Source organism: Salegentibacter sp. (assembly GCF_041642575.1).
GTDB lineage: Bacteria > Bacteroidota > Bacteroidia > Flavobacteriales > Flavobacteriaceae > Salegentibacter.
Map to the genome: position 1 here is coordinate 1 of NZ_JBEPWD010000011.1, position 47,694 is coordinate 47,694.

Below are 47,694 nucleotides of genomic sequence, written 5' to 3' on the forward strand. Positions count from 1 at the left end.
TTTTATTAGCCGAATGGGAAGGGCCCTATGCAGGGGTTCCCGCTTTTGACAAAATGGAAGTTGATCTCGTTAAACCCGCTTTGGAAAAAGCCATGGAAATGCACCTGGCCGAAATTGATGAAATAGCAAGTAATCCAGAGGCCGCCACTTTTGAGAACACCATTGTCCCAATGGAAAAAGCTGGAAAAGAATTAAATAGGGCTTTTACATATTATGGCATTTTTAGCAGTAATATGTCCAGCCCTGAATTCAGGGAGGTGCAGAAGGAACTCTCTCCTATAATCTCAGAATACAGCTCAAAGATCTCCCAGAACGAGGAGCTATTCAAAAGAATTGAAAAAGTCTATAAGGACTCCAAGGAAAACCCTTTGGAAGCACAGGAACAAAGAGTGATCGATTTGATTTATGAGGAATTCGCCATGGAAGGTGCTGCCCTTAATGAAGAAGACAAAAAACGTTATGCCGAGATCAATAAAGAACTTTCTCAGCTGTATACCCAGTTTTCAAACAATGTACTTTCCGAAGAAGAGAATTACGTGGTATACCTGGAGGAAGATCAGTTAGGTGGCCTTCCCGAATCTTACATAAAATCTTCTGCCAGCGCTGCTGAAGAACGCGGAAAACCAGGCAAATATGCGGTAACCAACACCCGCTCTTCTATGGATCCCTTTCTTACGTATTCCGATGAAAGGGAATTAAGAGAGGAAGTTTGGAATAATTATTATTCCCGCGGTGATAACGATGATGAGTTTGACAATAATGAAGTGATCAAGAAGATACTGAAGCTTCGTGATGAACGGGTTGAGCTTTTGGGCTACGATAATTTTGCCGAGTGGAGATTACAAAACCGTATGGCCAAAAATCCTGAAAACGCGATGGAGCTTATGGAAGCCGTATGGCCGGCAGCTCTGGCCCGTGTAGAACAGGAGGTTGAAGATATGCAAGCCATAGCCGATAAGGAAGGCGCCAATATTAAAATCGAACCCTGGGACTATCGTTATTATGCCGAAAAAGTTAGAAAAGACAAATATGATCTTGACAGCGAAGAAGTAAAACAATACCTGGAATTGGGTAATTTAACCGAGGCGCTTTTCTTTACTGCTGAAAAGATCTTCAATTTCGAATTTACTCCCGTTGAAGAAGGATCGGTTCCTGTGTTTCACAAAGATGTAGAAGTTTGGGAAGTAACCGATAAATCTACCGGAGACCTGATAGGGCTTTGGTATCTGGACCCATTCGCAAGACAGGGAAAACGTTCCGGTGCCTGGGCAACCACTTACCGCAGTTATTCTGAGCTAGAGGGGGGAGAACCTGTTTTAGCCTCAAATAACTCTAACTTCATAAAAGCTGCTGAAGGTGAGCCTGTACTCATTTCCTGGGATGATGCCACGACTTTCTTTCACGAATTCGGGCACGCGTTGCACTTTCTAGCCGCCGATGTAAAGTATCCTACTTTGAACGGAGGAGTAAGAGATTACACCGAATTCCAATCGCAGTTACTGGAGCGATGGTTATCTACCGATGAAGTGATAAACCGCTTCCTGCGTCATCATGAAACCAACGAGGTTATTCCTGAGGAACTGGTAACAAAGATCAAGAATGCTTCAACCTTTAATCAGGGGTTTGCAACTACCGAGTTCCTTGCTTCTGCTTTAATGGATATGAAGTATCACACTACCGATCCAGATGAGATCGAACCAAGAGAATTTGAAAAAGAAACCCTGGAAGAATTGGGTATGCCTGAGGAGATCGTGATGCGTCACCGCTCCCCACATTTTGGTCACGTATTTTCAGGAGAGGGTTACGCTACAGGGTATTATGGTTACCTATGGGCAGATGTATTAACCTCTGATGCTGCTGAAGCCTTTAACGAGGCGCCAGGTGGATTCTATGATAAGAATGTTGCTCAGAAACTGGTGAAATATCTTTTCGCCCCAAGAAACGCGATGGATCCTGCTGAAGCCTACAGAAGTTTTAGAGGAAGAGATGCCAAGATTGATGCTCTAATGCGCGACCGTGGTTTTCCGGTTCCTGAAGAAGGAATTCAAAAATAAATTTTTTTCATTCTGATCTAAATCCCGGCTTATCACCGGGATTTTTTGTTTCAGGTAATAATATTTTCAGGATTAAAAAAAAACTTAAATCAGCTCTGTAATTTTATTTTTGAAAAAGTAATAAGTAACTTTAAAAGAAGCTAAAAAACAGAAGCTATGTATGCGACGAAAGAACAAATGATCGAAGAACAGCTAAAGCGAAGAGGAATAAAAGATGAAAAAGTTTTGAAGGCGATGGAAGAAGTAGACCGCAAACTTTTTGTTCCCGAAGAATTTCAGGATAAGGCATACGAGGATGGGCCCTTACCAATAGGAAGAGGACAAACTATAAGTCAGCCGTACATCGTGGCTTATATGGCGCAGGAACTAAAATTAAATCCCAATGATAAAGTGCTGGAAATAGGTACCGGTTGCGGTTATAATGCCGCTGTTTTATCAAAACTTGCCGCCCAGGTTTACAGTATAGAAATTGTAGACTGGCTGGGAGAATTAGCCAAAGAAAACCTTGATAAAACCAATATTAAAAATATTACCACTAAAACCGGGGATGGCTATAAAGGCTGGCCGGAAGAAGCTCCTTTTGACGCAATAATATTAACAGCGGCACCCGCTTCCATTCCTGAACCTCTAAAAGAGCAATTAAAAGAAGGAGGACGTTTGCTAACACCTGTAGGCACTACCATACAACGGTTAATTCTCCTGGAGAAAACAGGTGAGAATACCTTTAAAAAAGAAAGTCTTTTACCGGTAAGTTTTGTGCCCATGACAGGAAAAGCACAATCAGAATAAATGGAAAAGAAAGGAGAAAATTTTCGTGAGGTTACTTTCGCCAAAGACTATTTAGATGCTTTTGCTGAAAGAACCGGAATAGTTGAAGGAAAAGGAGATGCGGCAAATCGCTATCTCTGGACAGATGCTTTTGCGGTGCATTGCATTTTTGCACTTTTTAAATTAACAAAAGATCAAAAATATCATCAAATAGCTTTGCGCCTAATTGATTTGGTGCATTTTCACCTGGGAAGATTTCATCCTGAAGATTCAAGAATCGGCTGGATTAGCGGCTTATCTGAAGAAGAAGGAAAAAATCACCCTACCGCGGGAGGTTTACGCATTGGAAAAAAGCATTTGGAGCGAAATCCTAACGAAGCTTTTCAGGAGCAGTTTGAATGGGAAAGGGACGGCCAATATTTTCATTACATTTCCAGGTGGATTGTAGTTTTACTTCAGGCCCAAAAAGAAACAGGGGATGAAAAATATTTAAATTGGGCGGCTGAATTGTTACTTGCTTCTGAAAAATTTATTTCAGAAGAAAATGGGGAACTAAGAATGTATTGGAAAATGAGCACCGATTTAAGCCGACCGCTTATAAATAGCATGGGCTCCCACGACCCCCTGGAAGGCTTAATTTGCGCAGCCACCATAAAAGAAAATTTACCCAAAAGAAATGACGAATTAAACGCTGTTCTTCAAAATTTTAAAAAACTTTGCACCGGAAAAGATTGGATAACTACCGATCCTCTGGGTATTGGCGGGTTATTGATAACTTCTGTAAGAGCTTCTGCTTTAAAAAACGATGAAGATTTACCATCATCTTCAAAACCACAAAAATTGTTAGAAAACAGCCTTTACAGCCTAAAAAATTTCAGGAGATTTAATTCATTAAATGGTCCAGCAAATCAACGCCTGGCATTCAGAGAGTGCGGATTATCTTTGGGACTTCGGGTTTTGGATGGAGCAAAAGAAAACTCGAAAAACGATATAGCTGCTGAATTTGATGCTTACATTCCCTTAGCAGACAAAGTAGAAAGTTTTTGGGAAAGTCCGGAAAATCAAAAATCTGCTACATGGACTGAGCATTTAAATATTAATTCAATAAGCCTTGCCTCAAGCCTTTTCGCCAAATTTTCTCCTGAATCTTTTGGATAATTTATAAAAAAAACCACCTGATAAAAGGTGGTTTTTACAATATCATAATTTCAGAAAATGCTTAGAACATCTCTCTACCGGAAAAATGGAAAGCACCTTCAATAGCAGCGTTCTCATCGCTATCACTTCCGTGTACAGCATTCTCGCCTACAGAAGTTGCATATTTCTTTCTTATAGTTCCTTCAGCAGCGTCTTCAGGATTGGTAGCACCAATTAAAGTTCTGAAGTCTTCTACGGCATTGTCTTTTTCAAGAATAGCGGCTACAATAGGACCACGTGTCATGAACTCCACCAATTCCCCAAAAAACGGACGCTCCTTATGGATCGCGTAAAATTCTTCCGCATCGGTTTTGGTCATTTGGGTCATTTTCATCGCTACAATTCTAAAACCTGAAGCGGTAATTTGTTCTAATATTCCACCAATATTCCCTTTTTCTACTGCATCGGGTTTGATCATGGTGAATGTTCTGTTTCCTGCCATTTTATGCTTTTTAAATTTTGGGCAAAAATAAGTAATTCTCCTCCAAAAGCAAGCTGATTAATGCTTTATGTGTGGGTACTCCACTTCATACTGCTGAAGCAAGCTATTCCCTTCTCCCCGCATCTCCATTAAAACCCTGTTATTCTTAAAATCGAATTTAAGAAGCCCAAAACTTAGGTCGCTTACTACCTCTCCTACTCTGTACCGATTAGGCTCCCCGCTAAAGCTGGTATAACTATGTGTTAGTCCGCTCGAGGTGAAGTCAACTAAAGGGTAATCAATAGCATCTGTATTCATTTCTGAAAATTCTGAAATATGGCGGTCCCCACTAAGAATTATCACATTGTTTGCTTCAGAACCTTCGATTAATTTGATGAGTTTATTTCTTTCAGCAGGGAAATTCCCCCAGGTTTCAAAACCGTGCTCTTCAGAGATCACCTGGATGCTGCTTAGGATTAAATTGAAAGCAGCCGTGCTGGTTTCCAATTCCTCTTCCAGCCATTCCCACTGCTGTTTTCCAAGGATAGTACCTTCCCTGTTCTCTTCATATCTTTTTCCCGCAGCATCACTCGGGTGCAATTCGTCCCTGAAATACCTGGTATCCAGAATTATTAATTTGATGTTTCCCTGTGGGGTTTCCAGCATTTCGCTGTGATAAACCCCTTCCCTTTCCCGACGGGGATCATCTTGTGCGACACCCATAAAATCGAGGAAAAGCTGCTGACTTTCTTCTTTAAACTCCCATTCTTTTCCGCCGTCGTTTATTCCATAGTCATGATCATCCCAGGTGCCATAAACCGGGATGGAATCGGCTAGTTTTTTATATTCAGGGATATTCTGTTGTATCCTGTAATATTCCTGCATCAGTTGCATATCGGGAGTATCGGCATAGATATTATCGCCGCCCCACACAAAAACATCTGGTTGGTTTTTCAGAATAGGTTCCCATAAGGGTTGCGGGGCTTCCTGCCGGTTACAACTACCAAAGGCCAGCACATAATCATATTCTTCTTCCGGACTAAGATTAGCGGTTTCCGAAGAACTTCCGCAGGAAAAGAGAATAAAAAAAGGTAAAATTCTAAATATTAATTTCATTTTTTGTTGATTTGCTTATATACCAAATTTAGAAAATCAATTATTAGTAAAAGTTAATAAATTGTATCTTTAGCCCTTAGACTATGATAGAACAAAGCATTTTAGAGATTACCGCCGAGCTGGCCAGGGCCAGAGACATAGTTATTGTTCCGCATAGAGGTCCCGATGGTGATGCAATGGGAGCTTCCCTCGCAATGTGGCATTTTTTAAAGGATAAAGGCCACAACCCCAGGGTAATCGCACCTAATAATTATCCCGATTTTCTAAAATGGCTTCCGGGAACAGAGGAAGTGATAATCTATGAAAATGAACAGGAACGCTCTAACCAGCTAATAGCCGATGCCGACCTGGTTTTTACCCTCGATTTTAACGAACTTAACCGCGCCGGAATTATGGTGCAACCGTTAATAGATTCGCAAGCGGTTTTTGTGATGATAGACCATCACCAGGAACCCAGCGATTATGCAAACCATACTTACAGTGACGCCGCTATGAGCTCTACCTGTGAGATGGTATATCATTTTTTAAAGAAATTAAGAGCGGGGAATCATATAAGTGCAGAGATCGCAACCTGTCTCTATGCCGGGATAATGACCGATACAGGTTCTTTTAGATATAGTTCCACCAGCAGCCTTACTCACCGGGTGGTTGCCGATCTTATAGATAAAGGCGCTGAAAACTGGAAAATACACAATAAGGTTTTCGATACAAATTCAGAAAAAAGAATGCAGCTTTTGGGAACCGCTCTGAGTAACCTGAAAGTGATGCCCGAATATAAGACAGCCTATATTAGCCTTTCTCAGGAAGAACTGGATCGCCACGATTTCAGAAAAGGTGACACCGAAGGTTTTGTAAACTACGGGCTGGCCCTGGAAGGTATAATATTCGCTGCTATTTTTATTGAAAACAAACAGGAGGACATTATAAAGATCTCCTTCCGCTCTAAAGGCGAATTCTCTGTAAATGCTTTTGCAAGGCAGAATTTTGAAGGAGGCGGACATATAAATGCGGCTGGAGGAAAAAGCAAGCTCAGCTTGAAAGAAACGCTCGAACGTTTTGAATCCCTGCTTCCGCAGTATAAAGATGAATTAACAAAATGAGAATCGGTTTAATCCTTTTAACACTACTTATGCTGGGCGCCTGTAAATCGCCCGAGGCACGATATCCTGTAAGTCAGAATTCAGGTTCTTACATACGGGAATCGGTAGAAAGAAACCGGGAACTTGTAGCCGCCGAAGAGGAATATATCAAAGATTTGATGGCAGAGGACTCTACAACAGAATACCTTTCCTCCAGTGACGGATTTTGGTATTATTACAATAAAAGATCTACTGATTCTTCCAATACCGAAACCCCTGAGTTCGGGGATCTCGTAAAATTCGATCATAGCATCTCCACCATTGATGGCGAGCCTATCTATGCTGAGGGCGAAAAACCCACCCGGGAATATGCTGTAGATCAGGAGGAACTTTTCAGCGGACTCCGCCAGGGTTTAAAACTCATGAAAGAAGGGGAAACCGTTACTTTCCTGTTTCCATCACACAAGGCTTATGGGTATTATGGAGACAAAAATAAAATCGGGACCAATGTTCCTGTGAAAGCAAAAGTGACTTTACACGATATCAATAAAAATGAATCTAAAAACGACGATTAAATAATGAAAACTACTAACATCTTTATTCTTTTGGCAATGGCTCTAACGCTAGTTGCCTGTAATGACAAATATCCCGATCTGGAAGACGGTCTTTATGCCGAATTTGAAACTAATAAAGGCAGCTTTGTAGCTGAACTTTTTTATGATCAAACACCAATTACCGTAGCGAGCTTTGTTTCCCTTGCTGAAGGAGAAAACACTATGGTAGACAGCACCTATAAAAACAAGAATTTTTATGATGGGATAAGGTTTCACCGAATCATTGACGGTTTTGTGATCCAGGGTGGAGATCCTACCGGCACAGGTTCCGGCGGCCCTGGATACCGTTTCCCGGATGAGGTGAATAGCGAGCTAAGCCACGATTCTAAAGGAATATTATCTATGGCAAATGCAGGACCGGGCACTAATGGAAGCCAGTTCTTTATCACCCTGGGTCCTACACCCAATCTTGACGGAAGACATACAATTTTCGGGAAAATTGTTGACGGCCAGGACGTGGTAGATTCAATCGGAAAAGTAGAAACCGATCCCAGCGACCGGCCTTTAGAAGAAGTGATCATAGAAAAAGTGGAAATCATCAGAAAGGGAAATGATGCCAAAAATTTTGATGCGCCTAAAGTTTTTGAAGAGGAATTAGGCGAACTTAAAGCCGAAGAAGAAGCCGCTGACAAACGTATGGAAGACGCCATGGCAGAGAATTCTGAGAAATTCAGCGCTTTAAAAGAAGAAGCTGAAGAACTTGAAAGTGGGCTCCAGATCTATTTCGAAGAAGAAGGAGACGGTGAAAAGCCGGCTGACGGTCAGATGGTAGAATTAAACTATGAAGGCTATTTCGAGGATGGAAGAATCTTCGACACTAACAACGAAGAACTGTCTCGCGAATTAGGCATTTTCAGTCAACAGCGAAAAGATCAGGGTGGTTATGAACCTATGAGCATCCCTTATGGTCCTGAAGCCCCAATGATCCCAGGCTTTAAAGAAGGTGTTCAGCAAATGAGAGTTGGAGACAAGGCCATTCTTTACATTCCTTCTCATCTTGCATATGGTGAGAACGGTGCTGGAGGCGTAATTCCACCAAATACCGATCTAATTTTCAGAGTGGAATTAGTAGGAATGCAGGAATAAAAATTCAGAAGTATAAAAATTAAAAAGGCTGCCTGATCGGGCAGCCTTTTTTGTTTGGGAAAATTCCTTTATTATTTCTTCGGAATATTCTTTAAAACTTCAATCAAAAACTTCCAGTATTTTTTAGCTGAAGAAATGCTGGCTCGCTCATCGGGAGAGTGAGCTCCACGGATGGTAGGACCGAATGAGATCATATCCATTTCGGGATAATGATTTCCTATGATTCCGCATTCGAGTCCGGCGTGGCAGGCTGCGACATCGGCTTTCTCATTGTTTTGCTTTTGATAGAGCTCATCAAGAACTTTCAGGATAGCAGAATCGGGATTAGGTGCCCATCCAGGATATTCCCCTGAAAGTTTCACTTTAAACCCGGCAAGCTCAAAGGCAGATTGCAGACTATGGGCCAGATCGTTTTTAGAAGATTCTACCGAAGATCTTGTTAGACAATTGATATTTGCTTTCCCATCAGCGATCTTCACACTGGCAATATTATTAGAAGCTTCCACCAGGCCTTCAATATCAGGACTCATTCTGTATACCCCATTATGCGCAGCAGAAAGTGCTCTTATCACATCAAGCTGGTCTTCCACCTTCATCACTTTTGCAGGAACATCTGTTTCAGTGATCTCGATATCAAGGTTGGGTTCCAGGGAAGAAAATTCAGCTTTAATCTCCCTGGCCTTTACTAAAGTTTCATTCAGAAAGGTTTCGGTATTAGACCGGTCAATAGCTACCGTGGCTTTGCTTTCCCGTGGAATAGCATTACGTAATCCGCCTCCGTCAAATTCAGCTAAACGCAATCCAAAATCCTTATTGGAATCGTAAAGCACGCGGGTGAGCAACTTATTGGCGTTGGCAAGGCCTTTTATAATATCCATTCCTGAATGTCCACCCTGCAATCCTTTTACAGTAATTTTGTAGCCCACGGAATTATCCGGAGTGTCTTCCTGTTCATAATCACGAAGAGCAGTAATATCTACACCTCCTGCACAGCCAATCCCGATTTCATCATCTTCCTCGGTATCAAGATTAAGAAGGATATCGCCTTTCAGCATTGATGGATCAAGGTTTTTCGCGCCGGTCATTCCGGTTTCCTCATCTATAGTAAAAAGCGCTTCAAGCTCAGGATGTGCAATGTCTTTACTTTCCAGGATAGCCATCATACTGGCAACTCCCAGGCCGTTGTCGGCGCCAAGGGTTGTTCCTCTGGCCCTCACCCAGTCGCCATCTACATACATTTCGATTCCTGAGGTATCAAAATCGAAATCGGTATCATTATTTTTCTGGTGAACCATATCCAGGTGCGACTGAAGAACGATTGCTTTGCGGTCTTCCATCCCGGCAGTAGCAGGTTTACGGATTAAAACATTTCCGGCTTCATCAACCTGGGTTTCCAGCTGAAGTTTATTTCCGAAGTTCTTAATGAATTCTATAACCCGCTCCTCCTTTTTTGAAGGTCTTGGCACCTCATTAAGGTCGGCGAAATTATTCCATAATTCTTTAGGTTCCAGGTTTCTTATTTCTTCATTCATTGGTTTAATATTTGGTATATTCACAAAGGTATTGGTAATTAGGCAGGAAGGAAAATGAAAAACTTATTTTGACGGAAATTAACCAAAAAGCAAGCCTTCCGGGGATAAATGCTATTTTTGAGAAATAAAGAACCTCAGACAATCAGAAGAAATTAATTTATAATTTATAGACATTCTGATATTATCAATACCGAAAAACTAAATCTCGATTATCGAGTGAAAAGAAAAAGTCTATATATACTTGCCGGACTCCTCCCCGTGCAGATCATAGTTATCGGTCTGTTGGCTGAATACCCATTATTTATAGAGAACTATTATAGTCTTGGAGTCTACCCATGGATCTCCCGATTTATGCGATTTCCTTTGGGCTTTCTCCCTTTCAGCCTCGGCGACTTTTTATATGCAGTTTTGGTTTTAATGCTGCTGAGATGGATCATCCGAAGATTCAGAACCAGATTTCGAAGTCCCCGAAAATGGATCATAGACGGGCTTGCAGCCCTTTCGGTGATCTATGCCTGTTTTCATATTATCTGGGGGTTTAATTATTACCGGCTGCCGCTACACCAGGCCCTGGAATTAGATCCTGATTACACCACCGAAGAACTTATAATTCTTTCAGAAAACCTTATTTCCAGGTCTAATGAACTGCACGAAGAACTCTCTGCAGATGACTCTCTGGCTATAGAAATCCCATATTCCAAAAAGGAATTGTTTGAACAAACTATTGTTGGATATGATCACCTTAGCCGGGAATACCCCGAACTCACCTATAAAAATCCGAATTTAAAACGATCGCTTTACAGTATTCCGCTCACTTATATGGGATTTAATGGTTACTTGAATCCGCTTACCGGGGAAGCCCAGGTCAATACCCAGATCGTGAAATTCAAGCTCCCAACAACTGCCAGCCACGAAGTTGGTCATCAGCTGGGTTTTGCCAAGGAAAACGAGGCGAATTTCATAGCCTGTCTGGCCACCATGAACCATCCAGATATTTATTTCAGATATTCCGGATATACTTTTGCCCTGCGTTATAGTTTAAATGAATTGTACCGTAGGGACAAGGAGAAATTTGAAGAGCTCAAGGAAAAGATCCGACCCGGGATCCTGGCGAATTACCGTGAAGTAGACGATTTCTGGATAAGGCATCAGAATCCTTTTGAGCCTTTATTCCTAGCTACTTATAACCGATACCTGATGGCCAATAACCAGGCTGAAGGAATGAAGAGCTACAGCTATGTGGTTGCCCTTCTGGTGAATTATTTTTCAGAAGAGAAAAATACCGGCCCAACAGGAACGGGCTTTTATTAAAATTTTCTTATTTTACCGCCTTTTTCTAACAAAATTTTTACATTCTTATTAAACCCTTACATTTTATGAGATTAAAATTTCTACTATTTGTATTCCTTGCGGGCGCCCAGCTTCAGGCCCAGGAGTACTTTCCCAAAAATGATGGCGTAAAGACCACAAAAACGGGTACTACCGTCTTTAAAAACGCCAGAATTCATGTTAATCCTACTACCATTATTGAAAATGGGATGTTTGCCATTAAAGATGGCAAGATCAGCGCGGTGGGAAAAAATATTTCAGTGCCGGCTAACAGCCAGACCATTGACCTGGAAGGCAAAGAAGTCTATCCTTCTTTTATTGATCTTTACAGCGAGTTTGGTGTTGAGAAACCAAAAGCGGCGGGCAATGGCAACGGCCAGCCACAATATGACGCGAGCAGGGAAGGCTATTACTGGAACGATCATATTCGTCCCGATAATAACCCGCTTTCTGCTTTTAGTTTTGATAAGGATAAAGCAGGAAAACTACATAAAGCCGGATTTGGAGTTGTTAATACTCACCTTGCCGATGGAATTATCCGTGGAAACGGAATGCTGATCGCATTAAATACCGACGGAAGTGACGGCGATAGGATTCTAAAACAACGCTCGGCGCAATATTTGTCTTTCGATAAAAGCGCAACTTCCCGGCAGTCCTACCCTACTTCCAAGATGGGTGCGATGGCGCTTATACGCCAGGCCTATTATGATGCCGAATGGTATGCAAAAGGAAAAGCAGACAACAAAGATCTTGCTTTAGAAGCTTTAAACCGCAATAAAGATCTCCTGCAGATCTTCGCAACCGATAATCTTCTGGATGAACTCAGAGCCGATAAAATTGGCGATGAATTTGGAATTCAGTACACCATCCTGGGAAGCGGATTTGAATATGAAAGTCTTGATGAAATTAAGGAAAGCGGAGCCACTTATATTGTGCCCCTGGAATTCCCCGATGCTTACGATGTGGAAGATCCATTTATGGCTTCAAAGGTAAGCTTGCACGATATGAAGCGCTGGAACCAAGCGCCGGCAAACCTAAAAATACTGGCAGAAAACAATGTTCCTTTTACTTTAACCACCGAGGGAATAGATGCTGAAAAAGATTTCAGAAATAATTTATTAAAAGCTGTGGAATACGGACTAAGCAAGGAAGATGCTCTTGCTGCATTAACCACCGTTCCTGCCGGACTTTTGGGCGAGGAAAACAGTCTTGGAACAATTAAAGAAGGTGCCTGGGCGAATTTTATCATAACTTCGGGTGACTTTTTTGACAAGGAAACCAGCATTTACGAAAACTGGGTTCAGGGAAAAAGAGCTGTTCTTGAAAATATGAACGTCACCAATATTAAGGGTGATTATGAGCTGGCTGTTGACGGAAATTCTTATGATGTAAAGATCTCCGGAGAACCTGCTAAGCCTAATGCCGAAGTTAAAATGGGCGACACCAAAATAGGTTCGAAGCTAAGTTTTGTTGACAACTGGATGAACCTGTTGCTCTCTTCTCCAGATACCACTAAAACCGAATATATCAGACTGGTGGCGAATGTACCTTCAGAAACCGATAGAATTTCAGGAAAGGCGATTCTGGCTAACGGGAATGAAACCTCATTCACAGCGACCAAAAAAGACGCTGAAGTCACTTCCGAAGAAAAGAAGGAAGAAGCTAAAGAAACCCCTGAAGTAAAATCGGTAAGCTTTCCGAATAATGCCTACGGTTTTACTGAGAAACCAAAACAGGAAGATATCCTTTTCACCAATGCTACGGTTTGGACCAATGAAGAAGAGGGAATCCTGGAAAACACCGATGTTCTTGTGAGGAACGGAAAGATCTCCAGAATTGGCCAGGATCTTAATGCTCGCGGTGCGAAGGTGGTTGACGCTACAGGAAAACACCTTACCTCGGGAATTATTGATGAACATACGCATATTGCCGCCTCTGCGATCAATGAGGCCGGGCATAATTCTTCTGCGGAAGTTTCTATGGAAGACGTGGTTGACCCCACCGACATCAATATATACCGAAACCTGGCGGGAGGTGTGACCTCGGTCCAGCTCTTACATGGTTCAGCCAATCCTATTGGCGGACGTTCAGCGATACTGAGGCTTAAATGGGGAGAATCTGCTGAAGATTTGATCTTTGAGGATTCGCCTAAGTTCATCAAGTTCGCACTGGGTGAAAACGTAAAACAATCTAACTGGGGCAGCCGTTCCAGGTTCCCGCAATCACGTATGGGAGTGGAGCAGGTTTTTACCGATTACTTTACCCGCGCCCGTGAGTACGAGCAGAACAAGAAAAACGATAAGGATTACAGAAAAGATCTTGAGATGGAAACCATCGTAGAGATCCTGAATATGGACCGTTATGTTTCAGCGCACTCGTACGTACAAAGCGAGATAAATATGCTGATGAAAGTTGCTGAAAACTTCGATTTCAACATCAATACTTTCACTCACATCCTGGAAGGTTACAAATTAGCCGACAAGATGGAAGAACACGGGGCCGGCGGCTCTACTTTCTCTGACTGGTGGGCCTATAAGTATGAGGTTAACGACGCGATTCCGTTTAATGCGCCAATCATGCACAGCCAGGGCGTAACCGTGGCCATTAACAGTGACGATGCTGAAATGAGCCGAAGATTGAACCAGGAAGCAGCAAAAAGCGTGAAATACGGAGGAGTTTCCGAAGAAGATGCATGGAAGTTTGTCACTCTTAATCCGGCGAAATTGCTTCATATCGATGACAAGGTTGGTAGTGTAAAAACCGGTAAGGATGCCGACCTGGTTTTATGGAGCGACCATCCGCTATCGGTTTATGCTAAGCCTGAAAAAACACTCATCCAGGGAACAGTTTATTTTGATATTGAAAGAGACCAGGAAATACGGGAAAGAATTTCCGAAGAAAGAAATGAACTCATCACCCAGATGCTGAAAGCCAAGAATAACGGCGTAAAAACCCAGCCGGTAGCCAAAAAGGAAGAACAACACATTCACTGTGACTTCCTTGAAGAAATCCACTAAAATTAAAAAGACAATGAGAATAACATATATATTCATATTCGTATTTATCTGTTCTTTGGGAACAGGGCTGGCGCAACAAACCCCTGCCCCAAAACAAAGCAAGACCATTAGCATTGTGGGCGCAACCGCCCATATCGGGAATGGACAGGTAATAGAAAACAGTGTTCTTACTTTTGAAGAAGGAAAGATCACAGCTATTGGCACTTCGGGAGATGTTGATCCCTCTGGAGAAATAATCAATGCTGAAGGAAAACACCTATACCCCGGATTTATCGCTGCCAACGCCACTTTAGGTCTGGTAGAGGTTGATGCCGTTCGCGCTACCGATGATGAGGACGAAATTGGAACAATGCTACCTCACATTAGAAGTTTAATCGCCTATAATGCTGAAAGTAAGCTAATAGAATCCATGCGCCCTAACGGAGTACTGATGGGCCAGATCGTGCCGCGTGGTGGAAGGATCTCAGGTTCTTCTTCCATTATGCAATTTGATGCCTGGAACTGGGAAGATGCGGTAGTTAAAGAAGATGACGGACTTCATATCAACTGGCCTGGAAGTTTTTCCCGTGGCCGCTGGTGGGCAGGGGAAGATCCCCGTGCAAAGCCCAATGAAGAATATCAGGACCATCTTAGAGAATTGACAGAATTCTTTAAATCTTCCCGCGCTTATTTAAGCGGAAACAGAGAAATAAAAAACCTGCCTTACCTCGCTATGGAAAGTGTTTTTGACGGAGATAAAAAGGTCTTCGTTCACGTAGATGGAGAAAGAGAGATTCAGGATGTGATCCAGTTTAAAGAAGATCAAAACCTGGATGAGCTTGTTATTGTAGGTGGTTATGAAGCCCATAAGCTTAGCGATCAATTAAAGGAAAATAATATTCCTGTTTTGGTAACCCGTGCACACAGCACCCCGGAAAATGAAGACGATGACTACGATCTTCCTTATAAGTTAGCCAACCTTCTTCATAAAGAAGGTGTTCTGGTTGGATTACAAAGCACCGGAAGCATGGAAAGAATGAATACCAGAAACCTACCGTTTTACGCAGGAACGGCTGTTGCTTATGGAATGGGCAAAGAAGACGCCCTTTCCCTTATCACTTCCAATGTTGCAAAGATCCTGGGGATAGATGATTTCGCCGGAAGCCTGGAAGAAGGCAAAGACGCCACTTTGTTTATCAGTGAAGGCGATGCCCTTGATATGCGCGGTAATATTCTGGATAAGGCATTTATCCAGGGACGTGAGTTAAGCCTGGACAGTCATCAAACCGAACTCTACAATCGTTACAAAGAAAAATACGAGAGTCAGAGCGAATAATTCTGACATATAATTTAGAGATTAAAGCTCCCGAAAATTCGGGAGCTTTTTCATTTGTCATTATTCAAATCTGATTAATTTTACCCTATGTACAAGCAAATAAGCAGTCCGCAAAACAAGGAGATAAAGTACCTGCACCAGCTTCAGGAAAAATCACGCCTACGCCGCAAAGAAGCTGTGTTTTTAGTTGAAGGCGTCAGGGAAACCGGCCTTGCGATTAAAGGAGGTTTTAAGCTGAAAAAGATCTTCTTTTGTGAGGAACTTTTTTCAGTAGAAAAACTGAAAGAATTAATATCTGATCTAAATGAGAAACCGGAAATAACCGTATTGTCTTCTGAAGTTTATGAAAAACTGGCTTATCGTGGAAGTACAGAAGGAGTTCTCGCTCTTTTTGAAAGCAAAGAACTGAATCTGAATAGTCTGAAATTTAAATCTGAAGCTCCACTCCTACTCATTGCCGAAGCTCCTGAAAAACCAGGAAATATAGGCGCCCTGTTGCGCACTGCCGATGCCGCAGGTCTTGACGGGGTGATCATCGCGAACCCAAAAACCGATCTATTTAATCCCAACATCATCAGGTCAAGTGTTGGCTGTGTCTTCACCACGCCAATCGCCACTGGCAGCACAGAAGAGATCATTGAATTTCTAAAAAGAAAGAAAATTAAGATCTATTGCGCAGCGCTTCAGGCTTCAAAGCAATACACAAAAGTAGATTACACCGGTGCTTCGGCCATTGTAGTGGGAACAGAGGCTACCGGGCTTGAGGATTCCTGGCTGGAAAATTCAGAAGAAAATATCATAATCCCGATGGGTGGCGAAATAGATTCCATGAATGTTTCAGTTGCTGCCGGAATTCTTATTTTTGAGGCAAAGAGACAGCGAGCTCTTCAGCATTAAACTCCAAAACTAAACCACTTGAATCCCGAAACACTGTATTATATCATCCTTGCGATAATCGTCCTGGATTTTCTAGTCGATAAGATCCTGGACCACCTGAACGCGAAACATTTTGATGACCCGGTACCCCAGGAACTGGACGACGTTTACGATGAGGAAGCTTATCAAAAATCTCAACGCTATAAAAAAGAGCGCTACCGGTTTGGGATTATCACCTCTTCGTTTTCTTTGGCACTAACGCTGGGCTTTATTGTTCTGGGTGGTTTCCCCTGGGTAGATGGCATCGCGAGAAGTATTAGTGATAATCCTGTTGTAATCGCTCTTATTTTCTTCGGAATAATTATGCTGGGAAGCGATATTCTTACCACTCCTTTTTCCTGGTACAGCACCTTTGTGATCGAAGAAAAGTACGGATTTAATAAAACCACCAAAAAAACCTTCTGGCTTGACAAACTGAAGGGCTGGTTAATGATGATAATTCTTGGGGGCGGGATCCTGGCAGTTATCGTATGGTTCTATGAATTTGCCGGAAATGATTTCTGGTGGTACACCTGGATAGTAGTGGCTTTTTTCGCCGTGTTTATGAATATGTTCTATGCCAAACTTATAGTCCCTATCTTTAATAAACAAACTCCGCTTGAAGAAGGTTCTCTACGGAATAAGATAGAAAATTACGCCAAAAGCGTTGGTTTTAAACTGGACAACATTTTTGTGATAGATGGTTCTAAAAGAAGCACTAAGGCAAATGCGTATTTTTCAGGATTCGGAAGGGAAAAGCGAATTACTTTATATGACACCTTGATAAATGATCTCGAGGAGGATGAAATTGTAGCGGTCCTGGCTCATGAAGTTGGACATTATAAGAAAAAACATATTATTGTGAACCTGGCAGTCTCGGTACTTACTACAGGATTTACCCTTTGGCTTTTGTCTTTATTTGTTGATAGTCCTGTTTTATCCCAGGCTTTGGGGGTGGAAATTCCGAGTTTTCACGTGGGATTGGTAGCCTTTGGAATCCTGTACAGCCCTATTTCAGAAATCACGGGCTTGGTCATGAACCTTATCTCGAGAAAATTTGAATACCAGGCCGATGATTTTGCGCGGGAAACCTATTCAGCTCAACCGCTTATTTCGGGATTGAAAAAATTATCAGGCAACAACTTGAGTAACCTTACCCCGCATAAGGCCTATGTTTTTGTACATTACTCCCATCCCCCATTATTGCAAAGATTCAGGAATTTAAGCAGGGCTTGATTTTTGTTTCATAAAAATCTAAATCGTATATTCAGTTTATGGCAGAAGCAGTTACAGAAGAAGAAAATAAACAAATTGCCAGGCAATATAAAAAGCTCTTGCGGATAAGTTACCGTAGCTTAACCGATGAGGATAAGAGGCTTATCAGGAAAGCTTTTGATATTTCTGTAGAGGCACACAAAGACCAGCGTAGAAGATCGGGCGAAGCTTATATTTTCCATCCTATTGCTGTAGCTAAGATCGTGGCTTCAGAAATAGGTCTGGATGCAACTTCAATTGCTGCAGCTTTGCTTCATGATGTTGTAGAGGACACCAAATATACCCTGGAAGAAATTGAGGAAATGTTTGGGGAGACCGTAGCCAAAATCGTTGACGGACTTACCAAGATCTCCAGTCTGAGAAAAGATAAGAATGTTTCCCTTCAGGCTGAAAATTTCAGAAAGATGCTGCTAACCCTTAACGATGATGTGAGGGTGATAATTATTAAGATAGCAGACAGGTTGCACAATATGCAAACCATGGATTCGATGCGTCCCGATAAACAGGAAAAGATCGCTTCGGAAACCCTTTACATCTATGCACCATTAGCCCACAGAATTGGCTTATATAATATTAAAACAGAACTGGAGGATCTGGGGTTAAAGTATACTGAACCTGAAATCTACCACGAGATCCACACTAAAATAAAAGAAAGCAAGGAGGAACAGGATGCCTATATCAAGGAGTTCTCCAAGGTGATAGAAGATTCTCTAAACCAGGAGGATTTTAAATATGAAATTAAAGGAAGACCAAAATCCATTTATAGTATAAACCTTAAGATGAAGTCACAAAATGTGTCTTTTGATGAGGTTTACGACAAATTTGCCATTAGAATAATTTATAAGAGTGATCCTGTTAATGAAAAGTTTTTGGCCTGGAAGATTTACTCTATAGTTACAGATCACTTCCGCCCCAATCCAACTCGTTTGCGAGACTGGATCTCCTCTCCTAAATCCACTGGTTACGAAGCCCTGCACATTACCGTTATGGGCCCCAAAGGCCGATGGGTGGAAGTGCAGATTAGGAGTGAGCGTATGAACGAGATCGCAGAGAAAGGTTATGCCGCGCACTATAAATATAAACAGGGAGATGTTCAGGATGACCATGGAATTGAAGAATGGTTAAATAAACTTCAGGAGGCCCTTGAGAATCCCGATGTAAATGCGGTAGATTTTGTGGAGCAGTTTAAGCTCAATTTGTATTCAAAAGAGATTTTTGTTTTCACTCCACAAGGAGACCTTAAATCATTACCAAAAAGTTCTACACCTCTCGATTTCGCTTTCAGCATACATACTGAAATCGGCCTTAAGACCCGTGGTGCAAGGGTTAATAATAAACTGGTACCTCTGAGTCATGAGTTAAAAAGCGGAGATCAGGTTGAAATCATCACTTCAGAAAGCGCTAAGCCTAATATCAACTGGCTGGATTATGCCACCACGGCCAGGGCAAGAGCTAAGATAAAATCTTCTCTTAAAGAAGAAAAGAAAGAGATCGCTGAAGAAGGAAAGGCCATTTTGGCGCGAAAATTAAAAGCACAGAAGATACCTTTCAATGAGAAATCGGTAAATGAACTGGTGGTGTTTTTCAATTTAAAAACCAGCCTCGACCTGTTTTACCGGGTAGGTATAGGAAAAATAGACAACCAGAAACTCAAGGAGTTTGCGAATTCAAGGAGTAATGCACTGGTAAGTTATATTAAGCGCAAAATCAAGAAACCCGTAATTGCTGAAGATCTCAATAAGGATGAGATCACCACCAGGTACGATCAGTTGGTTTTTGGACGCGATGAAGATGAAACCCTGGAATATAAATTAGCCAATTGTTGCAATCCTATTCCCGGCGACAAGGTATTTGGTTTCGTAACCGTAAACGACGGAATAAAAGTTCATAAAAAAGACTGCCCAAATGCCCTCCAACTCCAAAGCAACTATGCCTACAGGATCATTCCGGCTAAGTGGATAGATTCCTCACAACAGGACTTTAAAGCAGTGATAAAACTTACTGGATTGGACAATGTTGGTTTGGTTAGTGATGTTACAAAAGAAATCTCCAGTAATCTGGGCGTCAACATGAAAAAGATTAATTTTGAGAGTCTGGATGGGGTTTTCAATGGCAGAATAACCCTGGTAGTAAAAAACAATTCCATACTCAATAAGATCATGGACAGACTTAAAAAAATTAACGGCATTGACAAGGTTAGCCGTGAATAATCCAATACCTTTGTAATCAAATTATGAGCAAAAAAGTTGTAAATAAGAACGATCAGGCTGTTGTAAAAAATGTTTTTACGAAATTCCTGGAAGAAAAGGGACATCGTAAAACTCCCGAGCGTTTCGCAATCTTACAGGAGATCTATAATAATGACGATCATTTTGATATCGAATCCTTGTATATCAAAATGAAAAATAAAAAATATCGCGTTAGCCGTGCTACGCTTTATAATACTATAGAATTGCTACTGGATTGTGGGTTGGTTAGAAAACACCAGTTTGGTCAAAACCAGGCCCAATATGAAAAATCTTATTTCGACAGACAGCACGATCATATTATACTTACCGATACCGGAGAAGTTATAGAATTTTGCGATCCACGCATCCAATCTATAAAACAAACTATTGAAGATGTTTTTGATATAGAAATTAAAAAACATTCTTTATACTTTTACGGCAATAAAAAAACAACCACTTAACCTAATATTTCATGGCGGTAGATTTACTACTCGGTCTTCAATGGGGAGACGAAGGCAAAGGAAAAATTGTTGATGTTCTTACCTCAGATTACGATATTATAGCCAGATTCCAGGGAGGCCCCAACGCCGGGCATACACTGGAATTCGACGGTCAAAAACACGTTTTACACACTATCCCATCGGGGATATTTCATGAGAAAACCGTAAATCTGGTTGGAAACGGGGTGGTGATAGACCCGGTGATCTTTAAAAAAGAACTGGAGAACCTTGACAAGCATAACATAGATTACAAATCTAAACTACTCATCTCCCGAAAGGCGCACTTAATCCTACCAACACACCGCTTGCTTGATGCGGCTTCTGAAGCTTCAAAAGGCAAAGCAAAGATCGGCTCCACGCTTAAAGGAATTGGCCCCACTTATATGGACAAAACCGGAAGAAACGGAATCCGTGTGGGGGACCTTGAACTGGAGAACTGGAAGGATAAATACCGTGCCCTGGCCGATAAGCATGAAAAGATGATTCAATTCTATAATGTAGATGTGCAATATGATCTTGCTGAACTTGAACAGGAATTCTGCGATGCCGTAGACACCTTAAAAGAACTTCAGTTTATTGACAGTGAAGCTTTTTTACATCAAGCGCAGAAAGAAGGAAAAACTATTCTTGCTGAAGGCGCACAAGGCTCTTTACTTGATATAGATTTTGGAACTTATCCCTTTGTAACTTCTTCTACCACTACTGCCGCCGGTGCCTGTACTGGATTAGGAGTAGCTCCAAACCAAATTGGAGAGGCATATGGAATTTTTAAAGCATATACCACCCGTGTAGGTAGTGGCCCCTTCCCTACCGAACTCTTTGATGAAGATGGTGAAACCATGGGACGTGTTGGAAACGAATTTGGCGCTACCACTGGAAGAGCACGAAGATGTGGCTGGCTGGATCTGGTAGCACTAAAATATGCCGTACAGATCAATGGAATTACGCAACTGATCATGATGAAAGGTGATGTTCTAAGCGGATTTGAAACTTTGAAAGTTTGTACTGCTTATAATTATCAGGGAGAAAAGATCAAGCATCTGCCGTATAATATTGAGGCCGAAAATGTTACGCCTGTCTACACCGAACTTAAAGGTTGGGCAGCAGATCTTACCGGCATGACCAAAGCTTCTGAACTTCCAAAGGAATTCAATGAATACGTGGAATATCTGGAAAAAGAACTGCAGGTACCAATTAGAATAGTATCAGTTGGTCCCGACAGGAAACAAACCATCCACAGGTAATCAAAAAGCACAATATAAGATGGGCCGGTTAAAATTTAACCGGCTTTTTTATTTTTAAAAACCCTGGAAACACTGCCTTTTCTCACATGTTTTATTAATAAGAGTAATTACAATCATTTCTTTCTATTTTCGCTATTTTTGAAGAAAATTTCTTCAGTTTGAAAAACTTTTTCATCTATTTTTTTATTTCAATTCTATTCGCAGGAACGCTCCATGCGCAGGAAGGACGAAAGATCGATTATACCAGCGACCGGACGCTGAAGAACGAAGAACGTTATCCCGGTGCTATAATATTGGGGAAAGTTGAAAATCAGGTGTATTTTATTCACGAGGGAATCGAGATCTGGTGCGATCAGGCCATTCATTACGACCAGGATAACTTTTTTAAAGCCTACGGGAATGTAAGAATGCAACAGGGCGACACCGTTAAAATGCAAAGCGATTACGCCGAATATAACGGAAACACCCAGTTTGCCTTTGCCAGCGGAAAAGTAAAGATGGAAAGACCGCAAACCACCCTGGAGACCGACAGCCTTTTCTTTGATAGAAGTAAGCAGCAGGCTTATTACCGTAGCGGTGGTAAAGTTACCGACACAGCCAGTGTCCTTACCAGCAATATAGGAAGATATTTTCTGGAAGAAGATAAATATTCCTTCGTTTCAGAAGTTGTGTTAACCAATCCCGAATATGTGATCAATTCAGAGCAATTGGATTTTTATTCTGATAGTGGCCACGCCTATCTCTATGGGCCTTCTACCATAGAAAGTGAAACCAGCACGGTATACTGCGAGCGAGGATTTTACGATACCCGGGGAGATACAGGGTATTTTGTAAAAAATTCCCGCATAGATTATAACAACCGTCGCGTTGAAGGCGATAGTTTGTTCTTTAACCGGAATACCAATTTTGCTTCAGCTACCAATAATATTAAAGTCACCGATACCATAAATAAAAGTCTGGTTACCGGTCACTATGCCGAAGTTTTTCGGGACAGGGATTCGGTGTTTATCACAAAAAGAGCCGTTGCTGCTTCGGTGCAGGACAACGACTCGCTTTTTATTCATAGTGATACTATAATGATCACCGGGAAGGAAGATAAACGTGTAATTAGAGGTTACTACGATGTAAGGCTGTTTAAAAGCGATATGAGTGGGAAAAGCGATTCTATTTATACCGACCAGGCGACAGGACTCACAAAATTGATTAACATTAACGAGGGGCCCGTTACTTCCATTACGTTAAGACGCAATCCTATTCTTTGGTCGGGAGAAAGTCAAATGACAGGAGACACCATCCATTTGCAGAGCAATGTGGAAACCGAAAAACTGGATTCCCTTCGCGTTTTTAATAATGCTTTTCTTATTCAGAAAGATTCAATCGAAGGCTATAACCAGGTCAAAGGTCAGGATCTGGTTGGACTTTTTAATGATAATGAACTATACCAGGTAGACATCAACAAAAATACCGAAACCCTCTTTTATAGCAGGAATGACAATGATGAACTAATAGGGATTAATAAAACCCTCTCCAGTTCAATAAAGATCATCTTTGAAAATCAGGAAATTGATTATATCGATTATATTACAAATGTAGATGGCACTTTGACTCCTGAAGAAGATTTTCCGATTAATGCACGGCAACTCACTGGTTTCAACTGGCGGGGTGAAGAACGTCTGCTAAGCAAAGAAGACCTGTATAAGGGAAAACCGGCTCCACAATTAACTCCCATTCGGGGGATTCCCTTGCCTGATGAGGATGAAGAATTCTTCGATGAACGCGAGGATGATGACCTGCTGTTAAACGAGAATTCGAGGTTACGCCCTGAAGATCTTCAAAATCAAAAGACTGATACCACAGCTACGGGTCAGGATAGTTTAAGGCTTCCTGAAAGATTGCAGGAGAGGAAAATAGATACCACAACCAGCAAAAGAGATAGCCTTCCCGGGCCTGATTTCAAAAAAGAAGAAGAGGAACTACTGGAACAGTTGAAGGAACAAGATCAGCAAAAAGAAGAGGAAGAAGGAGGGAATAATTGAAGAAAGATTTTTTAAAATACCAGGCACAAACAACACCACACCCACTGGCCCTGGAGGTTTCACATGCAAAAGGCTCGTACATCTACACCACCGATGGTTTAAAGCATCTGGATTTTGTTGCGGGGGTTTCAGCCTGTAGTCTCGGGCATTGTCACCCGCGGGTGGTAAAGGCCATCCAGGAGCAGGCAGAAAAATACCTGCACGTAATGGTGTACGGGGAATACGCCCAGCAACCGGCAGTGGAACTTACTAAACTACTGGCTCAACATTTCCCCTGGCCATTGGAAAAAACATATTTAACCAATTCGGGGACCGAAGCAATTGAAGGCTCCCTTAAACTCGCCCGACGTTATACCGGCCGAACCGAAATACTAGCCGCCAGGAATGCGTACCACGGAAACACCATGGGATCTCTCAGTCTAATGGATTATGAAGAAAGACAAAAACCCTTCAGACCATTACTTGGGGATATTGGTTTTTTTGACTTTAATTCGGAAGCAGATCTAGAAAAGATCACAGAAAGAACTGCTGCCGTAATTGTGGAAACCATTCAGGGAGGTGCCGGAATAATTCTTCCAAAGGAAAACTATTTAAAAAAACTGAAAGATCGTTGCGTTGAAGTTGGCGCTTTATTGATCCTGGATGAGATTCAGCCTGGATTTGGGCGCACGGGTAAACTCTTTGGTTTTGAGAATTTTGACATGGTTCCCGATATCGTAGCTATGGGTAAAGGAATGGGTGGCGGAATGCCTATTGGGGCTTTTTCGGCTTCCACTGAAATAATGGACAGTCTGAGCGATAATCCGAAAATGGGCCATATCACCACCTTTGGAGGCAATCCTGTGATAGCGGCTTCGGCATTGGCTACCTTAAAGGAAATCACCGAAACTGACCTTATGGCAGAGACGCTTCAGAAGGAAAAATTGATTAGAAAAACGCTGGTGCATCCGTTGATTGAGGAAATTCGGGGTGTTGGCCTTATGCTTGCCCTCATCCTCCCTTCAGAAGAGATTGTTAATAAATTAATCTTAAAGTGTAAAGAACGCCAACTAATTCTTTTCTGGTTGTTGTTCGAGAAAAGGGCCGTAAGAATCACCCCACCGCTTACAATTTCAGAAGAAGAAATCCTGGAAGGATGTGGCATTATTCTTGACGTAATGGAAAATATTAATAATTACGAAATAACCTGTTAATTAATTTGTTAACAACAATATAAATTTTTGGGGTTTTCTTTCATATTCATTTATAATTTTAGAACAGTAGAAATCCCGTAATCCCCAGTCTATGCAATTAAGCCATAACGACGAAAACCATTTCTCACTTACCCGTTTTGAATCTATGTTAAAGACAAACGATGTTTTGTTTTTCGATTCCAACGAATTTGAGAATATTATTAACTTCTACCTGGAAAACGGTAAAATAGCTTTAGCCAAGAAAGCAGTGAAGCTGGGATTGGCACAGCACCCAAGTTCTACCAACCTTAAACTCTTTAAGGTTGAGATTCTTGTTTTTGAAGACAAACTGGATCTGGCCGATGGGTTGCTAAGTGAACTTCAGGATTTGGAAGCATCCAACGAGGAGATATATATACAAAAAGCACAGATATTTTCTAAAAGAGACGAACATTTAAAGGCAATTCAAATGCTCGAACTTGCTCTTGAAAACACCCTGGATGAAGCAGAAGTTTTTTCGCTTATCGGGATGGAATATCTTTTCCTGGAGGATTTTGAGAACGCCAAGTACAGTTTTATGAAATGCCTGGAAGCCGATGAAGAAGATTATTCGGCTCTTTATAATATTATGTACTGCTTTGATTTTCTGGACCAGAAAGAAGAGGCTATCGATTACCTGAATATGTACCTGGATAAAAATCCATACTGCGAGGTGGCATGGCACCAGGTAGGAAAACAATATTTTGACCTGAAAGATTATCAAAAAGCACTTTCTGCTTTTGATTTTGCGATAATTAGCGATGATAATTTTATTGGTGCTTACCTTGAAAAAGGAAAAGTTCTGGAGAAGCTTGGCCGTTATAATGAAGCCATAGAAAACTACAAGATAACCCTGGAATTGGACGATCCCACTTCCTTTGCTTATTTACGAATTGGAAAAAGCTTTGAGAAACTAGGTTTAGATGAACTCGCTTTAAAGCATTACAAGCAGTGCGTACACGAGGATCCCTTGCTGGATAAAGGTTGGATCGCAATAACCGATTTCCATATCAGGACAAAGAACTTTCAAAAAGCCCTTTATTACATCAATAAGGCTATAAGTATAGACGAAGAAAATGTTCTTTACTGGAAACGCTTTGCCAAGATAAATAATCGTTTGAAACTTTATGAAGAGGCAGAATACGGTTACAAAAAGAGCCTTGAATTGGGCAATTATGAACTGGAAACCTGGATTAAACGCTGTGATATTCTTATCGATTTAGGGGAATATGGAATTGCTATCAACAATCTTAATCAGGCTTTAGAATTTCATCCGGATTCGGCAGAGATCGAATTCAGGCTTGCGGGATTATATTTCAATCTAAACGAAGGAGAGAAAGCTTATTATCACCTAAATAATGGTCTTAAGCTGGATGCTGAATATTATATTATAATCGAAGAACTTTTCCCAAATATCTTTCAACGTAAAAGCGTAAAAGAAATTATAAATTCCTTTATAAACCTCTCTTAGTTATTTTGCTAACTTTGGACGGAATTTATAATTTTCGAGGATGCAGAGAAGCTTTTATGATTACCTCACTATAAGCTTAAAAGGGATGGCAATGGGAGCAGCAGATGTTGTTCCCGGAGTCTCAGGCGGAACAATAGCTTTTATTTCCGGAATTTACGAAGAACTTATCTCCACCATTAGTGGCGTAAAACCCTCTTTGATAAAAACATGGAGAGTCGATGGCTTTAAAGCGATGTGGAAGGAACTTAACGGCCCATTTATTATCGCCCTCTTTACCGGTATTCTTATTAGTCTTTTTACTGTAATGAGACTGGCCAATTATCTCCTTGAAAATCATCCTATTCTTATCTGGTCTTTCTTTTTTGGTTTGGTTGTAGCCAGCGTTTGGTATGTAGGCAGCCAGATTCCCAAATGGAATTTTAAGGTTTTGCTATCGATGTTAATAGGAGCTGCAATAGCTTTTTATATTGTCTCCTTACCACCAATGGGAGCAAATACCGGAAGTATCTTTATTTTTCTGGCCGGCGCCATTGCAATTTGTGCAATGATCCTCCCGGGTATTTCCGGAGCTTTTATTCTTGTTTTACTGGGGGCTTATAAAACAATTACCGAAGCAGTTCATGATTTCGATTTTAAAACCCTGGGGATTTTCGCAGTAGGTGCAGTAGTTGGATTACTAAGCTTTTCTAAGTTATTAAAATGGCTTTTTGTACACTATACCAGCATAACTCTTGCCGTACTAACAGGATTCATAGCGGGTTCCTTAAATAAAATATGGCCCTGGAAAATTGTTCTGGAAAGGGAATTTTACGGAGACAAAGAGGTTATTTTAAAAGACGCCTCAGTATTACCCTGGAATTTTGATGGGGATCCTAAAATACTTGCTGCGAGTTTATTAATGTTGGCGGGCTTTCTTCTGATATTCCTCCTGGAACGCTTTGCCAGTAAAAAACCCGAACAGGAAAATGCAGAAGACTAGAACCCTTACCGATAAAGTACTGCTGGTGCTTAAAGGTTTGGCAATGGGTGCCGCCAATAAAGTTCCCGGAATTTCGGGTGGCGTGGTGGCCTTTGTGGCCGGGTTCTATGAGGAGTTTATTTATTCGCTTCAGAAGATTAATCTTAAAGCTCTAAAGTTGCTTTTAAACGGCAGATTCAGAAGTCTGTATCAATATGTAAACGGGAGGTTTTTAGGTCTTCTAATTCTGGGAATGCTAATCAGCTATTTTAGTGTTTCTAAGCTCCTGGACATCCTCATGCTGGAATATGAGCTTTTTGTTTGGGCCTCTTTTTTCGGGATGATCATCGGTTCTATTTACTACATCAGCAAGGATTTTGAAGAATGGAGTTCGCGCAGCCTGGTTTTTGTAGCAATAGGCATAATGGCGGGGATTGCTATCAGCTTTTTAGAACCCGCAAAAGAAAACGATAATCTCTGGTTTGTATTTTTCTGTGGTATGGTTGGCGTATCCGGAATGACGCTGCCGGGACTGTCGGGGTCGTTCATCCTTATTCTCCTTGGGAATTATGTGCTATTACTGGTAGACTCGGTAAACGCACTTTACGATACTATTACCGATCTTTTTCTACTGGATTTTAGTTTTGTTGATAATGCTGAAAGGATGCGGCTTCTAAAAGTAATGATGGTCTTTGCCCTTGGTTCTCTGGCAGGATTGGTAAGCTTATCCCATCTCCTGGGATTTGTGCTGAAACATTATAAAAAAGACACCTTCGCTACCATCATCGGTTTCATTACCGGATCACTTGGGGTGGTTTGGCCGTGGAAAGAAAAGATATTTGAAACCGATGCAGATGGAAATATCCTGATTGATAGTGCCGGAAATAAAGTACTGGATAATTATGACAGGTATCTACCCTCTTTTAATACTTCGGAAACCTGGCTTGCCATCTTTTTTATCTTTATTGGGATCTCCCTGGTTCTTGGACTTGCATGGTATGAAAAGAAAAAATCTCAAGTAAAACACACAGGATGAAAATCTACGGCCTTGTTGGAAAAAACATCGATTATTCTTTTTCAAGATCCTATTTTGCTGAAAAATTCAAGAGAGAAAATATACCCGCAGTCTACAAAAATTTTGATCTGACAGACATCAGTGAATTTCCTGAAATTTTAAAGAACAATCCCGGAATTTCCGGCCTGAATGTCACCATCCCATATAAGCAAGCCGTGATTTCTTACCTGGATAAACTTGCTGAAGAGGCTGAAAGAATAGGGGCTGTAAATACGATTAAAATCGAAAAAGATGGAAAATTGACCGGTTACAATACCGATTATATCGGCTTTCAGAAATCGGTTGAAGCATTTCTGAAACCACATCATAAAAAAGCCCTTATTCTAGGTACGGGTGGTGCTTCCAAAGCTATAGCTTATGCGCTGAAGGATCTTGGAATTGAATATCGTTTTGTGTCCAGAAATGCAAGTGTAGGTCAACACGATTATCAAACTTTAAATGAAGAAATTTTTCAGGAATTCCATATAATTATCAATTGTACCCCATTAGGTACTTTTCCCTCAGTTGAAAAATATCCACAAATTCCGGTAGAACACTTAAGCAATTCTCACTTAGTCTTCGATCTTATCTACAATCCCCAAACCACCAAATTAATGGAACTGGCCCGCCATCAAGGAGCAACCGCGATTAACGGACTTAAAATGCTGGAGCTGCAGGCCGAAGCTGCCTGGAAAATCTGGAATTCATAATCACTTTTCGTATAGTTTTTAATCGGTACAAATAAAGACAATTGTTTGTCCAATTTTAGTGGAGTTACTATCTTTCAGCCTAATTAAACTTTGACGAACCTTAACATTGAAAGATATGTCTCAAGAAGAAAATGACAAAAAAGAGAAAGAGCTTTCCAACGAAAACCTGCAGAATACTGAAAGTAAGGACCAGGAAGAAAGCAAGGAGAATGTAAACGAGGAACAATCATTTTCTAAACCTGAAGAAGATAAACCTGAAGCAGAAAAGAGAGCCGAAACAAAAGAAGCACCGAAACAAAGTTCAGAGGATAAAGAAAGTGAACTTGAAGATGCTATGATTGAGGAAGCTTCCTCCAAAAAATCTTCAGCAGACAAGGAGACAGCAGATCGTTTGGATGAGGTTTTGATCACAGAGAAGGAGACTGCCAAACCTGAAGAAAAAGATTCTGAAGTAAAAAAAGCCCCGGAAACAGATTCTGAAGTAAAAAAAGCTCCTGAAACAGATGCTGAAGAAACCTCAGAAGACAAGGATTCTAAAGAAACTTTAGCAAAAGATGAGGAGGAGGATTTGGAAGAAGATCTGCCAAAGACACCCAAGGATGCCCAGGGGGATGTGGACGACGCAGTAGCCGAAGACAGTGAAGACGAGACTACCGGTGAACGCCATAATATTCCTAAAAAGGATTATCATTCTATGAGCAAGGAGGCTCTTGCCGATGAGCTCGAGCATTTGATAAAAACTGAAAAGATTCAGGCTATCAAGGAACATGTAGCTGAAATTCGTGCTGAATTTAATGCTAAGTTCGATGAAGAACTGGAGGAGAAAAAAGAGGATTTTCTCGCCGATGGCGGAAATATCATTGACTTCCACTACTCTACTCCGTTAAAAAAGCGTTTCAATTCCCTGATTTTTGATTATAAGGAAAAACGCAATAAATACTACCAACAGCTTAAACAGGATTTAAATAAAAATCTAAATACCCGACTTGAGATCATCGAGGAATTAAAGGGTTTACTTGGTGTGGAAGAAAACATAAACACTACTTACAAGCATTTTAAAGAGCTTCAGGATCGCTGGAAAGTAGCAGGTCCTATTCCGCGAGATCAATACAATAATGTTTGGAATACTTACCATCACCACGTAGAGAACTTCTATGATTTTCTTCACCTGAATCGTGAGTTCCGCGACATGGATTTCAAACATAATCTGGAACAGAAGCTAAAGGTTATAGACCGCGCAGAAGAATTGCTACAGGAAGCCGACGTTAATCGTGCTTTCAGGGAGTTACAGATGCTTCACAAAATGTGGAAGGAAGAACTTGGTCCTGTTGGAAAGGAATTCCGGGAAGAGATCTGGGAGCGCTTTAGTGCAACTACCAGAAAAATACACGATAAGCGCCAGGAGTATTTCAGTAAACTTGATGAAGAATTTGAAGAAAACTGGAAGAAGAAACAAGAGATCATAGAAAAGATCCGACTTATTGCAGAGGACAATTATACCACGCATAACAAGTGGCAGCAAAAGATAAAGGAAATTGAAGCACTTCGGGATGAATTTTTTAAAGCAGGGAAAGTTCCACGCAGCAAAAATGAAGAAACCTGGAGCCAGTTCAAGCAGGAAGTAAGAAAATTCAACCGCAATAAGAACAGCTTTTATAAAAACCTGAAAAAGCAGCAATACGACAATCTCGAGAAGAAAAAGGAACTTATTAAAATCGCTGAAGACAACAAAGACAGCGATGATTTTAAAACGGTAACTCCTTTGATGAAGAAGATCCAGGCCGATTGGAAAAAGATAGGTCATGTGCCGCGCAAAGACAGCGACAAGGTATGGAAACAATTCAAGGCTGCTTGTAATCACTATTTCGATAGGGTTCACGCCAACAGGAAAGAAGAAAACAGTGAAGAGTTTGAAGCTTTCGACAGGAAAAAAGAAATCCTGGATAAACTTAAGGCGCTGGAATTAAGCGGCGATAAAAAAGAAGATCTACCAAAAATCAAGGAATTGATTGCGGAATGGAGAGAAACAGGTAAAGTTCCCCAGAACAAAAGATTCATAGAAGGAAAATTCAATAAAGCTCTGGACCAGGTTTTCAACAAGCTCGACATGGATAAAACCAAAGTGGAGATGATGAAATATGAGAACAAGATTCAGGCTATCAATGACGCTGATGATGACAGGAAACTCCAAAATGAGCATTATTTCCTCACCAAAAAGATAGAGGAAACCAAAGCGGAGATCCGCCAACTGGAAAATAATCTCCAGTTCTTCTCAAATGTTGAAGAGGATAATCCGCTGGTGCAGGAGGTTCACAAAAATATTGCCGATCACAAGGCACAACTTGAGGTTTGGCAAGAAAAATTACGTAAGATCAAATCTCTGTATTAAATTTTTTTCGGAATGGATTGCATTCTATGTGGTGCGGAGACCAGGACATTCCGGAAAAGTAAAAAGCGGGAATTTGTAAGATGTACCAATTGTGGAGGCATCCAGCTTTTACCTGAATATTACGTCGCAGAGGATATTGAAAAACAAAGATATCTTACTCATAACAATGACGTGGAAGATCCCAGGTATCAGCAATTTGTTAGTCCCATAACTTCCCGGGTTCTGGGTGAATTTTCATTTAAACATACAGGGCTGGACTATGGATGTGGTACCGGCCCGGTAGCTGCCACCGAATTGGAAAAACATGGCTATTCCGTCGCGCTTTATGATCCTTTTTTCCATTCGGATAAGGGTGTTCTGACAAACTCCTACGATTTTATTATTTGCTGTGAGGTTATGGAACATTTTTATGAACCGACAAGGGAATTCAGGGAGCTTTCTGGTAAATTAAATCCCGGTGGAAAACTTTATTGCAAAACCTCTTTATACTCTGAAGACATCGACTTCGACAACTGGTATTATAAAAACGACCCCACTCACGTATTTTTCTATACAGAAGAAAGCCTCATCTGGATTAAAGAAAATCTGGGTTTCAGCAGGGTAGAAATAGAACCGAAACTGATCGTTTTCAGTAAATAATTTAAAGGGTTTTAGCCTCATTCCAGAAGATATCCATTTCGGCCAGCGTCATATCTTTTAGGGCTTTATTCTGTTCTTTTGCTTTACTTTCTAAATACTGAAATCTCTTGATGAATTTTTTATTGGTACGTTCCAGGGCGTTTTCAGGATTCACCTTCAGAAAGCGGGCATAATTGATCATAGAGAAGAGCACATCTCCAAATTCAGCTTCTATTTTCTCCTGATTATGAGCATTGACCTCGTGTTGTAACTCTCCTAATTCTTCCTGCAACTTTTCGAAAACTTGTTGGGGCTCCTCCCAATCAAAACCAACTCCGGCGACTTTATCCTGTATGCGGTTGGCTTTCACCAAAGCCGGCAATGAGGCAGGCACCCCTTCCAGAACACTTTTTTTCCCTTCCTTTAGCTTAAGATTCTCCCAGTTTCGCTTCACCTCCTCTTCATCGGCTACTTCTACGTCTCCGTAAATATGAGGGTGCCTGGCAATTAATTTATCGCAAATACTATTTGCGACATCGGCTATGTCAAAGGCCTTTTTCTCCCTCCCTATTTTCGCATAAAATACAAGATGTAATAAAACATCACCCAGCTCCTTTTTCACTTCTTGAAGGTCATTATCCAGAATAGCGTCTCCGAGTTCGTAGGTTTCTTCTATAGTTAGATGTCTTAAGGATTCCATAGTCTGTTTCCGATCCCAGGGACACTGTTCACGGAGTTCATCCATAATAGTTAAGAGGCGATCGAATGCTTTAAGTTGCTCTGCTCGGGAATTCATAGTGATTTTTTGAATTTGGGTAAAAATAGAATTTTTAAGACCAATGCTCAAGCCTGAGCTGCTAAGATCTCAGAAATTAGAGATAAAAAAAAGGGAAGCTTTCGCTTCACTTTTTAATTTATGTAGTATAACAGGATGTAAAAGTCTTAAGGAATTTCTATAGTTTTTCTTAAGCCGGCTGCTTCCTTAACTTTCCTTAGTAGAAGAAATTTTTCCTTATCTATTTTAGGTATTTTATATTTTATCCTTAAATGGTAATTTATCTCTCTTTCCTTTGCATAGAATTCTCCATTAGAAGAATCAAATCCCCCGGATGCAGTATATGCGATACTGATTATTTTAGAGTTAAATAAACTTCTTAGCTTTAAAGCATCCCTTGTATTAAGCTTATAATGCCTAACCAGTTTCCGTAATCCAGTAATATTAAATACAACCTCTTTTTTCATAATTCCAATATTTAGTCTTAAACACTGAACCGATATGACGATTATACATCAGGAATTTATTCATAGAACATGGGATTCATTTTAACAAAGTAGGCACTCGCTTACCTATAAATTTACAAAATATTCCTCTGGAAATTTATAAAAACAACCTAAACAAATATTAAAATTATTGTTTATGTTTAAGGTTGAAAACATTGAAAAATATCAATTAAATCTGGTTTTAAAAGTATATTCCAAGCTTTTATAAAAGGACAGTATAAGTAGCGGTAAAACTTAAATATTTATTTCAGTAATTCAATTACCGCAAAAACCGGCCTATGATCAGAAGCGTATTTTTCATCAATTACTTTATAATCTTTTACCCTGAATTTTTGAGCGGGATGAGTAAAAGCTATAAAATCAATCGCCTTTGTGGGCTCAATTACAGGAAAAGTTGGAGGACAACTACTGCAGGTTACTTGAAAAGCCGATTGTAATAGCTCTATGGTTTCAGAGCCCGGAACAGCATTAAAGTCGCCAGCCAGAATTATTGGCAGATTCATTTCTTCGGATATTTCCAGAATTCTCTCAAGTTGCCGAATTCTACTTGCTGAATTTTCTTTATAGTCTAAATGTGCACTGGCGAAAACAATCTCATTTCCTCCGGGAAGGATTATTTTCCCGGTAGACATCACCCGGTCTTCTGTATCTGCATCCGGTTCATTAGGTAACTGGTGAGTGCTTCCTTCCATGATTGGATATTTGGAAAGTATTGCATTTCCATATTCTCCTCCGTCATAATTAATCGCCTTTGAAAAATAAAAATACATATCCAGTTTTTCTGCAATCAGGGCTGCCTGATTTCCTTCTCCAGAACGCTCCGTGCCAGAGTCTACTTCCTGGAGCGCTACCAAATCTGCATCCTGGTCCCTTATTACGCGAACAATCGCATCTAAATCTATAGAATCTGGCTGTGTAGGAGGATTGGAATGATGTATATTATAAGACATGACTTTTATTTCCTCTATATTCCTGATAGTATCACTTGTTACAGGTCCAGCGAAACCGAAACTAGTCAGAAAGAATATACTGAGAAACAATAGTATATTGGGAACATTCAGAACTCTCATAAGAAACTTTGTTTTTTGAATTTGTCACTACTGCTTTTAAAAGAGGTAATTATTGGATATTTAGCCAAAGGAGAATAAAAACAAGACTTCTATTTTAATTATTGAAACCGGTTTTACTTCTGAATCTGGGCTTTTTATATAAACCAAGGTAATATTCTACCAGATAAAAAATAACGAAATAATACATATCTTTCTTCGGTGTCAATATCTTTTTATTAAAATCAAAAGTAAATGGCAATGAAAATTTATCCCTCCTGATATTTAAGCCAGATTGGAAGTATTGCATCCAACAGTTATCCTTTTGAAATTGCCCTTTTCTTGAGTACCTTTAGTTAGTTAGCTTTAAAACTTTATGAAGGGGATTAAGTCTGCCTGTAACCTTTAACAGGAAATACTATGAGAAAAATATTAATGGGAATATTTATCGTTATGATCTTCAATAATCCAGTAAATGCTCAAAAACCTGCATCTGTTGAAGGAAACGTAAATAACCTACCGGTCAGGGAATATACTATTACTATCAACCAGGAAATGGTTGATATAGGAGGTAAAGAAAAAATGGGGATGACTATTAACGGTGGAATTCCAGGCCCCACTTTAAGATTTACTGAAGGAGAATATGCTGTAATTCATGTGAAAAATGAAATGGATGTGGAAACCTCAGTCCACTGGCACGGCCTTCTTCTTCCCAACTTTTTTGATGGTGTGCCATACCTTACTACACCTCCCATAAAAGCGGGTGAAACTTTTACCTATGAGTTTGAATTAAAGCAAGCAGGAACTTACTGGTACCATTCTCACACAGGATTGCAGGAGCAGGACGGGGTCTATGGTTCGTTTGTTATTGAAGACCCTGAGGAGGATCTGGATTATGACGAAGATTTGGTTCTTGTTCTTGCTGACTGGACTTTCGAAAAACCAACTGAGGTTTTAAGAACCCTAAAGCGTGGTCTGGAATGGTATGGGATCAAGAAGAATACAGTGGTACCGCTAAGTGAAGCTATTTCAAAAGGTGCCCTGGGTGCGCAACTCGACTTCTGGAGGCAACGGATGGAGGGAGTGGATATATCTGATGTGTATTATCCGGCCTTTATAACCAACGGAGCAACTTCACGGACTTACCCGGATTTTCAACCGGGTGAAAAAGTGAGACTTCGTTTTATAAATGCTGCAGCCTCCACACAATTCTGGTTAACTTTTGGAGGAGAGAATGATCCTCTACTCGTAGCCGCAGATGGCCTTGATGTAGTACCTGTAGCGCGGAATAAAACTTTTATTGCAGTAGCCGAAACTTATGACTTCATAGTTACTATTTCGCAAAGCGGGCAGCTTGAAGTAAGAGCGACAGCTCAGGATGGTACCGGCCAAACTTCAGCATTCCTTGGACAAGGGGAAAGTATAAGTGCTCCGGAAGACTTACCCAGACCAGATCTGGTTAAAATGATGAAAGAAATGGCAGACATGGATATGAAAATGGGCGCTCCTGCTATGAAATTTAATCCTGGAAAAGAAGAGCCGGAAAAATTGATGGCAAAGTATGGAATGCAGATGGATGAAATGGATCACGGGAAGATGGAGCATTCACAACCTGCCACGGACAGCCTCAAGGACAGAAAAATGAATCATGAAAACCACGAGGAAGCCGATATGAATAACGATAAAGATAGTAGCAAAATGCCCATGGAAGGAATGGATTCCGAAGAAGAAATGAAGGATATGAATATGTTCGCTGAATTCAATTACGATTATCTTAAGGCGCAGGAGAGCACAGCATTCTCTTCTGATCGACCGGTAAGAGAGATCCTGTTAAATTTAACCGGAAATATGCAGCGTTATATCTGGAGTATGAATGGGGTACCTTTATCTGAAGCTGATAAAATAGAAATTAAACAGGGAGAGGTTACTCGAATAACGCTGAATAATCTCACCATGATGCACCATCCCATGCATTTGCACGGTCATTTCTTTAGGGTCATAAATGAAAATGGTGAATATTCTCCTTTAAAACACACCTTGAATATCGCTCCTATGCAGAAGGTAGTAATTGAATTCGATGCCAACGAGTATGGGGATTGGTTCTTTCATTGTCACATCCTTTATCACATGGACTCGGGGATGGCAAGAGTCTATAGTTATGGAACTCCAAGAGATGAGCGTATGGAGGAGCACCCCCTTACAAATCTCACCAATAAAAGTAACCATTTCTTTACCTGGGGAGACATTGATGTTGCCTCCCATATGGCTGAATTTAACCTGATTTCTTCCAATATACGAAATCAGTTTACTGCAAGAGGAGAATATGGATGGAATGAAAATCTAGAAGCAGAGCTTACTTACGAGCGCTATTTAAACGATTGGTTTCGGGTTTTTGGCGGTCTTAATCTGGAAAATGAAAACCACAACAGTATGGAGGAAATTTCAACAACTGCCATAGCAGGGATAAGATATTTCACCCCTTTTATGTTTAATCTGGATGTACGCTTGGACAATAAATTGCGTCCACAAATAAGCCTTAGCAGAGAGATTTTGGTTTTCCGAAGAATTGCTGTTTTTGCCGAATATGAATTCCAGGCCGATTTCGGATGGGTAGATGACCTACCTGAAGGTGATAATTTAGAAAAAGAGGAAGTCTTCCAAATTGGAGCAGAATATTTCCTTTCAAAAAGCTTTTCAATAATGGCTAGTTATGATAACAGGTTTGGTACCGGCGGCGGCTTGTCTGCCCGATTTTAAAATTTTGGAAAGCTTTAGACCTGGTTTTCATATTTAAATTCACCCCTTTTACAAGTCCCTAAATAAAAAATATTCAAAAGTAAAAATATTAGATGTCTGGAGTTTTTTTAATTATTGGAATCATCTTATTGTTAATAGCAATTCACGACTTTTTTTTCACCACTCTATCCGGTAGTGGTATCGGCTTCATTTCCAGGAATATTTCTATTATATCTGATAAGATAATTCAAATGTGTGTGAAGTTCTTCGGAAGAAAAGCATACAATTATAATGGATTATTCGTGAACCTGATGATCCTATTTTCCTGGCTGCTCCTGATTTGGGGTGGACTCTTTTTAGTTTATACTTCTCATCCCGAAGCCATCACTAACAGCAGTGGCAGAATTGCAAATCATTGGGAGCGGCTTTATTTTACGAGTTATACCCTTTCCACCCTTGGAATGGGAAATTTTAAACCCTCTACTCCAATATTTGAGCTGGTGACCGGTGCTTTTTCTTTTTTTGGTTTTATTTTCTTCACAAGTTCGATGACTTATTTCCTTTCTGTTTCAACTGCGCTTGTAAATAAAAGATCACTGTCTAAAAGCGTATACAATATGGGAGAAAATCCCCAGGCAATTGCAAACAACATTTTATCATTTGATTCTTCCTTCAGCAATCAGCAAATCTCAGAACTACAAAAAATGATAGATCGACATTCTGTTAATCACCACGCATATCCAGTTGTTCATTTTTATAGACAGAATAAGAAAAAAGATAGTTTTGGTATTAATATAGCAAGACTAGATGAGGCAGTTACAATTCTCCTGAATTCCAGGGATGGGAAAAATTTCCAGGAGGAATTAAATTTGCTACGCTCTTCTTTATCGGGTTTCTTCGAAGATATGCAGGAGAATTTCTCTTCAAACCTGTCATCAGAAAAAGAAATGGCAGATTCATTTAATTTCCCCTATCCAGATTCTAAAAAAACCATTAAGAGCCTTCAAAAACGCAGGCAAATTTTAGGAGGCTTACTAAAAAGTGAAAACTTTACCTGGGAAGATGTTTTTTCTAAAAGTTAGGATGCAAATAAGATTAGCACTGTGGTTTTAACAAAAGTATAACTGACATAACTGAAACATTATGAGTGCATTACTTAATTTTAAGAGACCAAAAAATTAAGATTATGCCGGAAACAATCTGGAGGGCAAAGGCTGCAAAAACCAAATACCCCTCCCTAACCGAAGATACTGAGGTAGATATTGCCATCGTGGGTGGTGGAATAACAGGTGTAACCACTGCCTATCTACTTTCCAAATCAGGACAAAAAGTTGCATTACTTGAAAGCTACCAGGTAGGTTGTGGAACTACAGCCGCCTCAACGGGTAATTTATACACCATGGTAGATACCCGACTACATCATGTTCAGGCAAAATTTGACAATGAAACTACCGCAGTCGTAGCAAAATCCCGTTCTGCAGCGGTAGACTTAATAGAGAGTCTGGTAAAGAAGTATGAGATCCCTTGTGATTTTAAACGCCAACCGTGGATCTTATACACCGAATCCGGGGAAAAAGATGAAACCATTAAAAAGGAAAAAAAGACTCTGGAAAATTATGGACTGGACGTTCAGGAGCTAAATTCATTAGCCTTGCCTTTTAAAACCGAACTGGCTATTAAAGTAGAAAACCAGGCCCAGTTTAACCCTTCTTCATTTGTTACCGGACTCGCAGAAAAAACTGAAAGTGAAAATTGCAGGATCTATGAAAATACTCCTGTACATCATATTGAAAAAGGCGAACCTCATGTCTTACATACTCCAAATGCCAAAATAAAAGCATCTAAAGTGATCCTGGCTACTCACACTCCGAAAGGGGTCTATGCCTTACAAACGGCAATTTACCCTTACCGGGAATATGCCCTGGCTGTAAAATTAAAATCGGGAGAATATCCGGAAGGAATATTTTGGAGTACCGACTCTAAAACACATCCTTCGCTGCGTTCATATGAAACAGAAGAAGGGAAATTCCTCATTACCGTAGGATATCACCATAAAGTGGGACAGGAAGATCCCGACAAAGATTATTTTGGGGATCTGGAGAAAAACTTAAGGAGAAACTACGATGTTGAATCAGTCGTATACAAATGGTCTGCGCAGCATTATAAATCTTCTGATGGCTTGCCTTTTATTGGGGAAAGTACTGATGACAATATTTTTGTAGCCACCGGTTTCTCTACCGATGGACTTACCTATGGAGTGGTATCGGCAATGATCTTCAGAGACCTTCTCACCGGAAAAAGCAACAATTGGGCAGAAGTTTACAGGGCTAAACGTTTTACCCCATTAAAATCAGCCAAAACCTTTATAAAGGAAAATCTAAACGTAATGGGAGAATATCTGAAGGATATTCCGGGAAAAGAAGATGCAGAAAGATTTTCAGAAATTAAATCCGGGGAAGGGAAGATTGTAGAAATAAAAGACGAAAAGCTGGCAGTTCATCGTAATAAGGAAGGAAAACTCCATGTCTGTTCTGCCGTTTGCACCCATATGGACTGCATTGTGAATTGGAATAATAATGAAAAAACCTGGGACTGCCCCTGTCACGGGAGCCGTTTCAAACCTACAGGAGAGGTGATTGAAGGTCCGGCTTTTTCCCCACTGGACAAAAGACAAATTAATTCCGAGAAATAAATATTATGGTAATCACAGCAATTATTCTTATCGGTCTCGCCATTTTGATAGGAGCCTACCTGTTAAAATTCGTTTTAAAGGAAAAACATCCTCCCAAAGCCATTGTCATGACACATGGAGCTTTTGCAATCCTGGGAATATTGGTCTTACTTATCTATGCTCTAACCACTGAAGAACACCATAAACATTGGGATAGTTTTGTTATATTTTCAGTGGCTGCCATTGGGGGGTTGTATATGGTCTCAAGAGATATTAGACACAAAAGCGTGCCCAAGTGGGTGGCGATAGTACATGCAGGGATTGCCCTTTTCGGATTTGTATGGATATTAAGCCATGTTTTAAAAGAATAAGCATAAAATCCTGGTTATACTTAATTGGGTCTAACGTTTACAGGCTTTCAGCTAAGGCTGTGATTTTCTCACACTAAACCTCCGGGAACTTTTTGACTTTTGGCAATTTTGACTTTCCGAATGCTATTAGTAATAACCCAAGAATGGTGATAAGCCCTCCTATAATAGCAATGGTTTCGGGGAACTGGCCAAAGTATAAGTAAGCCCCGAATAAAACAAAAAGTCCCTTTGTGCTGTTAATAATTGCTTTTTGAGATAAGGGTATATACTGTAATGCCAAATATCCTGCAATAACCGTTAAAAATGGGCCCAGGGAAGCACCTATGAAAATATTCAGCAAGGGTTTAGACCCTATAATTAAAGATTCGTCAGAATATACTAAGCCCATAATTGAAAATATAAGTAAAAATAAACTTCGGTTGGTGGTCAATATGATGGGATTGATATTCTGGATATTCTTTTTAATAATCAGGGCGCTAACCCCCATAAAAGCACTGGAATACAGCACGTATTGAGTACCATCAATAAACATATCACTAATAGCAGAGTTACCTTTATAACTTATCACAAATGCGCCTATTACGGCAAGTGTCATTCCCGTAATTTCCCGGAAGTTAAATCGTTCTTTCAAAAAGAAGAAACCCAGTATGATAATAAAGACAGGTGAAATATTTCCAATAAATGATGTTATTGCCGGGTTGGATATGGTATGTATTGCCTTAAAAAAGAAATAAGTTCCTATAACCTCAATAATACCAAGCAACACCAGAATGCCCAAGTTTCTTCTGGCAAATTGTGTAATTGATCTGTAAGTTTTTTGAGTGCAACCATAAAGAAATATCCAGGTTAGTCCAAAAGCAAACCAATACACCCCAAATTGAGGTAGACTAACCTCCATAAGAGCGGCTTTACTGAATATATATACGTTGGAAACTGCAATTACAGAAACAAAAGCAAGTAAAACTCCTTTTAATTTACCTGATACTTTCACGGTATAAAGTTACGACCTTCGCTTCGAGGTATATGCAACAATTGTTGCTCAACTTCCTTGCTTTTAAGAAAAATTGGAGTTGGAAATAATACACAAAGACCTATCCCGGCCCGTTAGGGATTTTATGAATTAAAAAAGTTTAAAAAGCGAAATGATCACTACTAATTACCAGTTCAAAATCTCATTACCTATAACCACTTTAATTTTCCTTCCTCGATATATTGAAACACATACCGCGGAATGAGTTTCTTTGGGCCTTCTGAAATCAGAATCAAACAGTTCCACTTGCATGTAATAAAGCTCCGGGAACAATAACAATTAACTTCACGTATAAATTCCACAATTCACCATCAAACAGCTAACGACTTACCTATCCTGTTCCAACTTTTCTCAATTCTCAAAACTAAACTCAATTTTTCCGAAAAAAATAATACTTTAGAGCTCCGGTTCCGGAGATATTGTTAGTGGAACCTTTAAAATTTGATTATAATTTAAATTTTCTAACATGAAAAAATACCTCGCAGCCTCCCTGCTCGCCCTGGGTTTTAGTTGTAATTCCAACGACAATAATAAAGAATCCGCGACAGTTCAGATAGACCAGGAATCCCTGGCAGAGCACATCGAGACCCTGGCTTCTGATGATTTTATGGGCCGCATGCCTTTTACTGAAGGCGAAGAAAAAACAGTAAACTACCTCCGGGACGAATTTTCCAAATTGGGGGTCTCTCCCGGGAACGACGGAAGTTTTTTCCAGGAAGTTCCCCTGGTAGAGATCAACGGTACTGCTTCAGAAACTATGAAGATCTCCGGAGAGGGAGAGGATTTTGAGCTGGAATTCTTTGAGGAATTTGTGGCACTCACCCTAAAACCCGAAGAGCAGGTTAGCCTGGAAGATAGCGAACTCGTATTTGCCGGTTATGGCATTGTAGCCCCGGAATATGACTGGAATGATTATGAAGGTGTAGACTGGGAAGGAAAAACAGCGGTAGTCCTGGTGAACGATCCCGGCTTTGCGACCGGAGACAGCACCCTTTTCAAAGGAAATGAGATGACTTATTACGGTCGATGGACCTATAAATATGAGGAAGCAGCCAGGCAGGGTGCTGCCGGGGTGATCATTATCCACGAAACGGAACCTGCATCCTACGGCTGGAATGTGGTACAATCGGGTTGGACCGGCCCACAGCTTAACCTGGAAAGCGATGCCCCTGTGGCCGATGTGCAGGGATGGGTTTCCCAGGGAGCGGCGGAAAAACTTTTTGAAGCCTCCAGCATTGAGAATAAGAATTACAATGAACTGGCACTTAGCGAAGACTTCGAAGCCACGCCAATGGGTATTAATGCTACGGTAAGCATCACCAACGAAATAGACCGCAACACTTCTAAAAATGTAATAGCCGTTGTGGAAGGATCAGAGCGGAAGGATGAATTTATTTTCTACACTGCTCACTGGGACCACCTGGGGATTGGAAGGCCCGTAGACGGGGATTCCATTTACAACGGCGCTGTAGACAACGCCACCGGAACAGCAGCCCTGATCTCCATTGCTGAAGCTTTTAAAAAAGGAGAACAGCCAGAGCGTTCCATAGCATTTATAGCGGTGACTGCCGAGGAACAGGGATTACTCGGATCTGCTTATTATGCTGAAAATCCTATTTTTTCGCCGGAAAAGACCGTAGCAGTAATCAATATAGATGCGCTGCAAAGTCCGGGGAAAATGAAAGATCTTACCATTACCGGATACGGACATTCTGAAATGGATGAATACGCCAAAGAAGCTGCTCAAAGACATGATCGTTATATCATTGCGGATCCTGAAGCAGAAAAAGGCTTCTTCTACCGCAGCGACCACTTTAATTTTGCTAAAATTGGTATTCCTGCCCTCTATGCCTCCGGTTCCTATGAAGGCTTTGATATGAGCGCTGAAGAGGTAAAAGAGCTGAATGATGATTACAGTGCCAACAAATACCACCAACCTTCAGATGAATACGATCCTGAAACAACAGAATTAAGCGGTGTACGCGAAGACCTGCAGTTATTCTATGAAATAGGCCTGAAACTGGCAAATGAGGATTATTTCCCTAAGTGGTATGAAGGAAGTGAATTTAAGGCTGCTCGGGAGGATAATTAATTTCGTCTTCATAAATTTGATAGAAAGGTATAAGGCGTGCAAATGCATTCAGGATAATAGTAATAGATAATGAAAAAATAGCCATCCGGGGCCTCCTCCCGGTTAGCACAAATTAAAGTCAAACCGATACTTTTTAATATGGGAGCCTGGAATGTCAAAACAGTTAATGGAACTGTCTCATTTTTGAGTCGGTTTTCCATAAGAATCAGAGATAAAAACGATTCAACTCATAACAGCTTTGCACTATAAGGAAAATGCCGAAATTTTTTAAAAAACAAATTAGGGTAGTTTAAGGTTTAGATAAAAATAACAAAGCCCTTATTGGCTCTGGCCCTTCGGGTTTCAGCAGAAATCTCCATCCCAAAACAAAAGCCCGCTAAACCCCATCTTGAAGACACTAAAATATTTGAAATCCATTTTAGATAAGATACTATTCTGAAATTTGCATTGAAGAATAGAAGTTAACCTGCCTTAATACTTCACAAGTTATTTCTTAAATTAAACAGGCTAACGGAAGTAACGAAAGTATCCCCGGGAGCATGGAAAATTAGTTTCCTGCTTATTTTGAGTTTCTCTATAATTTCTCTTAAATACGGATTGATTTATTGAAATTTATCCCTTTTTAAAATGCGTAGCGCTACCGTAAAATAGTTCTGCGCTTTCCATTATAGTTTCTGAAAGCGTAGGGTGCGGATGAATGGTAAGGGATAAGTCACTTGCGGTACTTCCCATTTCTACAGCCAAAGCAATCTCAGAAATTAAACTACCTGCATTTTTTCCGGCTACTGCTCCTCCTAAAATTACTTCAGACTCAGGATCTATTAAAAGTTTGGTGAAGCCTTTATTTTCTCCAATAGCAGCTGCCCTTCCAGAAGCCACCCACGGAAATTTCACAATTTTAACCTTCCTGCCTATTTCTTTTGCTTCATTTTCAGTGAGTCCACACCAGGCGAGTTCAGGATTGGTGAAAACAATAGCCGGGATCACTTTAGGATCATAGGCGGCTCCTTTCTTCCCTGCAATTACCTCAGCAGCAATTCTACCTTCATGACTTGCTTTATGAGCCAACATTGGCTCCCCGGTTATATCCCCTATCGCAAAGATATGCTCGTGGTCTGTCCTGCGTTCAGCATCTACTTCTATAAATCCGTTTTCATTTGGTGAAATCCCAAGTTTGTCCAGACCCAGATTTTGAGTGTTTGGCTTTCTTCCTACAGCCACTAAAACGCAATCAAATTTTTTGCTTTTCTCATCATTTTTGCCTTTTAAGAATACCTTTACACCCTCTTTGGTCATTTTTACTTCTTCTACTTTAGTTTCGAAATAAACATTTTTAAAAGGCTCTTTTTTTTGAAATATTTTTATCAAATCACGATCTGTTCCAGGTAGAAATCCAGGGGTCATTTCAGCTACCGAAACTTTAGTTCCCAAACTGGCATAAACGCTACCCAGTTCCAGGCCTATGTATCCCCCACCAATCACCAACATCTTTTTAGGTATTTCTTTAAGTTCCAAAGCATCCGTGGCATCCCAGATTTTTTTATGGTCTATCTCAAGGTTAGGCAATTCCATTGCAGAAGAACCTGTAGCAATAATCGCTTTTTCAAAACTTACTTTGAATTTTTCTCCTTTTTCAGGACTTACTTCCAATTCATTCTCACCGGTAAATTTAGCTTTGCCCTGTACGTATTCTATTTTTCTGGATTTGCTTAATTGACCTAATCCGTCAGTAAGTTTCTTCACCACACTTTCTTTCCATTCTGCAATTTTTTTACGATTTATTTTTGGTTTTTCAAACTGCATACCCCATTCAGAAGCCTTCATAGCCTCTTCTTTGGTTTTTGCTAAATGCAAAAGCGCCTTAGAGGGAATACAGCCGCGGTAAAGACAAACCCCACCTGGATTAACTTCGGGATCAATGAGCGTGACTTTTATTCCCAGATCAGCTGCGTGAAAAGCTGCTGCATAACCTCCGGGCCCGGCCCCGATAATCACCAGTTCTTTTTTATCATTTTTTGCCATCGTTCCTTATATTTTTAAGATTAACCCAATAATGCTTCATATGGATCTTCAAGGGCTTTTACCATCCAGTTCATAAATGAGGCGCCATCTGCCCCGTCTATTAAGCGATGATCGTAAGACAAACTAAGCGGAAGTATACTGCGAGGTTCAAAATTATCGTCTATATAAACCGGCTTGATGCCTGCCCGGGATACCCCCAGGATCGCCACCTGCGGATGATATACTATTGGTGTGAAATTAGTACCCCCAATACCACCTAAATTAGAAATGGAAAAATTACCACCCTCCATATCTTCATTTGAAAGCTTTTGATCCCGTGCTTTTTGAGCTATTTCTGAAATTTCCACGGATAAGTCTTTAATACTTTTTTGATCGGCATTTTTTATGACTGGAACTAATAAGCCTTCATCTGTAGCCACCGCGATATTAATATTTACATATTTTTTAAGGATCATTTCCTCCTTTTCTATATCTATGCTAGCGTTAAACATTGGAAATTTGTGCAATGCTGTGGCTACAACCTTGGTTAGGATAGCAGTGAGGGTAAGCTTGCCTCCGGCTTCTTCAACTTTCTCTTTGTGATCCTCCATATAACTTTCAATACCTGAAATATCGGCCTCCCCAAATTGAAAAACGTGGGGAATAGATTGCCAGGATTCCAGTACATTTTTTGCCGTGGTTTTTTTAATATTGTTCAGAGGCTTTCTTTCTACCGCTCCCCATTTGCTAAAATCGGGTAGTTCAAGTTGCACGGTACCGGATCTTTTACCGCCACCTTCTTTATGGCTTTTGACATCTTTTTCGGTAATTCTGCCACTCTCCCCGCTGCCTTCTATTTCCTGAATGTTTACTCCCAGTTCACGCGCCATGCGGCGTACGCCAGGGGAAGCATAGACTTCCTTTGAAGATTGTTTATCGGTAGGCTTATCTTTTTCAGATTTCTCAGATGATTTTTTCTCCTCATAATCCTTATCCTCATCTGCGGATTCATCTTTACTTTCATCTTCATCTTCCTCCTCAGCAGACTTTTCTTCGCCTTCTTTTTTTTCTTCTGATTTATCTTGCTTGTCTTTTGTTTTCTTTTTCTCTTTTTCTTCTGAAGTTTTATCTTGCTTTTCCTCTTTTTTCCCGTTTTCTTCTTCTTCCGAAGCTTCTTTTTTCTCTTTTTCGTCGCCTGACTCTTCATTTTCTTCTGAACCTCCTTCAGCTTCTTCAAGGATAAGAATAACATCTCCTACACTCACCTCATCCCCTTCACTCACCTTTATTTCTTTAACCTTTCCCGCAGAAGTAGCAGGAATTTCGGTTGAAGCTTTATCGGTTTCTACTGCAATCACTCCCTGACCTTCTTCAATTTTGTCACCTTTAGAAACGAGGATTTCAGAAACAGTCGCAGTATCTACGCTTTCTGATATTTGCGGTATTTTTATTTCTTTTGCCATAACTAGATTTTTATGCAGTTCTTGGATTGATTTTTTGCGGATCTATATTTAATTTTTTAGCCGCTTTTTTTAATTCTTCCAGGCTGATTTGTTCCTGTTTAGCCAGACCATAAAGAGCTGCATAAGCGATATGCGCTGCATTGATTTCAAAGAATCCACGAAGCGCTTCCCTGTTATCACTTCTACCAAAACCATCGGTTCCCAAACTTATAAGCTCACCTGGAAAATAAGCGGCCAGACTTTCGGGAAGTGCTTTTACATAATCTGAAGCAGCCACAAAAGATCCTTTTTCATCTACTAATTGCTGCTCTATATAATTCAATTCTTTGTTTACCTGAGCCTTCAACCTATTGTTGCGTTCTGTATCAATGGCATTGTCATATAATGCCTTATAGCTGGTTATACTCCAAATATCGGCACCAACATCAAATTCTTCTTCCAGGATTTGCGCAGCTTCAGTCACTTCCTTCATAATGGCGCCACTACCAAATAAATGAGTCTTTCTGGTTCTTTTACGTGTTTTAGAATTTTTGAATTTATAGAGGCCATTAAGAATTGCTTCTTTATCTACATCTTTAGCCATTTTGGGCATTGGATAGGTATCGTTACTAATTGTGACATAGTAGAAAACACCTTCTTTATCTATATACATCTTTTTAATTCCTTCTTCTACAATTACCGCAAGTTCATAAGCAAAAGCGGGATCGTAAGCCCTTAAATTAGGAAATGCCAGGGCGTATAAATGACTTTGACCGTCCTGATGCTGCAAACCTTCTCCCGGAATACTGGTTCTTCCCGCAATACCTCCCATTAAAAAACCTTTTGCACCGGCATCTGCAGCGGCCCACATTAAATCCCCGGTTCGC

Annotated in this window: 36 protein-coding genes and 1 pseudogene; 27 read left to right on the forward strand and 10 right to left on the reverse strand. The window is 40.5% G+C overall.

Annotation, left to right across the window (positions count from 1 at the left end; genetic code table 11):
* The 3 genes from ACESK1_RS03530 to ACESK1_RS03540 form a co-directional block, all read left to right on the forward strand.
* On the forward strand, positions 1–2,054 hold a 2,054-nt coding region (locus ACESK1_RS03530; protein ID WP_372917991.1), incomplete at its 5' end, for a M3 family metallopeptidase.
* A 156-nt stretch (positions 2,055–2,210) separates the two neighbouring features.
* On the forward strand, positions 2,211–2,843 hold the full coding sequence (locus ACESK1_RS03535) for a protein-L-isoaspartate(D-aspartate) O-methyltransferase (protein ID WP_372917993.1): 633 nt from the start codon (positions 2,211–2,213) through the stop codon (positions 2,841–2,843).
* Entirely contained in the window at positions 2,844–3,980 is a 1,137-nt protein-coding gene (locus ACESK1_RS03540) for a hypothetical protein (protein WP_372917995.1), read from the forward strand.
* 61 nt (positions 3,981–4,041) lie between these two features.
* Here ACESK1_RS03540 and ACESK1_RS03545 read toward each other — a convergent pair whose 3' ends face one another.
* Both ACESK1_RS03545 and ACESK1_RS03550 read right to left on the reverse strand, forming a co-directional pair.
* Positions 4,042–4,461, reverse strand: a complete 420-nt coding sequence (locus tag ACESK1_RS03545; RefSeq protein WP_372917997.1) for a nucleoside-diphosphate kinase — start codon at positions 4,459–4,461, stop codon at positions 4,042–4,044.
* 57 nt (positions 4,462–4,518) lie between these two features.
* Positions 4,519–5,556: an alkaline phosphatase D family protein gene (locus ACESK1_RS03550; RefSeq protein ID WP_372917999.1), complete on the reverse strand. Its 1,038-nt coding sequence runs from the start codon at positions 5,554–5,556 to the stop codon at positions 4,519–4,521.
* A gap of 83 nt (positions 5,557–5,639) precedes the next feature.
* Here ACESK1_RS03550 and ACESK1_RS03555 point away from each other — a divergent pair, with 83 nt between their 5' ends.
* The 3 genes from ACESK1_RS03555 to ACESK1_RS03565 are packed head-to-tail and all read left to right on the forward strand — an operon-like array spanning position 5,640 to position 8,335.
* Positions 5,640–6,656, forward strand: a complete 1,017-nt coding sequence (locus ACESK1_RS03555; protein ID WP_372918001.1) for a bifunctional oligoribonuclease/PAP phosphatase NrnA — start codon at positions 5,640–5,642, stop codon at positions 6,654–6,656.
* On the forward strand, positions 6,653–7,210 hold the full coding sequence (gldI, locus tag ACESK1_RS03560; protein ID WP_372918003.1) for a gliding motility-associated peptidyl-prolyl isomerase GldI: 558 nt from the start codon (positions 6,653–6,655) through the stop codon (positions 7,208–7,210). The genes ACESK1_RS03555 and gldI overlap by 4 nt, the downstream gene beginning before the upstream one ends.
* A gap of 3 nt (positions 7,211–7,213) precedes the next feature.
* On the forward strand, positions 7,214–8,335 hold the full coding sequence (locus ACESK1_RS03565; RefSeq protein WP_372918005.1) for a peptidylprolyl isomerase: 1,122 nt from the start codon (positions 7,214–7,216) through the stop codon (positions 8,333–8,335).
* A gap of 71 nt (positions 8,336–8,406) precedes the next feature.
* Here the strand turns inward: ACESK1_RS03565 and ACESK1_RS03570 are convergent, their stop codons facing one another.
* The gene (locus ACESK1_RS03570) at positions 8,407–9,867 is read right to left on the reverse strand and encodes an aminoacyl-histidine dipeptidase (protein WP_372918007.1); all 1,461 of its coding nucleotides are present in this window, start codon (positions 9,865–9,867) and stop codon (positions 8,407–8,409) included.
* Between the two features lie 216 nt (positions 9,868–10,083).
* On the opposite strand from ACESK1_RS03570, the gene ACESK1_RS03575 reads away from it, so the two are divergent.
* From ACESK1_RS03575 to ACESK1_RS03650, 16 genes are all read left to right on the forward strand, one after another.
* On the forward strand, positions 10,084–11,178 hold the full coding sequence (locus tag ACESK1_RS03575; protein WP_372918009.1) for a DUF3810 domain-containing protein: 1,095 nt from the start codon (positions 10,084–10,086) through the stop codon (positions 11,176–11,178).
* A 65-nt stretch (positions 11,179–11,243) separates the two neighbouring features.
* Entirely contained in the window at positions 11,244–14,213 is a 2,970-nt protein-coding gene (locus tag ACESK1_RS03580; protein WP_372918011.1) for an amidohydrolase family protein, read from the forward strand.
* 13 nt (positions 14,214–14,226) lie between these two features.
* Positions 14,227–15,528 (forward strand): amidohydrolase family protein, encoded by a 1,302-nt coding sequence (locus tag ACESK1_RS03585; RefSeq protein ID WP_372918013.1) that lies wholly within the window; start codon positions 14,227–14,229, stop codon positions 15,526–15,528.
* A gap of 87 nt (positions 15,529–15,615) precedes the next feature.
* Positions 15,616–16,425 carry a TrmH family RNA methyltransferase gene (locus tag ACESK1_RS03590; protein WP_372918015.1) on the forward strand — a complete coding sequence of 270 codons (810 nt, stop codon included), beginning with the start codon at positions 15,616–15,618 and terminating at the stop codon, positions 16,423–16,425.
* Positions 16,426–16,443: 18 nt separating this feature from the next.
* Entirely contained in the window at positions 16,444–17,679 is a 1,236-nt protein-coding gene (locus ACESK1_RS03595; protein ID WP_372918017.1) for a M48 family metallopeptidase, read from the forward strand.
* 38 nt (positions 17,680–17,717) lie between these two features.
* Positions 17,718–19,928, forward strand: a complete 2,211-nt coding sequence (locus tag ACESK1_RS03600; protein WP_372918019.1) for a bifunctional (p)ppGpp synthetase/guanosine-3',5'-bis(diphosphate) 3'-pyrophosphohydrolase — start codon at positions 17,718–17,720, stop codon at positions 19,926–19,928.
* Positions 19,929–19,951: 23 nt separating this feature from the next.
* On the forward strand, positions 19,952–20,407 hold the full coding sequence (locus tag ACESK1_RS03605; RefSeq protein WP_372918021.1) for a Fur family transcriptional regulator: 456 nt from the start codon (positions 19,952–19,954) through the stop codon (positions 20,405–20,407).
* Positions 20,408–20,418: 11 nt separating this feature from the next.
* Positions 20,419–21,690, forward strand: coding sequence for an adenylosuccinate synthase (locus tag ACESK1_RS03610; protein ID WP_372918023.1), 1,272 nt, complete (start codon positions 20,419–20,421; stop codon positions 21,688–21,690).
* Between the two features lie 158 nt (positions 21,691–21,848).
* On the forward strand, positions 21,849–23,726 hold the full coding sequence (locus ACESK1_RS03615; RefSeq protein ID WP_372918025.1) for an OstA-like protein: 1,878 nt from the start codon (positions 21,849–21,851) through the stop codon (positions 23,724–23,726).
* Positions 23,723–24,919: an aspartate aminotransferase family protein gene (locus ACESK1_RS03620; RefSeq protein ID WP_372918027.1), complete on the forward strand. Its 1,197-nt coding sequence runs from the start codon at positions 23,723–23,725 to the stop codon at positions 24,917–24,919. The genes ACESK1_RS03615 and ACESK1_RS03620 overlap by 4 nt, the downstream gene beginning before the upstream one ends.
* A gap of 91 nt (positions 24,920–25,010) precedes the next feature.
* A complete protein-coding gene (locus ACESK1_RS03625) occupies positions 25,011–26,408 on the forward strand; it encodes a tetratricopeptide repeat protein (protein WP_372918029.1) in 1,398 nt (465 codons plus the stop codon).
* Positions 26,409–26,448: 40 nt separating this feature from the next.
* Positions 26,449–27,387 (forward strand): DUF368 domain-containing protein, encoded by a 939-nt coding sequence (locus ACESK1_RS03630; protein WP_372918031.1) that lies wholly within the window; start codon positions 26,449–26,451, stop codon positions 27,385–27,387.
* Entirely contained in the window at positions 27,374–28,402 is a 1,029-nt protein-coding gene (locus tag ACESK1_RS03635; protein WP_372918033.1) for a DUF368 domain-containing protein, read from the forward strand. Before ACESK1_RS03630 ends, ACESK1_RS03635 begins: the two co-directional genes overlap by 14 nt.
* On the forward strand, positions 28,399–29,130 hold the full coding sequence (locus ACESK1_RS03640; protein ID WP_372918035.1) for a shikimate dehydrogenase: 732 nt from the start codon (positions 28,399–28,401) through the stop codon (positions 29,128–29,130). The genes ACESK1_RS03635 and ACESK1_RS03640 overlap by 4 nt, the downstream gene beginning before the upstream one ends.
* 115 nt (positions 29,131–29,245) lie before the next feature.
* On the forward strand, positions 29,246–31,519 hold the full coding sequence (locus ACESK1_RS03645) for a DUF349 domain-containing protein (RefSeq protein WP_372918037.1): 2,274 nt from the start codon (positions 29,246–29,248) through the stop codon (positions 31,517–31,519).
* A gap of 12 nt (positions 31,520–31,531) precedes the next feature.
* A complete protein-coding gene (locus ACESK1_RS03650; RefSeq protein ID WP_372918039.1) occupies positions 31,532–32,158 on the forward strand; it encodes a class I SAM-dependent methyltransferase in 627 nt (208 codons plus the stop codon).
* 1 nt (position 32,159) lies between these two features.
* Here the strand turns inward: ACESK1_RS03650 and mazG are convergent, their stop codons facing one another.
* The 3 genes from mazG to ACESK1_RS03665 all read right to left on the reverse strand — a co-directional run bounded on the left by mazG (position 32,160) and on the right by ACESK1_RS03665 (position 34,488).
* Positions 32,160–32,933: a nucleoside triphosphate pyrophosphohydrolase gene (mazG, locus tag ACESK1_RS03655; protein ID WP_372918041.1), complete on the reverse strand. Its 774-nt coding sequence runs from the start codon at positions 32,931–32,933 to the stop codon at positions 32,160–32,162.
* Positions 32,934–33,079: 146 nt separating this feature from the next.
* Entirely contained in the window at positions 33,080–33,379 is a 300-nt protein-coding gene (locus ACESK1_RS03660) for a hypothetical protein (RefSeq protein WP_372918043.1), read from the reverse strand.
* A 281-nt stretch (positions 33,380–33,660) separates the two neighbouring features.
* On the reverse strand, positions 33,661–34,488 hold the full coding sequence (locus ACESK1_RS03665) for an endonuclease/exonuclease/phosphatase family protein (RefSeq protein WP_372918045.1): 828 nt from the start codon (positions 34,486–34,488) through the stop codon (positions 33,661–33,663).
* A gap of 396 nt (positions 34,489–34,884) precedes the next feature.
* On the opposite strand from ACESK1_RS03665, the gene ACESK1_RS03670 reads away from it, so the two are divergent.
* From ACESK1_RS03670 to ACESK1_RS03685, 4 genes are all read left to right on the forward strand, one after another.
* Positions 34,885–37,221: a multicopper oxidase domain-containing protein gene (locus ACESK1_RS03670; protein ID WP_372918047.1), complete on the forward strand. Its 2,337-nt coding sequence runs from the start codon at positions 34,885–34,887 to the stop codon at positions 37,219–37,221.
* 92 nt (positions 37,222–37,313) lie between these two features.
* Positions 37,314–38,282, forward strand: coding sequence for an ion channel (locus ACESK1_RS03675; protein ID WP_372918049.1), 969 nt, complete (start codon positions 37,314–37,316; stop codon positions 38,280–38,282).
* Between the two features lie 104 nt (positions 38,283–38,386).
* Positions 38,387–39,892, forward strand: a complete 1,506-nt coding sequence (locus tag ACESK1_RS03680; RefSeq protein WP_372918051.1) for an FAD-dependent oxidoreductase — start codon at positions 38,387–38,389, stop codon at positions 39,890–39,892.
* A gap of 5 nt (positions 39,893–39,897) precedes the next feature.
* Positions 39,898–40,242 carry a hypothetical protein gene (locus ACESK1_RS03685; protein ID WP_372918053.1) on the forward strand — a complete coding sequence of 115 codons (345 nt, stop codon included), beginning with the start codon at positions 39,898–39,900 and terminating at the stop codon, positions 40,240–40,242.
* A gap of 73 nt (positions 40,243–40,315) precedes the next feature.
* On the opposite strand, the gene ACESK1_RS03690 is transcribed toward ACESK1_RS03685, so the two are convergent.
* A complete protein-coding gene (locus ACESK1_RS03690; RefSeq protein ID WP_372918055.1) occupies positions 40,316–41,233 on the reverse strand; it encodes a DMT family transporter in 918 nt (305 codons plus the stop codon).
* A 505-nt stretch (positions 41,234–41,738) separates the two neighbouring features.
* Between ACESK1_RS03690 and ACESK1_RS03695 the strand changes: the two genes are divergently transcribed.
* Positions 41,739–43,364, forward strand: a complete 1,626-nt coding sequence (locus ACESK1_RS03695) for a M28 family metallopeptidase (protein WP_372918057.1) — start codon at positions 41,739–41,741, stop codon at positions 43,362–43,364.
* Positions 43,365–43,976: 612 nt separating this feature from the next.
* Here ACESK1_RS03695 and lpdA read toward each other — a convergent pair.
* The 3 genes and pseudogenes from lpdA to ACESK1_RS03710 form a co-directional block, all read right to left on the reverse strand.
* On the reverse strand, positions 43,977–45,386 hold the full coding sequence (lpdA, locus tag ACESK1_RS03700; protein ID WP_372918059.1) for a dihydrolipoyl dehydrogenase: 1,410 nt from the start codon (positions 45,384–45,386) through the stop codon (positions 43,977–43,979).
* 20 nt (positions 45,387–45,406) lie between these two features.
* Positions 45,407–46,828: a 2-oxo acid dehydrogenase subunit E2 gene (locus ACESK1_RS03705; RefSeq protein ID WP_372918061.1), complete on the reverse strand. Its 1,422-nt coding sequence runs from the start codon at positions 46,826–46,828 to the stop codon at positions 45,407–45,409.
* A gap of 10 nt (positions 46,829–46,838) precedes the next feature.
* Positions 46,839–47,694 (reverse strand): annotated as a pseudogene (locus tag ACESK1_RS03710) (pyruvate dehydrogenase (acetyl-transferring), homodimeric type); the annotation flags it as partial.

What these genes read in the sequence shown, in the direction of transcription:
- ACESK1_RS03535 (WP_372917993.1), top strand. Translation starts at nt 2,211, where the DNA reads ATGTATGCGACGAAAGAACAAATGATCGAAGAACAGCTAAAGCGAAGA.
- ACESK1_RS03540 (WP_372917995.1), top strand. Translation starts at nt 2,844, where the DNA reads ATGGAAAAGAAAGGAGAAAATTTTCGTGAGGTTACTTTCGCCAAAGAC.
- ACESK1_RS03545 (WP_372917997.1), bottom strand. Translation starts at nt 4,461, where the DNA reads ATGGCAGGAAACAGAACATTCACCATGATCAAACCCGATGCAGTAGAA.
- ACESK1_RS03550 (WP_372917999.1), bottom strand. Translation starts at nt 5,556, where the DNA reads ATGAAATTAATATTTAGAATTTTACCTTTTTTTATTCTCTTTTCCTGC.
- ACESK1_RS03555 (WP_372918001.1), top strand. Translation starts at nt 5,640, where the DNA reads ATGATAGAACAAAGCATTTTAGAGATTACCGCCGAGCTGGCCAGGGCC.
- gldI (WP_372918003.1), top strand. Translation starts at nt 6,653, where the DNA reads ATGAGAATCGGTTTAATCCTTTTAACACTACTTATGCTGGGCGCCTGT.
- ACESK1_RS03565 (WP_372918005.1), top strand. Translation starts at nt 7,214, where the DNA reads ATGAAAACTACTAACATCTTTATTCTTTTGGCAATGGCTCTAACGCTA.
- ACESK1_RS03570 (WP_372918007.1), bottom strand. Translation starts at nt 9,867, where the DNA reads ATGAATGAAGAAATAAGAAACCTGGAACCTAAAGAATTATGGAATAAT.
- ACESK1_RS03580 (WP_372918011.1), top strand. Translation starts at nt 11,244, where the DNA reads ATGAGATTAAAATTTCTACTATTTGTATTCCTTGCGGGCGCCCAGCTT.
- ACESK1_RS03585 (WP_372918013.1), top strand. Translation starts at nt 14,227, where the DNA reads ATGAGAATAACATATATATTCATATTCGTATTTATCTGTTCTTTGGGA.
- ACESK1_RS03590 (WP_372918015.1), top strand. Translation starts at nt 15,616, where the DNA reads ATGTACAAGCAAATAAGCAGTCCGCAAAACAAGGAGATAAAGTACCTG.
- ACESK1_RS03600 (WP_372918019.1), top strand. Translation starts at nt 17,718, where the DNA reads ATGGCAGAAGCAGTTACAGAAGAAGAAAATAAACAAATTGCCAGGCAA.
- ACESK1_RS03605 (WP_372918021.1), top strand. Translation starts at nt 19,952, where the DNA reads ATGAGCAAAAAAGTTGTAAATAAGAACGATCAGGCTGTTGTAAAAAAT.
- ACESK1_RS03610 (WP_372918023.1), top strand. Translation starts at nt 20,419, where the DNA reads ATGGCGGTAGATTTACTACTCGGTCTTCAATGGGGAGACGAAGGCAAA.
- ACESK1_RS03625 (WP_372918029.1), top strand. Translation starts at nt 25,011, where the DNA reads ATGCAATTAAGCCATAACGACGAAAACCATTTCTCACTTACCCGTTTT.
- ACESK1_RS03630 (WP_372918031.1), top strand. Translation starts at nt 26,449, where the DNA reads ATGCAGAGAAGCTTTTATGATTACCTCACTATAAGCTTAAAAGGGATG.
- ACESK1_RS03635 (WP_372918033.1), top strand. Translation starts at nt 27,374, where the DNA reads ATGCAGAAGACTAGAACCCTTACCGATAAAGTACTGCTGGTGCTTAAA.
- ACESK1_RS03640 (WP_372918035.1), top strand. Translation starts at nt 28,399, where the DNA reads ATGAAAATCTACGGCCTTGTTGGAAAAAACATCGATTATTCTTTTTCA.
- ACESK1_RS03645 (WP_372918037.1), top strand. Translation starts at nt 29,246, where the DNA reads ATGTCTCAAGAAGAAAATGACAAAAAAGAGAAAGAGCTTTCCAACGAA.
- ACESK1_RS03650 (WP_372918039.1), top strand. Translation starts at nt 31,532, where the DNA reads ATGGATTGCATTCTATGTGGTGCGGAGACCAGGACATTCCGGAAAAGT.
- mazG (WP_372918041.1), bottom strand. Translation starts at nt 32,933, where the DNA reads ATGAATTCCCGAGCAGAGCAACTTAAAGCATTCGATCGCCTCTTAACT.
- ACESK1_RS03660 (WP_372918043.1), bottom strand. Translation starts at nt 33,379, where the DNA reads ATGAAAAAAGAGGTTGTATTTAATATTACTGGATTACGGAAACTGGTT.
- ACESK1_RS03665 (WP_372918045.1), bottom strand. Translation starts at nt 34,488, where the DNA reads ATGAGAGTTCTGAATGTTCCCAATATACTATTGTTTCTCAGTATATTC.
- ACESK1_RS03670 (WP_372918047.1), top strand. Translation starts at nt 34,885, where the DNA reads ATGAGAAAAATATTAATGGGAATATTTATCGTTATGATCTTCAATAAT.
- ACESK1_RS03675 (WP_372918049.1), top strand. Translation starts at nt 37,314, where the DNA reads ATGTCTGGAGTTTTTTTAATTATTGGAATCATCTTATTGTTAATAGCA.
- ACESK1_RS03680 (WP_372918051.1), top strand. Translation starts at nt 38,387, where the DNA reads ATGCCGGAAACAATCTGGAGGGCAAAGGCTGCAAAAACCAAATACCCC.
- ACESK1_RS03685 (WP_372918053.1), top strand. Translation starts at nt 39,898, where the DNA reads ATGGTAATCACAGCAATTATTCTTATCGGTCTCGCCATTTTGATAGGA.
- ACESK1_RS03695 (WP_372918057.1), top strand. Translation starts at nt 41,739, where the DNA reads ATGAAAAAATACCTCGCAGCCTCCCTGCTCGCCCTGGGTTTTAGTTGT.
- lpdA (WP_372918059.1), bottom strand. Translation starts at nt 45,386, where the DNA reads ATGGCAAAAAATGATAAAAAAGAACTGGTGATTATCGGGGCCGGGCCC.
- ACESK1_RS03705 (WP_372918061.1), bottom strand. Translation starts at nt 46,828, where the DNA reads ATGGCAAAAGAAATAAAAATACCGCAAATATCAGAAAGCGTAGATACT.